The organism is Streptomyces sp. NPDC001292, from assembly GCF_042896465.1.
GTDB lineage: Bacteria > Actinomycetota > Actinomycetes > Streptomycetales > Streptomycetaceae > Streptomyces.
In genome coordinates this window covers 18,252-73,562 of record NZ_JBIAXG010000040.1, presented here as the reverse complement: position 1 = coordinate 73,562, position 55,311 = coordinate 18,252, and the positions used below count along the sequence as shown (strand labels likewise).

The following is a 55,311-nucleotide window of genomic DNA, read 5'->3' as shown; positions in this document are numbered from 1 at the left end:
CGCCCAGTACCACCTGAACTTGACGTCATCCTCCACGAAGCAGCTCTGCGCATGGAGTTCGGTGGATCCGCGGTGGCTCGGCGGCAACTGGTGCACCTGCTGACCATGTCCGAGCGCGAGGCCGTGACGCTGCGGGTCATTCCCTTCAAAGCGGGCGGCTTCCCCGGAGCCGGCCAGTCGGTCCTGTACGTCGAGTCGTCCGTGCCCCAACTCGACACCGTGGAGCTCGACAGCACTCACGGGCCGGAGTTCATCGACTCGGAGACTCAGCTCACCAAGTATCGGGCCGTGCTCGCCGCAGCAGAGGCAGTCGCACTCGCCCCTAATGCGTCACGCGACTTCATCCGCCGCCTTGTCAGCGACCTTTGAGGAGCCACCACATGCCGGCCATCACCTGGGAAGATCCCTTCTGCGGAGAAGGCGCCAATTGCTTCCGCATAGGAACCGACACCGAAGGCAACGCCTACATCGCCGTCGCCGGACAGGAGGACCACCCCCTGACGGACAGCCGCGAAGCCCTCCGCGCCCTCATCCGGGAGATCAAGGCGGGGAGGGCCGACCACCTGCTGTAGAGACGACCAGACACTTTGCTACTACTTTTGCTACTCTCGTCGCATGGACATTGCGGAGCAGTACGGCAAGGACGAGGGACCGGCCCAGAAGGTCAGCGTGTCCATGCCCGCGGGCCGCATCGCAGCCGTCAAGGCACGCGTAGGGGCACGCGGCTTCTCCGCGTACGTGAGTGCGGCCGTCGAACGGCAGATACAGCGTGATCTTCTGGAGGAACTGCTCCAGGCGAAGGAGGCCGAGATCGGTCCGCCCTCTCCCGAGATCCAGGAATGGGCTGCGGAGATCTTCCGTGAGGCCGAAGCCCTGGCGGCGAACGAACAGCCCGCGGAGGGGCAGGGAGAGGGAAACGGTCCGGAATGGCACGCACACAAGGCCAGCTGAGCCATGGCGTGCTGCTTCTCGACAGCGAGGGGCTGAGCAGGTTCATGAACGGCGACCCGTACGTCACTGGGCTGATCCGTACCGCTCAGGCCAAGGACACGCTCGTGGCCGTGAGCAATCTGACGTTGATCGAGGCCTGGCACTCCAAGATCCGCATGGACCGCCTGCGGTGGCACGTGTCCCGTTTGGAGGTTCTACCGGTCACGGACGCGATCACCTGGCGCGCCATTGACTTGTTGCGGAACGCCGACCTGCACGGACATAAGTACGCGATCGATTCCGTAGTCGCCGCGACAGCTCTGGGTTACTCCGGCCCGCGCATCATCGTGACCTCCGACGCGGACGACATGAACAAGCTGTGCGGTGAGAAGGTCCGCGCCGTGGCCGTGTGACCTTCCGGGGCCCGATCCGGCCTTGCCGGCCATGGTACGGAACGGGCCCCGTGCCTGGTCGCAAGTCAGTTCTGGGTGCGGGGGAACGTGACCTCCACTCGGCGGTTCTTCTTGCGGCCGTCCTCCGTGGAGTTGTCCGCGATGGGGTACTCCTCGGCGTACCCCCGGACGTCGAAGGTGATGTTCGGATCGTTCAGCTCCTGGGAGAGGACGTCCTGGACGGCATTGGCGCGCTGCTTGGACAGGGCCACGCCGTGTGCGTGGGTGCCGAGGTTGTCCGTGAAGCCGAAGACACGGACCTGGCCCGCCTTCTGCTTCTTGATCTCCTGCGCGATCGCGTCGATCCGGGCCTTCGCCCGGTCGCTCAGCTTCGCGCTGTCCTTGGCGAACAGCACCTCGGCCTGGAGGGCGAACGTCACGTCCGTGTTGGTGTCCTCACGGCGTTCCTCACCGCCCTGCTCCTCGACCACCGACTTGATGTCCAGCACCTTGGGCGCGGCGAGGGTGGCTCCCTCGGGCAGTTTGAGGTCGGGGTCGCTCGGGTCGACCTTCACGGGGGCGGAGGCGGAGGGCTCGGTGCCCGGGGGCACGCTGGGTCCACTGTCGGCGCGGGCCGCCACGGCACCGTAGAGGTTCGCGGCGACCATGACGCCGGCGGCTGTGAGGGCCAGGGTGAGGCGAGTGTGGGTCATCGGGGCCTCACCCGGAGATCTTGATGGTGCCGCTGGAGAAGGTGGGGAGTTGCAGAGTGACTTCCGTGGTGTCTGTGGGTGGGGAGGGGAACTGCATGAAGACGGGGATGGTTTGGCCTGACTCGATAGTGGTGAGGTCAGTCGTGGTGAGTGGCCGCCCATCGGTGTCACGCAACACGTAGTAGCGCTTCTTGCCCTGGGAGTCCACGAGCGTGGCGCCACCGAGCGAGGTTCCGTGCTTGAGAATCTCCGCCTCGTCCCCCCTGGCAGAAACCGGAACCACAACGGACTTGCCGCTGTCGTTCTTCAGGTTTCCGTTTACGGTGACGAAACCGCCGGAGTCACGGTTCGCGGAAGTCACCTGAAGGAGCAGTCCGTCCGGGCCCTTCAGCTCGGCCAGGGGAGTCTGTGACTGCCCCTCCTGAGCACTCGGGTTGGATCCGCCGCCCTTGGAAGCGGGCGCCGACGCAACCGGCTTCTTGTCGTCACCACCGCCGCAACCGGCCGCACCGAGGGCCAGCCCCGCCGCCACCGTCAAAGCGACCATCCCCCTGCGCGCCTTCGCAGTGAACCGAATGCTCATCGCTCAGATTCCTTCTTCTCTCGTCATTCGCTTGTCAGTCGGCCAGATGGACGTCGAAGAGGTCTTGGGGCTCCGGGAGATCGGTAAGGTTTTTCGGGTCCAGATCCCAGTACCTGTTCTTGCAGCTGAGGCGGGGCAGTACATCGGCCCCGGCGTCTGCCTCCAACGGTTTGAAGGAACAGAGCGGCTCGATCACAGCCCTGGCACGCGCCTTCGAGTGTTTGCTCGCGGTGATGGGGACGACCGATTGCCCCATGGGCTTGTTGGTCTCGACTTTGACCGTGTACGCCAGCAGACTGCTCGTCCCGCACTCCAGCACATGGGCGTCGTTCTGCTGGGCAAGCTGATAGGCCCGCCAACACGAGGGCTGGAGTCCCTGACCGTAGCCGTCGAAAATGTTCTGCCACTCGTCCGGATCGAGCACGTCCTTCACCCACTCGCCCGCGAGTTGGTCCCTGGTGTCCTGGGCCGCCGCGAGTGCCGCCGCGTCGGCCGCTGTCTGAGCACCGCTCCGGTTCACCGTTGCCTGGCCGACCGCGAAGTAAGCGAGCGCAAGAAAGAGCAGGCCCCCCACCACCGTGATGTAGATGGGGAAGGCCTGCCCTGCATCGCCGTACGAGCGAGGTCGCGTCAATTGCCGACCCTCGAGATCAGCCCGTTGATCTTCCCGAGGATCGTCGAGCCGATGCTGGTCCCCGTGATCGCCAGCACGATCGCCACCACCACCGCGATGATGCCCAGGTACTCGACCGCGGTCTGCCCCCTGTCGCCGGCGCGGCGCTGCATCGCCTCGACCGTGGTGTTCTTCCAGCCGTTCACGCGGACCTTGGTCGCAACCGCGGTCTTCAGCATCAGGTCGCTCATGGTGTTCCCCTCCGGGTTCGGTCTCGGTGCCGCTTGCGACACCGGAAACGTATGCCGGAACACCCCGTCCGCCGGAGGGTCCCCGGACCCAATCCCGGGCCCAAAGAGAGACCCAGCCTCGCTTCCCCCGTACCGTCGTCATCACGGCTCACCCCAGCCCTCGTGACGAACCCGGCGCCGTGCCGAGCCACTTGGCTGCGGCCTCCGAACGGCTGGTGCTGTGCAGCTTGGCGAAGATGCGGTTGATGTGGTTCTTGACGGTCTTCTCGCTGATGAAGCAGGCGGCGGCGATCTGCTGGTTGGTCATGCCGGACGCGATGAGGTCCATGATCTCCGCCTCCCTCGCGCTGAGCTGGAACCTCGACCTGTCGACGGCGGCCGGACGGCCACCTGCCCATCCAGACGAAGACTGTCCCACATCTGGTTGCAATTGCGAAAGATGTTTGGCAGAAGAGGCTGGTTCGTGCGAAGTTGGCAAGGTGTGATCGTGTGCGATCGCACCCGCCACCGGCTGGTCCTGACGCAGTCGGTCCACCAGGGCGCCTGCCGCCGTAGGAGTGAAGTGGGCCCTGCCCTCCTTGATGTCACGTACGGCGGTGACGAGTTGATCGGCCGTGAACTCGCCGTGGACCAGGTAGCCGCCCGCACCCAGGCGCAGGGCCTCCTGGACGATTTGCGATTCGCTGCTGTAGGTCAGCATCATCACCGGGGCGATCCGGACCAGGTGCGGCAGGGCGGAGAGGCCGTCCACACCGGGCATGCGGACGTCGAGCAGGACGACGTCGGGACGGTGCTGCTGGGCGGCCTCCCAGGCGGCGCGGCCGTCGGCGGCCTCCGCGACCACCGTGATGTCCGCGCGGCCGGAGAGCAGAGCCGTCAGGCCGGCGCGGACCACGGGGTTGTCGTCGGCCACGACGACGCGCAGGGGCGCGGCCGGTGCGGGCTGTGGGAAGCCCTCGAAGGGGTTGGGAGTCGTCTGGTCGGGCACGGCGGCGGCCTCCTCTCTGGGTCATGGAGCAGGGATGGACGGTCGGACGGTCATACGGTCGGTGTCGTCAGGGCTCCCAGGGGGAGTTCGAGGCGGACCTCCGTCCCCTTGGGGTGGCCGCCGCGGCCGATACGGATGCGGGCGCCGACCGAGGCCGCCCGCTCGACCATCCCGACCAGGCCGAAGTGGCCCGCGCGGCGGAGTTGTTCGAGGCTGGTGCCGGGCGGCAGGCCGCGGCCGTCGTCGTACACGCTGATCCGCAGCAGGTCGCCGTGGACGCCCGCGCGTACCTCGACCTGGGTGGGCGCCGCGTGCCGGTGGGCGTTCTCCATCGCCTCCGAGGCGATGGTGAGCAGCTGGCGTGCCACGGCCGGCGGCACCGGCGGCACACCGGGCTCCCCGATCGGGCGGTAGGCGGCGGTCAGGCCGGTTCGGGACGCGAAGTCGCGGGTGCGGGCGGCGAGTTCCACGAGTACGTCGGTGCCGTGGTCCGGATCGTTCTCGCGGCGCAGGTCGGTCAGCAGTTCGCGGGCCTCGGCGGCCGCCCTACGGACCGAGCGGGCCACCAGTTCCGCCTGCTGCTTCACCAGAGCCGGATCCATGCGGTCGGCGCCCGCCGAGCCCGCGAGTCCGTCGGCGGCCATGGCCACGCCGTGCAGGGTCTTCGCCACCGAGTCGTGCATCTCGCGGGCCAGGCGGGCCCGTTCGGCGCCGACCGCCTCGGTGACGGCGAGGCGGGCCTGGACCGTGGTCAGGGCCTGGGTGGCCTCGCCGAAGCGGAGGAGCAGGTTGCGCAGGGTGACCCCGGCCGCTCCCGCAATGACGCACAGGCCGGGGAGGAGGGCGGCCTGGGCCAGGTCCGGGGACAGCTCCTTGGAGCTGGTGGAGACGACGAGCAGGATCAGCGACTGGAGCGAGGCGAACAGGGCCGCGCCGCGCCAGCCGTAGACGAGCCCGGCGAGGAGGGGGGTGCAGACGCTGACGTAGGCCAGCGTGCTGTCCGGGCCCGCCGCGATCAGGAGGAGGGCGCCGAAGAGGGTGTCCAGGGCGAGGAGCGTGGGGTGCCGCAGGAGCAGGGGGCCGAAGCGTTCCCAGTCCCTGAACAGGACGTAGGAGCCCATGAAGGTGACGACGACCGCGGCGCTGACCAGTCGGGTGGCCAGGCCGGGCGCGGCGTTGAGGAGGGCGACGGGGGCGGCGAGGGCGATCATCGCGAGACGGAAGGCGAAGACATGGCGGCACATCGCTTGCAGCGCGCTGATCTGTAGTCTTTCCGGCTCCGGGGCGGGGGCCGAGCCCTGCGGGGGCTGTGCGGGCACTTCGGCCTCGGCTTCGCCTTCGGTCGGGTTTTGGGCCCCGCCCGCAGCACCCGTGCGGGCATCGTCGCCGGGTGCGGGTGGCCCCTGTGGGGCCCGTTCGCCGTCGGCGGCTCTCCGTCCCTGCGGCTGCTGCGGCACCCCCGGCAACGCGGCATCCGCCGGCTCCCACCCCGGCGGCAGCGCCGGCGTCACCGACGTCACCGGGATGTCCGGCGCGCCCGTGCGGACGTGGGCCGGGAGGACCGTGCCCGCCGGAGGGGTGGTGATCTCGGGGATCCTCGGGCGGCGGCGCAGCAGCCCGGTGCGTTCCTCCGTCGTCGCCATGTCCGTCGTCGCCCCCTACTCGCCCGTACCCGTGAGGGAGCCGAAGTCCACGCCCGAGCCGAGGATCAGGCCAGCGCCGAGGAGGATCATCGTGGCCGGGACCATGAACGTGGTGATCATCATCGTGGCCTTGGGGACCGCGCGGGCGGCCTTGCGGCGGGCGTTCTGCGCGTCGGTGCGGCGCATGTCCTTGGCCAGGGCCACCAGCGTGTCGACGATGGGCGCGCCCAGTTCCTCGCCCTGCTGGAGGGCGGTGACGAACATGGCGACCTGTTCGGAGTCGTTCCGGCGCCGCAGTTCGGCGAAGGCCTGGCGGCGGCTCATGCCGAGGTCCATCTGGCGCAGGGTGATGCGCAGTTCGTCCGCCCAGGGGCCCTCGTACTTGTCGGCGACGCGGTCCAGGGCCTGGCGGAAGCCGAGGCCCGCGCTCACCACGACCGCGAGCACGTCGAGGAAGTCCGGCAGCGTCCGCTCGATCACGTCCTTGCGGATGCGGATCGCCGACCAGATGCCGACCTCGGTCCAGACGGCGCCGAAGGCGAACAGGAGCAGGGCCACGAAGAGCTGGCCGCGCATGAGGAACACCAGGCCGCCCAGGCCGCCCAGGAAGCCGTAGACCGCGCGCCGGGCCGCGTAGCGGTCGATCGTCAGGCCGCCGGGGTTGCCCGCCAGGTCGATCTTGCGGCGGTACTTCGCCACCCTCTTGGGGCCCATCAGGCGCAGCACGGCGGGGGCGTAGCGCATGCCGAGGCGGTCGACGACGGAGTCCACCGCGCCGGTGCGGGTGGAGCCCACCTCGAGGGCCAGCGCCAGGTCGCCGGGCAGCCGGGCGTCGGCGCGGTACATGCGGATGCCGGCGAAGACGCCCCAGACGCCGAGGCCCATCACGAGTGCGAGCAGCAGTGCCATCCCTCTTCCCTCCTTCCGGGAACCCGGCTAGACGTCGATGCGGGACATACGGCGGATGAGGATGAAGCCGACGGCGTAGAGCGCGAAGGCGGTGATCACCGCGCCCTGGCCGATCGGGGACGCGGTCATGCGGTCCAGGGCGCCGGCCTTGACGCCGTTCATGAGGAACAGCGCGCCGACGCCCAGTACCGGGACCGCGTAGGAGGTCATGTTGACCTGGGAGAGCTGGGTGCGGACCTCGCGGCGGGTCTCCTTGCGCTCCTCCAGGGTCTCGGTGAGGTTGCGCAGGGCGCTCACCACCTGGCCGCCGGCCCGGTTGGACAGGACCAGGGTGGTGACGAGGACGACCAGCTCCCGTGAGGGCAGCCGGTCCGTGAGCTCCGCCAGCGCGTCGTCCATCGACGCGCCCAACGCCAACTGGTGAGCCACCTTGGCCAGCTCCTCGCCCGCCGGGGCCTCCAGCTCCTCCGCCGCCATGCCGATCGCGGTGCGCAGGGCGAGGCCGGCCTGGGTGGCGTTGGCCAGGATGCGGGCCAGTTCGGGGAGTTGGTTGATGAACTTCTCGATGCGTTTCTGGCGCTGCCAGTTGAGGAACTGCATCGCCGCCCAGATGCCGAGCAGGCCGGCCAGCGGGCCGAAGAAGGGGGCCAGGGAGGCCTGGCCGATCAGCCAGAGGGCGGCCACGGCGGCGAGCATGTAGACGAAGAACTCGCCCGGGGTGACGTCCAGGCCGGTCGCGGCGAGCTTCAGCTCCAGTCTGCGGCCGAGTTTCGTACGGCGCAGGCGGCGGTCGAGGGTGGGGAAGCGGCGCCGGCGGCCGACCGGGATCTGACCGGTCTGGGAGAGCCGGTCGACGAGGGCCGCCCGCTGGGCCTTGCCGGAACTGTAGGCGTGCAGGCCCGCGACGGCCAGAACGCATGTCAGCAGGGTGACGCCGGTGGTGAGGGTGACGAGGGTGCTCAGATCCATGGGGACGGTTCCTACCTGGCTTCTCGGGTGGCCAGCTGGTCTGCGGACTGGGCGACGCCGAAGGCCTGGGGGATGGGCTGGCTCGCCATGTAGAGGCGGTCGGCGGTGCGGCGCGGCAGCGGGTGGTACTCGAAGACGCCGTAGATCCGGCCGTCGGCCGCCATGGGCTGCGCGGCGAAGCGGGCCACGGTGGCCAGCCGGTACGGCTCGCTGCCGTGGCTGTCGAGCAGGGCGATCTCGGTGACGCGGCGGGCGCCGTCGGCGAAGCGGGTGAGCTGGACGATCACGTCGACGGCGCTGTTGATCTGGTCGTGCAGGGCGACGAAGGGGATCTCCACGTCGGACATGGAGGCGAGGGTCTGCAGGCGCATCAGCGCGTCCTCGGCGCTGTTGGCGTGCACGGTGGCGAGCGAGCCGTCGTGGCCGGTCGACATCGCCTGGAGCATGTCGAGCGACTCACCGCCGCGGACCTCACCGACGACGATGCGGTCGGGGCGCATACGCAGCGAGTTGCGCACCAGGTCGCGGATGGTGACCTGACCGCGGCCCTCCACGTTCGGCGGCCTGGACTCCAGCCGGATCACGTGCGCCTGCTGGAGCTGGAGTTCGGCGGAGTCCTCGATGGTGATGATGCGCTCGCCGTCGGGGATCAGACCGGACAGGGCGTTGAGGAGGGTCGTCTTCCCGGTGCCGGTGGCTCCGGAGACGATGACGTTGAACTTCGCCTGCACCAGGCCGGCCAGCAGGTACAGCATGTGCTCGTCGAGCGAGCCGAAGCCGATCAGCTCCTGGAGGGTGAAGGAGCGCGGGAAGCGGCGGATGGTCAGGGTGGGGCCGGTGAGCGAGAGCGGCGGGATGATGACGTTGACGCGCTCGCCGGAGGGCAGTCGGGCGTCCACCATAGGATTCGACTCGTCCACGCGGCGGTTGACCGTCGAGACGATCCGCTCGATGGTCTGCATCAGCTGGTCGTCGGAGGCGAAGCGGATGGGCAGTTGCTCGACCCGGCCGCCGCGCTCGACGAAGATCGCGTCGGGTCCGTTCACCATGATCTCGGTGATGGAGGCGTCCTCGAGCAGGGGTTCGAGGATGCCCAGGCCCAGGGCCTCGTCGACGACCCGGCGGATCAGCTGCGAGCGCTCCACGGTCGACAGGACCGGGCCCTCCCGGCTGATGATGTGCCCGAGCACCCGCTCCAGCCGCACCCGGCGCTCGGCGGCGGCCAGCGAACTCATCTCCGCGAGGTCGATCTCCTCCAGCAGCTTGGCCCGGTAGGAGGCGACGAGATGGCCGTCCTCGCCCCGGCTGCCTTTCTCCTCCGGGGAGTTGATGCGTGCGCGGAGGCTCATGGGTCCGGTGCTCCTCGCTCCTGGTCGGTGGTCGAGTCGTCGGTGGTCCAGCCGGTCTCAGTGGTCGAGCGGCATCGTGGCGGTCTTGTGAGCCCGGCCGAAGTTCCAGCCGGGGACGATCGAGGGGATGTCGACACCGGCGGTCACGGTGACCTCCTTGCCGCCGTACGAGGCCGGGCAGCTGGTGCCGTCCGCCAGCCAGTTGCTGACCGCGTTCGCGCAGGCCTGCTCGGTTCCCTGCCGGAGCGAGGCCGCGCGCGCCCCCGCGCGGGCCGCCGTACCGGCCTGCTGGGCCGTGTAGGCGAGCAGGCCGATCTGGACGACGGCCATGGCGAGCAGCATCAGGATCGGGATGAACCCCAGGTATTCGATGGCGACCTGGCCCCGGTCGAGGCGGCGGCGGTCGCGGCGTACGCGCTCGTACGGCATGTCAGTTCGTCGCCTCCTCGACGGCGCCGGCGTGACCCGTGACCGTGATGGGGAAGTCGATCGTGCCGGGGAAGAGGACGGGCACCTTGAGGCCGACGTGCGACCGTACGTAGCCGTCGCTCGTCTCACAGCCCACCTCAGCCCCCCTTCGCCACGCTGCCGACAGCTTGTCCAGCCCGGCCTGGCGGCAGGCGGCGTCCCTGGTGCCCCGATCGGCCGCCGTCCCCGCCCGTACCGCCTCGTCCGCAGCATTCCCCGCAAGCGTGTACGTGTACCCCAGGAGCACGCACTGCCACAGCAGCACCAGCGTGATGAGGATCGTGGGCGTCATGCCGAGCAACTCGACGGCGACCTGCCCGCTGTCGGAGCGCAGCCGCCCGGCCGACAACCTCTCCCCTGTGCCTGCCCGCACGTTCATCCCCCTGCCTCCCTGCGGCGCCGGAAACTCACCGACCCCCGGTCGCCCCGCAGCCGCCCGCCCTTGCGGTCGGCCTCGGGCGCCTTGACGATCCCGAGCTCGCCGGCGAGCCCCCACAGCGCCTGCTTGACCGTGCTCTTGCTGTCCAGTTCGTGGATGCGGCCGGCGTCCACCGCGCCCTGGAGTTCCTTGAAGCCCGCGGGGATCGCCGTGCCCGCCACCGGGGTGCCGGTGATCTTCTGGATGAGCGGCGGCTGGATCTCGGTCCCGCGGGTGTGGCGGTTGACGACGACGGTCGTCTCCTCGGCCTTGCGGATCTGCAACCGGTCCCACATCCGTACGGTCCGCTTGGTGGCGCGCACCGCGACCACGTCCGGAGTGGTCAGGAGCAGCGCGGTGTCGGCCATCTCGACGGCCGCCGCGCTCGCCCCGCTCATCTGGGCGCCGCAGTCCAGGACGACGATCTCGTAGCGGGAGCGCAGCGCGCTGACGATCTGGCGGGCGGCCCGGTCGGTGACCTCCTCGCCGCGCTCGCCCTCGCCGGGGGCGAGCAGCAGCGCCAGCCCGCTGTCGTGGCGGAAGACCGCGTCGGCCAGGACGCGCGGGGAGATGTCGGTGATGGAGGCGAGGTCGACGACCGAGCGGCGGAACTGGACGTCCAGGTAGGAGGCGATGTCACCGGACTGGAGGTCCATGTCGACCAGGGCCGTGCCGTGACCGGAGGTCTGGGCGGCGAGGGCGAGTTGTATCGCGGCGAGGGTGGCGCCCACCCCGCCCTTGGCGCCGCTCACCGTCACCACCCGGCCGCCGGCCCCGGTGAACACGTCGCCGCCGTGGCCCAGGTGCCGCCGTACACCCACCGACCACTGGGCCACCGCCTGTACGCGGCTGACCAGTTCCTCGTAGCTCAGCGGAAGGGCCACCAGTCCCCGCGCGCCCGAGTCCATCGCGGCCGAGAACAGGCCGGGGCCGGCGTCGGAGGTGATGAGGATGACGCCGACCGCCGGGAAGCGCAGGGCCACTTCGCGGATCAGTTCCAGGGCCGGGACCGGGCCGATCCGCTCGTGCACCACCACGATCTCTGGCAGTTCGTCGACGGACTCGGCGGCCAGGCGCGCCAGGGTGTCGATGAGCTGGGTGGAGTCGACGACCGGGGCCACCGGCTCGGCGTCGGGGAGCTGGCTGAGCAGGGTGGTGATGGACCGGGCCGCGTCGGCGTCGCCGACGGCCGGGAGGATCCTGGTGGTCATGCCTGCCGGCCTCTCACTTGTCGTTCGCGAGTTCGTAGGTCCGGTCCTTGGCCGGGACGCTGGTGTCGCTGCCGGGAGCGACCAGCGCGAGCCGGACCCGCTGGGCGAACGACTCGGCGTAGGTGATGCGCTGGGCGTCGATGGTGGACAGCGCGAAGGTGATGGGGACGGCGTCGGTGGGCTGCTGGGCCCTGTTGTCGGCGTTCGGCTGGAGCGCGGTGATCCTGCCGACGTCGAGGACCTTGGCGTTGGTCACGATGATCTTCGACTGGGCGGGATCGCCTTGCCGCTGTCCGCCGAAGGTGGCGTAGACGTTGACCGTGGAGCCCGGTGTGATCTTGCCGGCCACGCCGGTCGCCGCGTCGATCATGATGGCGACCTCCTGCTGGCCCGGTTGCAGGGCGGGCTGGTTCACGATCATGTCGCTCTGGAGCAGGGAGCCCTTGCGCAGTGTGGTGACCGCGATCTTGCCCTGGATCTGCGCGAGATCGGTGACGGCGTTCGGCGACAGCCACCGTTCGGGCATCTTGACCTTCTCGAACTGGCCCGTGCTCAGCGTCGTGTACGGCGCCACGTCGGTGCGCAGCTGGTAGGCGACCACCTCGGGGCCGACCTTGGACTTGACGTCGCTGATGACGGAGAGCACGCCCGCGAACGCGCCGAGGGCGCAGATGACGGACAGGATCAGGAGTATCACGCCGCGGCGCTGACGGGAGTTCATGAACCGTGCAACCTCATTGGGATATCGGTCGGCGAAGTCGAGCGGAATCGAATGACGGTGGTGCCGGTGGTTCAGGGACTCACCCAGTGGGTGCCCGGTTCTCGGGGACGGGTGGGGCGGCCGAGCAGAAGACGCAGCGGTCTCCGATGACGTCGATGCCGCACCAGTGGCACACGCCCTGGCGCACCGAGGTGACCAGCTGGTAGAGCACCGACAGGTCGGGCAGGTAGGTGCAGAACTCGATCAGCTTGCCGGTGCCCCACCAGGTGGCGGACTCGGCCGGCAGGTCGGCCTCCCGCAGCCCCAGCGCGTTCCACGCGGGGGCGAGGGTGGCGCCGACCCAGTCGGACTGGAGCTGGCCCTTGGCGAGCAGCATCCAGCTGCCGAAGTCCGGCCCGTTCAGGGTGGCTTCGGGGCCGATCCGGACGAGCTGCGGTTCGGGGTGGGCGATCACGCCGAACTGGCTGCCCGGGACCCAGGACTTGGCGTGCGCCTTGAGACCGACGGGGACGCGGTCGAGGCGGGCGACCGAGGCCAGGACGGCGCCCGAGTGGATGTAGTGGGTGAGGAGCCGGCCGGCCGAGGCGAGCACGCCGGGGCTCAGGTCGCAGGAGGCGAGCTGGCGCAACTGGCGGGCGAGGACGGCGAGTCCGAGCGGCGGCAGATTCGGCCGGAACAGGGCGATGCGGTCGCTCTCCAGCAGCGAGCGGACGGTGTGCAGCCGCCGTTCCACACCGCTGGGGACGGCGTCCGAGCACACCACGACGACGTGCCCGTGGTGGTCGATGAGGGCCTTCATCGCGTCGAGCGTCCGCTCCAGCGGCTGCCGGTCCAGGTCCTTCAGGACGACGGCGGGCGCGGTCCGCTCGTCCTGCGCGGGCAGCGCCATGTCGGTACTCGTCACAGCGATGGCAGTTGACACGCGCAGCTCCCCGTTAGACGCCTGTCGGCCCGCCGGCGGTCCTCCGGCACACCGAGTTGACTTCACTGCGTGACCACCTCAGCACTGTATCCACGCCTCTGTGACCGGAGAACAGCGATTCTGTACCTGACCGGCAACTCTCGTTGCACAAGTCATTTCAAACCGGGGCAGGCTGAGCATCCTGACCCGGCCCCCAAAGCATGGGCCGACCACAACTCGTCGACCGTGGGCCCGGGTTTGGGCCCGCGGGCCCACGCCGCCCGGCGCCGCCCGCACCTACGCTCGCCGACCGGAATGGCGCTTGCCACTGTGCGAGGAGGGGGTGCCGCATGGCTCGCGGGGGCGGCAGACGGACGTGCCGGAGGACATACGGGTACGGCGACTCGGGCGCGACCGCCACCGAGTACCTCGGCATGGTCGTGGTGGCCGTGGCCGTCGTGCTCGGCATCGGCGCCACCGGCGTCGGCCGGACCGTCTACGACAGGATCGCCACCGAGATCTGCAAGGTCACCGGCGGTTCGGGCTGCGGCGGAAGCTCGCAAGGGGACGACCGGGCCCTGACCGACGCCGACTTCGAGCCGGCGTTGTGCCAGGTCTCGACGGTCAGCGACAAGGCGGGCTCCAAGGCGAAGATCCTGTTCTGGGAGATCGGCAAGGAGTACGGCTTCCAGGAGCAGCGCCTCAAGGCGCACACGGACGTCAACCACGACGGCAAGGTCGACGACCAGGACGAGCTGGTCTACCTCACCTTCACCGACGCGGCCTCCGTCGCCGCCAGGAAGGACTTCACCCCCGGCCTGAAGATGGGGAAGGCCGGCACCGACAAGGTGGAGCTGGGCGCCGGGATCAAGGTGACCAACGGCGACACCTGGGTGTTCGAGAGCCCCGAGGAGGCGCGCAGGTTCCGCGACGACGTCGAGAAGCTCCAGATGTACCGGATGCGGCGCCAGTCGCCGGGCGGCGCGGACGCGAGCCTCGGCGACAGCGTCCTCTACCTCTTCGGCACCGGTCCCCTCAAGGACGAGGAGGACACGGAGAACCGGGTGAGGAAGGCGCTGGGCGACAACCGGAAGATCACCTACGGCAAGGTGGTCCTGGAGGCCTCCGCGGCGGCCGGCCTGAAGATCTCGGCGGGCGACGACAAGAAGCTCAGCGCCGCGCTCGGCGGCAACTTCAAGTACTCCCCCGAGATCACCTGGACCGACAACGCCTACAAGAACACCAAGTCGTACACGTACTCCTCGTCGATCGAATACGGCACCAAGGCCGGCTACGAGGCGGGCCCGATCAAGGGCGACGCCTCGGCCTCCACCACCCGGACCGGCACCATCACCGTCACCTACGACAAGTCCACCGGCGAACTGGTCGGCGTCAACATGACCCGCACCGTCGAGAAGGGCGGCCAGAAGGACGGCGCCAAGATCAGCGGGGGCAACGGCAAGTCGGGCAAGGACGAGCGCAGCGGCGGGGTGAGCGGGAAGGGCACCGACAGCTCCACCGGCATCGAGGTCGTCACCACCGCCCTGAGCTTCGACCCCGGTCCCGCCGGGGACCAGGACCGGGCCGTCGCCGAGCGGTGGCTGAACAGCACCGGCGAACAGCTGGTGACGCCCTTCCAGTACATGTTCGACGATCACGCGCCGACCCGGCGGCCCGGCGCCGACGACCCCTTCGGCCAACTGGTCTTCGACAAGGGCACGTCCAGCAGGATGACGTACACCGGCCAGGTGAACGCCGCCGAGTACGGCTTCGAACTGAACCTCGGGCTCAGCCTGGGCCTGTCCATCAGCACCGAGCAGAAGGCGGAGACGCTGACGGACGCCCGGTTCCTCGGCGCTCCGAACGGAGACCGCCGGTCCTACGTCCCCTACAGCTACTGTGCCAAGTGATCTCGCCGACAGGAGGGCTGGTACGCCGATGAGGACACGACTGCTGATCGCGGGCCTGCTCGCCGCCGCGGCCGCCCTCACGGGCTGCGGCAAGGACGACGCGGGCTCCGCCTCCGTGCCGGACGGCTGGGGCACGCTGAGCACGAAGGGCGTCTCCGTGTCGTATCCCGCGGGCCCCAAGGGATACGTCGAGCAGAGCGCGGCCGAGCGCAGCGAGTACAACGCGGCGGCGGCCGTACGCGAGGAGTCCGGGCGGACGGTCTCGATCATCACCGTGCAGCTGGACTTCACCCGGGCCGACTCCGCCGAGCAGGCCGCCATCGCCGCGGAGGCGGGGATCCGGATGGGCGCGAAGGTGGAGGGCGAGAAGGACGTGAAGCTGGCCGGAACGGACCGGGCCAAGCGGATCGACTTCACCTTCGACTCGACCGGCGAGGACGGCAACCCGCCCAAGGGCACGCCGATCCGGGGCGTGATCCTGACGGGCCTGGACTCGGCCGACCGGACGTTCGCGATCCGTATCGACGCGGCGCGGGGCGTGCTGTCCTCCGCGGACCTGCGCGGGATCATCGACTCGGTGCGGGTGCACTAGTGGTGGGGACGGAGGTACGGCTCCCGTGATGCCGCTGGTGCGGGCCTGGGCGGTGGGCGTGGTGGTGCTCGTCGTCACCGAGTACGTGCAGATGACCCTGCTGTACGGGAATTTGGTCGGCCCGCGGGGCGTGGGCTCGTTCGGCGCTGCGCTGGCACTGGTCCACCTGCCGAACCTGGTGTGCGTGGTGCTGGCGACCTGGGCGGCGGCGCGGGTGCATCCGGTGCCGTGGCGGAAGATGCCCGCGCGGCACGTGGTGGCGGCGTGCGCGGTGCCGGTGACGGCGCAGCTGCTGACGGTGTCGCTGCACTGGGAGCGGGCGGGGCTGTCGTCCCCGGCGATGTGGATGTCGACGGGAGTGCTGCTGGCGGGGTGCGCGCTGGGCCTGCTGCTGGAGCGGTGGCGGGAGGAGGAACGGCCGTAACCGGATCGATCCGGTGGAGCTGGATTCGACTGGTCCACCCCGGACTGTCGCAGAAGATTTCAAACGTGCCGTCGGACTACGACGTAGGAGCCACCCGGCCCTGCGCGGCGCCATGGCCTGGTCCACCAACTGGGACGTGACGGCGCGCAACGCCTGGTCGAACGCCGTGGGCCCGCACGTGCACGCCCTGCCGTAACCCCACGGCATCCGTTCGGCGTTCCCGCCCGCCTGCGCCGAAATCCCGTGAAACATTCCGGGGGGTCCACCGCATCAATGGGGTGGGGGCGCGACCGGGGACCGCGGAGCGCGCGGGGAACACAGGGAGGGCACATGGGGCAGGGCCGGAGCGACTGGACCGACGGGTACCAGGAGTTCGCGGTGGCGCGCGCCGGGCATCTGTACCGGTCGGCCTGTCTGCTCACCGGCGGTGACACCCATCTCGCCGAGGACCTCGTCCAGGAGACCCTCGGCCGGGTGTACCTCCGCTGGGGCCGGATCTCCCGCGCCGACAACCCGGCCGCGTACGCGCAGACCGTCCTCACCCGCGCGTTCCTCGCCCACCGGCGTCGCCACAGCAGCCGCAGGGAACGCGCCACCGATGTCCTCCCCGAGGTCCCCGAGCCGCGGACGGGCGGTGACGCGCCGCTGCGGCTGACCCTCCTGGAAGCGCTCGGACAGCTGTCCGCCAAGGACCGCGCGGTGGTCGTCCTGCGCTACTGGGAGGACCGCAGCGTCGAGGAGACGGCCGCCGCGTTGAACGCCAGCTCGGCCGCCGTCCGGACCCGCTGCGTCCGCGCCCTCGCCCGGCTGCGCGCGCTGCTCGGCGACTCGCTCGCCGAGTACGCGAGTCCCTGACCTGTTCCCGCCCTACGACCGGATCAACGACCACCCTTGCGGAAAAGGCGGTTCGCCATGCCTGTTGCAGACCACGACCCCTTCGAGGAACGGCTCGCCGACGTCCTGCGGGACACCGGCACCGCGTTCGCAAGCGACCAGCAGATGCTGGCCGCCCGCGGCGAAGCACACGGCCGGCGGCTTCGCTCGCGGCGGCGGGCCGCCGCCGTCGTGGGGGGCGCCGCCGCGGTGGCGCTCGTCGGGCTGGGCGGGGCTCTGCTCCTTCCCGGCGGCCAGGGGGACGGCGTACGACAGCGGTCCGCGGCTGGCAGCCCGGCGGCGCGGGCCGCCGCCACCCCCACCGAGACCGCCGCCGCGACCGTCATGTCCGGCGACGAACTCGTCCGCACCCTCGAGAAGCTGCTTCCCGAGGGACGGATCAGCAACGCGGACGGAGGCAGCACGGACCGCGATTCCTACGCCAACGTCGTGTACGACGACGGCGGGGGCGAGGCAGCCGTCGCCGTGTCCCTCCGCCGGGTGCGGCCCGGGAGCCTGGAGGCCCGCCAGACCACCCAGTGCCCGGACAAGCTGTTCATCGTCTACGACTCGTGCACCTCCGCCAAGCTCTCCGACGGCTCCGTCCTCATGCTCCTGAAGGGGTACGAGTATCCGAACAGCCGCAGCGGCACGAAGCGGTGGACCGCCGACCTCATCACGTCGGCGGGCGGGCACATCGGCGTCCAGGAGTGGAACAGCGCCGCCGAGAAGGACTCGCCCGTCACCCGGGAGCAACCACCCCTGGACCTACGTCGGTTGAAGGCGCTCGCCACCGCACACGAGTTGCGTGCGGCCGCCGACGCCCTGCCCCTCGACGACCGCTCGGGGGCCGAGCCGGACCCGGGGCCGGTCACCCCCGGCGGCTCGATCTCGGCGGTGCTCAGCCGTCTGGTGCCGCACGGGATCAGGATCGTCGGCAAGAGCGGTCCGGACGACGACGGCTTCGGGTACGTCGTCCTGGACGACGGCAGGGGCACGAGCCTGGTGCAGGTCAATGTCCAGCTGGACACGCGGGGCGACCTCGAGGACGAGCTGTTCGGTCCGGACGCCGAGGTCCTGCCCGACGGCACCAAGGTGGTCACGCGCCGGCAGCCCGGCGAGAAGGGCATCCCCGGGATCGTCCGGTGGAGCGTGGACACCATCCGGCCCGACGGCCGGCGCGTGGTGATCAGCGCCTTCAACTCCGGGGCGCAGAACACCCCGGCGACCCGCCAGGCGCCCGCGCTCACCATGAAACAGCTCGAGGCGATCGCCACCGACCCGAAGTGGCATCCGCACGGCTGATCTCCGACGCGGTACCGGGCCCGGCAGCCGTCCGGGCCCGGTACCGCCGGGGTCAGGATCGTCGGGGTCAGGCGTCGGCGGCGGGCGGCTCGTCCGCCGCGGCCTCGTCGTCGGCGGCGTCCTCGTCGGCCGCGCCGTCCTCGAAGTAGGCGTCCAGGACCGCGTCCAGTCGCGTCTCCCACTCGGCGAAGCTCGCCCTGGCCGGGGCCTGGATCTCGATGGGGTACCAGCGCCGGTCGGGGGTGTGGACGGTGATGGTGAACAGCTTGCCGAAACGGGAGGTCGCCGTCTCGACGGCGCCGATCTCGTCCCAGCGGAACTCGCACTCCTGGTCGTCGAGGCCGAGGCGTACGCCCTCGTGGTCGGCGACGATGCGGGCCCGGCGGTCGGCGGCCTCGAAGACGGGACCGTCGACGACCTCTTCCTGCCGCTCCTCCTCCTGCCGCTCCTCTTCCTGCCGCTCCTCCTCCCCGGCGGTCCCGGCGTCGTCCGCGACCGCCTCCGCGACCGCCGGCGGCTGCTCGGCCTGCCGCGGCCGGGCTTCCTCCGGTTCCGTCGTCGCGGGTGCGGTGAGCCCGGGGATGTGGGCCGGGTCGAACCCGGCACCCTTCACGGGCTCGGCCTTCAGGGGCTGGCTGCTCGAACCTATGCGCTGCTCCACAGCGGGCAGTATGGTCGACGATCCTGTGCCGGGCACAGCCAGCCCCGACTTCGTTATACGAAGATGGCCAAGACACGTCAGCCGAGCACGGCGAGCGCGTCGATCTCGATGAGCAGACCCGCGGGCAGCCCCACGTAGACGGTGGTGCGGGCGGCGGGCGGCTGGGTGAGGCCCTGTTCCTCGAAGTACGTGTTGTAGAGGTCGTTCATCTCGGCGAAGTGGTCCACGTCCGTGAGGTAGACGCGGATCATCATCACGTCGTCCCAGGTAGCGCCGCCCTCCTCCAGGATCGCCTTGACGTTGGCGAGGGTCTGGAGGGTCTGCTCGCGCAGGGTCGGGCCGGCCGGCGTGGGGGGCACGCCCTCCTCGGCGGGCAGGAAGCCGACCTGGCCGGCCACCTGGAGGACGTTGCCCTTCCGCACCCCGTGGGAGAACTTCGCGGGCGGGGTGGTGTGGGTCGCGGGGGTGAGGGCGATCTTGGCCGTCGTGTCGCTCATACGGGGTCCTTCACTGGGTTTCTGCCGGAGAACTCGTCGCTGATGGCGTTCGCGGTACGGCGCACCAGCGGGAGCAGGGCGAGGAGTTCGTCGGCGGTGACGACGACGTTCGGCGCGGAGACCGACATCGCGGCGGCCACCCGGCCGTCGGCGCCGCGGATGGGCGCGGCGACGCAGTTGATGGACTCCTCGTGGCCGCCGAGGTCGGCGGCCCAGCCCTGTTCGCGCACCGTCGCCAGCTCCTTCAGGAAGGCGGCTGCGTTCGGTGTCGAATGGGACGTGTACATGGGGTAGTCGAGCCTCTGGGCGACCGCGCGCCGCTCGGCCTCGGGCAGGTCGGCGAGCAGCAGCTTGGCCACGGCCACCACGGTGATGGCGACGGGCTTGCCGATCCGGGAGTACATGCGCACCGGGTAGCGGCTGTCCACCTTGTCGATGTACAGCACCTCGTCGTCCTCGTGGACGGCCAGGTGCACGGTGTGCCCGCACTGCTCGTTCAGGCGCAGGAGGTGGGGATGGGCGATCTCGCGCACGTCGAGGCTCTCCATCGCCTCCTGGGCGAGGGCGAAGAGACGGGCGCCGAGGCGGTAGCGCTGGTCGGACTGGCGGTGGACGAGCCCGTGCCGGTGCAGGGTGCGCAGCAGCCGCAGCGCGGTGGACTTGTGGACGCCGAGGCGGTCGGCGACCCGCCCGAGGTCGGCGGGACCCTCGGCGAGCAGCGGCAGGATGCTCAGCGCCCGGTCGACGGTCTGGCTCACGGCATGCGTACCTCCTCCTCGGCCTTCTCGGCCCCTTGCTCGGTGCCCGGCGGCCGAAGCCGAGTCGCAGTCTTCGCCATCGGGTTCCGGGCCGCTGACGTTGACCCGGATTCGGCGAGATGCTAGACACCGATAAGCACTATGCACAACGACCTTTGCACATTTTGCAACGGTCCCGAAGGAGGCTCGATGAGCACGGAAGCGCTCGCCCGGCTGGCCGAGGAACGCGTCGACCACCGTTTCAAGGGCCTCCCGCCGGACGCGGACGGCCTGACCGTGGGCGAGCTGGCCGCCCAGCGCCGCAACCTCTTCGCCGACGGCTTCACCACGCCCGTGCTCGCCCTCTCCGCCGAGCGCCTGGAGCACAACCTGAAGCTGATGGAGACCTACGCGGCCCGCCACGGCCTCGCCTTCGCCCCGCACGGCAAGACCTCGATGGCCCCGCTGCTCTTCCACCGCCAGCTGGAGCACGGCGCCTGGGGCATCACGCTGGCGGTGCCGCACCAGGTGCGCGTGGCCCGGGCGTTCGGCATCCAGCGGGTCTTCCTGGCCAACGAGCTGGTGGACCCGGCGGCCCTGCGCTGGGTCGCCGCCGAGCTGGCCGCCGATCCCTCCTTCCGCTTCGTCTGTTACGTCGACTCCGTGCGCGGGGTGGAGCTGATGGACGCGGCGCTGGAGGGGGCCACCCGCCCGGTGGACGTGGTCGTCGAGCTCGGGGCCGGGGAGGGCGCGCGGACCGGTGTGCGCACGGAGGCCGAGTGCCTTGCGGTCGCCGACGCGGTGGCGGCCACGGACACCCTGCGTCTCGTCGGGGTCGCCGGTTACGAGGGCGAGGTGCCGCAGGCCGACCCCGAGCGGGTGCGGGCATGGCTGACCCGGCTCGTCGCCCTCGCCGTGGATCTCGACAAGGCCGGGCGGTTCGCGCATGGGGGTACCCCCTGCTCGAGCGAAGCCGAGAGCTTGGGGGACGAGGAGATCATGGTGAGCGCGGGCGGCAGCGCCTGGTTCGACACGGTGGCCGAGGTGTTCGCCGGGATCCCCGAACTCTCCCTGCCCGTACTGAAGTTGCTGCGGTCGGGCGCGTATGTCTCGCACGACGACGGGCACTACCGCAGGATCACGCCCTTCAACCGCGCCCCCGAGGAGGGCGCCCTGGAGCCCGCCTTCCGCCTCTGGGCGCAGGTGGTCTCCCGCCCCAGCCCCGGACAGGCCTTCGCCAACGCGGGCAAGCGGGACGCGGCCTACGACCTCGACCTGCCCTTCGCCCAGGTGGTGCGCCGGGACGGCGTCGAACGCCCGGCGACCGGGATCGAGGTCACCGGCCTGTCCGACCAGCACGCGTGGCTGAGCACCGCCCCCGGGGCGGAGCTGGAGATCGGCGACTGGGTCGGCCTGGGGCTCTCCCACCCGTGCACGTCCTTCGACAAGTGGCCGCTCATCCCGGTGGCCGAGGCGGACGGTACGGTCGTCGACTACGTCCGTACGTTCTTCTAGTGTCCTGCGCCGGAAGTTCCTAGGTAGTTCGCACTGAGCCTCAGGCGGTCAACACGCCTGGTTGCTGGACCGGACCCAAACGCCGGTGCGAGACAGGATCTACCAACGGATTACTGGCGCAGGACACTAGACGCTTCGGGAGGCGCGGCCATGGACCCGGTGGAGCTCGCCGATTTCGCCGATCTGGTCATCCGGGACGCGGACGTCGCCGACGGCACCGGCACCCCTTCCTACCGCGCCGACGTGGCCGTCCAGGACGGCAGGATCGTCTCGGTCGTCAAGGAGGCCGCGGCGGCCGGCTGCCAGCGCCCGCGGGCGAGGCGGGAGCTGGACGCGGAGGGCCTGGTGCTGGCCCCGGGCTTCATCGACATGCACGCCCACAGCGATCTCGCCCTGCTGCGCGACCCCGACCACAGCGCGAAGGCCGCGCAAGGCGTCACGCTGGAGGTCGTCGGGCAGGACGGGCTGTCGTACGCGCCGGTCGACGACCGTACCCTCGCCGAGGTGCGCCGGGCGATCAGCGGCTGGAACGGCGACGGCGACGACATCGACTTCACCTGGTGTTCGGTGGGCGAGTACCTGGACCGGCTCGACCACGGCTTCGACGGCGAGGGCATCGCCGTCAACGCCGCCTACCTGGTCCCCCAGGGCACGGTCCGGGCGCTCGCCGTCGGCTGGGAGGACCGTGCGGCCACGCCCGAAGAGCTGGACCGCATGCGTCGGTTGGTCGCCGAGGGCATGCTGCAGGGCGCGGTCGGCATGTCCTCCGGGCTGACCTACACCCCCGGGATGTACGCGGGGGACGCCGAACTGACCGAGCTGTGCCGGGTGGTGGCGGCGCACGGCGGCTACTACTGTCCGCACCACCGCAGTTACGGCGCCGGAGCGCTGGAGGCGTACGCGGAGATGGTGCGGCTCGCGCGCGAGGCGGACTGCCCGCTGCACCTGGCGCACGCCACCTTGAACTTCGGCCCGAACAAGGGCCGCGCCGGCGAACTCCTGGCCCTCCTCGACGACGCGCTCGCCGCCGGCGCCGACATCACCCTGGACACCTACCCCTACACCCCCGGCTGCACCACCCTGGCGGCCCTGCTGCCGAGTTGGGCGGGCGAGGGCGGCCCGGAGGCGGTCCTCGGGCGGCTGGCCGACGAGGACACCGCGGAGCGGATCCGCCACCGCCTGGAGGTGACCGGCTCGGACGGCTGCCACGGGGTCCCGGTGGAGTGGGAGACGATCGAGATCTCCGGGGTCACCGTCCCCGCGCTCGCCGAGTACGTCGGCCTGACGGTCCGGGAGGCGGCGGCCCGGCGCGGCGAGGAACCCTGGACCACCGCCCGGCGGCTGCTGCTGGAGGACCGGCTGGGCACGACGGTGCTCCAGCACGTCGGCCACGAGGAGAACGTCCGGGCGATCATGCGCCACCGCGTCCACACCGGCGGCTCCGACGGCATCCTGCGGGGCACCAAGCCGCATCCGCGGGCCTACGGCACCTTCCCGCGGTATCTCGGCCGGTACGTACGGGAGTTGGGGGTGCTGTCGTTGGAGGAGTGCGTCGCGCACCTCACCGGGCGCCCGGCGGCCCGGCTGCGGCTGCCGGACCGAGGTGTGGTCCGCGAGGGGTACCGGGCCGACCTGGTCCTGTTCGACCCGGCCACGGTCGCGCCGGGCTCCACCTTCGAGCGGCCGCGCGCGCTGCCGACGGGGATTCCGTACGTCCTGATCGACGGCCGGTTCGTGATCGAGGACGGACGGCGCACCGACGTACTGGCGGGGCGGGCGGTCCGCCGGACCTGAGCGCGACCGCCCGCCCCGCCCCGCGCTCGGTCAGGGCTGGGGCCTCTCGTTTGGATCAGGCCGGGCTCGCGGGGTCCGGCACCGCTCCCCCAAGCTCTTCGAACAGGGGCACCCCCAGCCGCGTTGTCGTCGGTCGGCAGGGCTCCGCCCTGCCGCCCTCCTCCGCCCTGCGATGCTCCCCCACTGCCCGAAGGGCGTGGGAGGTGCCCCAGCACCGGACCCCGCTCCCTGATCCGGCCCGATCCGAACGGAAGACCTCAGGGCTTGGGCAGGGCGCAGCCGCTCCTGCTCAGGTCGAGCTTGTTGCCGGCGCCGAAGCAGCCGGGGATCTGGTAGGTCTGCTGGGCGTAGTTGATGCCCTGCCGGACGGTGATGGTGCCGTTCGCGTCGACCTCGCACGGGTTGTTCACGGTGCAGCGGCCGCCGCTCTCGTTGCCGGTGTTGTTGACGGCGACGACCTTGCCGGTGGCGGTGTCGATGACGGGCGAGCCCGACGTGCCGCCGATCGTGTTGCAGGCGGAGGTGTAGCGGACGGAGTCCTTCCAGGTCCAGCCGCCCTCCTTCAACTGGTAGACGAACCCGTCGATGTCGCAGCTGTAGATCCGCTTCCAGTAGCCGGAGACCACCTTGATGGCGATGCCGGCGACCGGGTGGGTGTCGCCCAGGGGCAGCGCGTTGATGCCGTAGGAGCTCTTGATCTGCGCGTAGGTGCTGGTGAGCTGGTAGATCGTGACGTCCGTGTCGGTCATGGTCGAGTAGACGACCTTGTTCGCCCGGAGTGTCGCGACCTGGGTGCCGGCCGAGTTGAGCAGACCGAAGGTGCGGCTGGACGCCTGGCCCACGATGACCTGGCCGGGCGACGGGAAGCCGGTCTCCAGGCAGTGGCCGTTGCTGAGCACGAGCGCCGGGTCGCCGTCCGCGGAGCCGGGGAGACGGATGACCGAGCCGGAGCAGTTGCTCAGCGCGACGGTGCCGGCGAAGTCGACGGCCGCCAGGGCGGGGGCGGCGGTCGCACGGTCTGCGCCGGTCACCCGCGCGGCGTTCTGCTCGGGTGCGGGCGCGGCGACCGCGGGTGCCGCGCCCGCCCCGGCGATCACCAGGGCGAACAGCGCGGCGACGAGAGGCTTTCTCATGTGGGGTCCCCTCTTGCGACGGAGGCGACCGGAGATCTTCCGGCCGCCCTTCTTTGTCATGCGCATTGTGAATGCAGAGGGGTGCGGCAACAAGGGAGCGGTTCGGGGCCGTAGGGCTTTCCCTGCCCTGCCGCGGCGGCGCGGGCCGACACGCAGACGTCTCACGTGGTGGAAAACACGCGCCATCGGGCGATACCCGGCCGTAAGCTCCTCGACATGCAGGTGATCCAGTCGACCAAGCTCGCCAACGTCTGTTACGAGATCCGGGGCCCGGTGCTCGAGGAAGCGATGCGCCTGGAGGCGGCCGGTCACCGCATCCTGAAGCTGAACACGGGCAACCCGGCGGCGTTCGGCTTCGAGTGCCCGCCGGAGATCCTGGAGGACATCCTCCGCAACGTCTCGACGGCCCACGGCTACGGCGACGCCAAGGGCCTGCTGGCCGCCCGGCGCGCGGTCGTCATGCACAACCAGACCCTCGGGATCGAGACGGACGTCGAGCACGTCTTCATCGGCAACGGCGTCTCCGAGCTGATCGTGATGGCCATGCAGGGGCTGCTGGACGACGGCGACGAGGTCCTCGTGCCGGCGCCGGACTACCCCCTGTGGACGGCCGCGGTCTCCCTGTCCGGCGGCACCGCCGTCCACTACCGCTGCGACGAGCAGTCCGACTGGATGCCCGACCTCGCCGACGTGGAACGCAAGGTCACCGACCGCACCAAGGCGATCGTCATCATCAACCCCAACAACCCCACCGGCGCGGTCTACGACCGGGCGGTGCTCAAGGGGCTGACCGACATCGCCCGCCGGCACAACCTGCTGGTCTGCTCCGACGAGATCTACGACAAGATCCTCTACGACGACGCCACGCACACCCCGACCGCGTCGGTCGCGCCGGACCTGCTGACCCTGACGTTCAACGGCATGTCCAAGGCGTACCGGGTGGCCGGCTACCGGGTGGGCTGGATGTCCGTCTCCGGCCCCCGCGCGCACGCCGACTCCTACCTCGAGGGCCTGACGATCCTGGCGAACATGCGTCTGTGCGCGAACATGCCGGGCCAGCACGGCGTGGTGGCCGCGCTCAGCGGACGGCAGAGCATCAACGACCTGGTCCTGCCGGGCGGGCGGCTGAAGGAGCAGATGGACGTCGCCTACGAACTGCTCACGCAGATCCCGGGCGTGACGTGCGTACGACCGAAGGGCGCCCTGTACCTCTTCCCGCGCCTGGACCCCGCGGTCTTCAAGATCAAGGACGACCGGCGGATGGTCCTGGACCTGCTGCGCCGCGAGAAGATCATGGTCGTCCAGGGCACGGGCTTCAACTGGCCCGAGGCGGATCACTTCCGGGTCGTCACGCTGCCCTCGGTCGGCGACCTGCGGGACGCGGTGGGCCGGATCGGCACCTTCCTGGACGGCTACAGCCAGGCCTGACGCTCACGTTCGGTGCCCCTGCGGACCGGCTCCACGAACGGCCTCAACTTTAGACGTGTTCTAAGCTAGGATGTCTTCTGTCAGAGCACAGGAGGCCGTCCCATGTACGAACCGATCCGCACCGGGCCTTCCGGCAGGTCCGTCCAGAACCCGATGGCCGGCCCCACCTCCGACTTCCCCCACCGCTCCCGCGAGGAGGAGCTGGACATCCAGCTCGCGGGCCATCTCGCGGCGCTGCTCGCCGTCACGGATGAGCTGCGCGCACTGACCCCCTCCACGGATCTGGACACCGCGGCCGAGCGGCTCGCCGAGCAGGTGGCCCGGCTGGGCGGAGGCCATGCTCCGGCCCGCGCGTCGTTGGCCGCCGCCCGCGAACCGTCGGCGCTGCACCAGCGGGCGCACGCGCTCGCCGGCCGCGCGCTCGTCGTCGCCGCCTCCCGGGCGGACACCGCGGCGGCGATCCTGGCGGCCGAGCGGATGGACGCGCACGCGGCCGCGCAGGGCGAGCCGCGGAAGCTGAGTGCCGCCGGCTAGCTCTCAGCCCCTGCCGGGGGCTCCTGATCGGCCCCGGTCCGCGCGCAACCCGCAGCGACGCGCGGACCGGGCGCCATGAACGCGCGCGCCGTCGCGCCGCCTTTCATGCGTACATTCGAGTGGTCTGTACGCCCCACATGCCTGCCAAACGGCGACGTCGACAAGTCGGCCTCGTAACGTCGGCGCACATGACGGTGGTTCGGACTCCGGCCCGTCGGCACCGGTAGGACCCGCCCTCCGGTTCCGGCCGCACGAGAAGAGCCACCTCTGTCCGTCCCTCACTATTCCACGAAATGTGACAAAGTGAAACGTAGGCGATTGTGGGTGACGCTCATCGGTGTGGGCGCAGTTGCCACCGGGGTGACCTCCTGGGCGATCACGTCCCACCCGATGACCGCGACCACCCCGGAATCCAAGGCCGTTCAGGGCCGCAAGTCGCAAGAGACGGCCACGCTTCTGCAAGCGGGCAATCTCCAGGTGCAGTACCGCGATTACGTCGGGGCGACCCGGACGTTCCGGCGCGTGCTGGAACTCGATCCGCGCAACAAGGTCGCCTGGTACGACCTCGGTGTCATCGCCCAGCAGGAAGGCCGGGCCGGCGACGCCCGCAAGGCCTACGACGAGGCGCTGAAGATCGACCCGAAGTACGCCCCGGCCCTCTACAACAAGGCGGTCCTGGTCAAGTCGCGCGACCCCGGCCAGGCCGTCGGACTCCTGCAACGCGCCATCGCCGCCACGCCCAGGGCCGCCACGGCCCATCTCCAACTCGGCTTGATCCTGGCGCAGAAGGACCGTGACGACGAGGCCGAGGAGGAGTTCGGCCGTGCCGTCGCGGCCGATCCCTCGCTGCACTCCGCGGTCCCGGAGCCGTTCCGGGACAAGGTAAGCCCCACACCGACATCGAGTCAGGCAGGTGCCACCAGATGACGTCGACTGCGACACCGAGGTTCTCCGTCTTCACACCCAGCCACCAGCCCCGCTTCCTCGATGAGTGCCTCAAAACCCTCCAGGCGCAGACCTGTTCGGACTGGGAGTGGATCGTCCTGCTCAACAACGGTGCCCGGTGGCGGCCCGAGCAGCGCGACGACCGGGTCCACGTGGAGATCGCGGACGACGTCAGCGGTGTCGGGGCGGCCAAGCGCAGGGCCTGCGAGCTGGCCCGCGGGGAGATCCTCGTCGAACTCGACCACGACGACCTCCTGGCGAAGGCCTGCCTGGCCGAGCTGGGCAAGGCGTTCGACGCGCATCCCGATGCCGTCCTCGTCTACAGCAACACCGCGCAGATCACCGAGGACGGCAAGCGGGACAACTCCCGCTTCAACGAGGCGCACGGCTGGAAGTTCGAGGACGTGCGGGTCGACGGCCGCAAGCTGCTCCAGGCCGTCTCCATGGAGCCCACGCCGCACAACGTCTCCTACATCTGGTACGCGCCCAACCACGTGCGGGCGTTCCGCAAGGAGAGTTACGAGAAGGCCGGCGGGTACGACGCCTCACGCACCGTGCTGGACGACCAGGACCTGATGTGCCGGCTGTTCCACGTCGGCGACTTCCACCACATCGACCGCTGCCTGTACCTCCAGCGGATGCACCCGGCGAACACCCAGCGCGACCCGGAGATCAACGCGCACATCCAGCGCGAGACGGTCGCCTTGTACGACAAGTACATCGAGGCCAACGCCCTGGCCTGGACCCAGCGTCGCGGTCTGCTCGCCCTGGACCTCGGCGCGGCCCACCGCAAGCCGCCGGGCTACCTGGGCGTGGACCAGTATCCGGGAGACGGCGTCGACATCGTCGCGACGCTGCCCGGAAAGCTGGACCTGCCCGACAACTCCGTCGGCCTGATGCGGGCGGTGGACTTCCTCGAGCACGTGCCCGCGAAGGTGCCGCTGATCAACGAGCTGTACCGGCTGCTGGCGCCCGGCGGCATGCTCCTCACCATGACGCCCAGCTCCGACGGCCGCGGCGCGTACCAGGACCCGACCCACGTCGCCTACTACAACGAGAACTCGTTCTGGTACTACACGGACAACCAGTACCGAACCTTCGTGCCCGAGATCCAGGCCAGGTTCCAGTCCTCGCGCCTGGTCACCTACTTCCCCAGCGAGTGGCACTCCCGCAACAACATCTCCTACGTCGTCGCCAACCTCATCGCGATGAAGGAGGGCGCCGAGCGGTGCGGAGGACCGCTCCTGGTCTAGAACCCGCACGGCGCGAAGGCGCCCCGGCGGAACATCAGGTTCCGCCAGGGCGCCTCTCCTTGTCCCGGGTCCGGCGCGGCCGGTCAGGCCTGTAGGCGTGCGCCGTTCGCGCGCGCCGCGGCGGCCAGAGCGGCGAAGGGCGGCTCGGCGAGGGCCGCGGTCAGCTGGTCGTCCCACCGCTCAAGGGGCGGCAGACCGCATCGGGCCCAGTTGCCGTGACCGAGGACACCGAAGGCGGGACGAGCCGCCGGGCGCGGGAACTTCTCCGAGCCGACCGGGCGGATCCGTTCCGGATCGAGGCCGGCGAGGCGGAAGGTCTCCCGGGCCAGGCCGTACCACGTGGTGTGGCCGGCCGCCGTGCCGTGGTAGGTGCCCGCAGGTGCCCGACCGGCCAGGGCCGCACGGCCGAGGGCCGCCAGCCGCCGGGCGAGCGCGCGGGACCAGGTGGGCTGTCCGTGCTGGTCGGCCACCACGTCCAAGCTCTCGCGCCGGGCGGCGAGTTCGAGCATGGTGGCCACGAAGTTGCGGCCGTGCGCCCCGTAGAGCCAGGCGGTGCGCACCACGTAGCCGGTGTGCGGCAGCAGTTCGACGACGGCTCGCTCGCCCGCCAGTTTGCTGCGCCCGTACGCGTTGACGGGTCCCGTGGGTGCGTCCTCGGGGTAGGGGCCGCGGCGGTCGCCCGGGAACACGTAGTCGGTGGAGACGTGCAGCAGGAGCGCGCCGGCGTCCGCGCAGGCCTGTGCCAGGTGACGTACGCCCGTACCGTTGACGGCCGTTGCCGCCGCTTCGGACCGCTCGGCGCCGTCGACGTCCGTCCAGGCGGCGCAGTTGACGACCACGCGGTGGCCCCGGACGGCCTCGCGCACGGCGGCCGGATCGGTGATGTCCAGCTGGTCACGGCGCGGTCCGGTCACCTCGGCGTCCGGATCGGCGGCGAGTTCGGCCAGCACGTCCTGTCCGAGGAGCCCGCGCGCACCGGTCACCAGCCATCCGGTGCTCATCGCAGTCCGGCCCTCTCCTTGAGCGGCTCCCACCAGCTGCGGTGTGCGCGGTACCAGGAGACCGTGGCGGCCAGGCCTTCGGCGAAGTCCACCTGCGGGGCGTAGCCGAGCTGTTCGCGGATCTTGCCGTCGTCCAGCGAGTAGCGCAGGTCGTGGCCCTTGCGGTCGGCGACGTGCTCGACCCGGTCCCAGTCCGCGCCGACCGCGTCCAGCAGCAGGCCGGTGAGCTTGTGGTTGGACAACTCCGTGCCGCCGCCGATGTGGTAGACCTCCCCGGCCCTGCCGCCGTGCAGGACCAGGTCGATGCCCCGGCAGTGGTCGGAGACGTGCAGCCAGTCTCGGATGTTGCGGCCGTCGCCGTACAGGGGGACCGTCTTCCCGTCGATCAGGCGGGTGATGAAGAGCGGGATGACCTTCTCGGGGAACTGGTGGGGCCCGTAGTTGTTGGTGCACCGGGTGACGACCACGTCCAGGCCGTGGGTGCGATGGTGGGCGAGGGCCAGCAGGTCGGAGCCGGCCTTGGAGGCGGAGTACGGGGAGTTCGGAGTGAGCGGGCACTCCTCGGTCCACGACCCTTCGCCGATCGAGCCGTACACCTCGTCGGTGGACACGTGCAGGAAACGGCCGACGCGGTGGCGGTGGGCCGCGTCCAGGAGCACCTGTGTGCCCGTCACGTTGGTGCGGACGAAGGGGCCCGCCCCGTCGATCGACCGGTCCACGTGCGACTCGGCGGCGAAATGGACCACCGCGTCCTGGCCCGCCATCACCTGGCCGACCACGTCCGGGTCGCAGACGTCACCCCGGACGAAGGTGTACCCGGGATGGTCCGCCACCGACGCCAGATTGGCCTCGACCCCGGAATACGTGAGTTTGTCGAGGACGGTGATCCGCGCCGTCGGATCGGAGTTCAACCGTTGGCGGACATATTCCGAACCGATGAATCCGGCGCCGCCGGTCACAAGGATACGCATGACTCTCCGATTTTCCTGGCGCCCGCGTTCGGAACCGGGCCAGGTGCCCGGTCGCCGGAGCGCGCCTTCCACGCCGCTCAGGGGCGCGGCGCGTTCCGGGCAGGCTGGACCGATACGGGCTGATGTCGTCGCTGCTGGCGTCGGAGTCTGCCGCGACGCCAGGAGCGCGGGCAGAACACGGGCGGTGCCCCGAGGCCGAAACCCCGGGGCACCCTCGCTCATTTCCGGATCGGGCGGCCGATCACGGGCCCGCGGTGGTGCAGATCGCGTAGGCGGTGAGAATAGTGGCGCCGCTGGAGGTGGCCTGCCACCCGGTGGCGGGGCCGGTTCCGGTGAAGATCGGGGCGCTCTCGCTCGCGGCGGAGCCGGGGGCGCCTGTGTAACCGCCACCGATGGCCTCGCCGGCGGCACACACGGCGGTCGACGTCACTCCCGGAGCTCCGGTCACGACGGTGGTGGGACCGACGGTGCCCTGGGAACCCTGCGCACCCTGAGCACCCTGGGCACCCAACCCACCCTGCGCACCAACGCTACCCTGGGCACCCTGCGGGCCGATGGCACCCTGGGCACCGATGGCACCCTGCGGACCGGGCAGACCCGGGAGACCCTGTGGACCGGGCAGACCCGGGAGGCCCTGCAGACCGGTCTCACCCTGCGGGCCCTGCGGACCGGTGGCACCGGTCGTGCCGGTGGCACCCGTGGCGCCCTGCGGACCCACCGGGCCGGTGGCGCCCGTGGCACCCGTCGCACCGGTGTCGCCCTGCGGACCCACCGGACCCGTCGCACCGGGCACACCCGGGTCGCCCTGCGGACCGGTGGCACCCGTCAGGCCGGTCGCACCGATGGCGCCCTGCGGACCCACCGGACCGGTCGCGCCCGTGGCACCCGTCGCACCGGCGTTGCCCTGCGGACCCGTCGCACCGGTGGCACCAGTGGCACCAGTGGCACCCTGGTCGCCCTGCGGACCGGTGGCACCGGTCAGGCCGGTGGCACCGGTAGCGCCTTGGGGACCCATTGGACCGGTGGCACCCGTGGCACCCGTGGCACCGGTGTCGCCCTGGGAGCCCTGCGGACCCTGAACGCCTGGAACGCCCGGAACGCCGGGAACGCCCTGCTCGCCGGGCACACCCTGCGGACCCGTGGCACCGGTGGCACCCGTGTTGCCCTGGGTTCCCTGCGGACCCCCGGGACCGGTCGCGCCGGTGGCACCCGTGACGCCCTGGAAGCCCTGGAAGCCCTGGGGGCCTTGGGGACCCTGGCCGTTGCCCTGGGGACCCTGGGGGCCCAGGTCGCCCTTGTCGCCCTTGTCGCCCTTGTCGCCCTTCGGGCCTCGCTTGCCTTCCTTGCCCTGCGGGCCCTGCGGACCCCGCTTGCCCTGCGGGCCTTGCGGACCGCGGTTGTGGTGGCCCCTGTCGGCCCACGGGTCGTTCGAACCGGGGGTCACCACCGCACTGCGATCGCTGGACCTCTCGATCGCGTTGGCGATGGCAGCCGTGCTCGGGGCAACGTTGAGCGCCACGGCCAGCGCGCTCGCCGACACGAGCGTGGCCGACCTCAAGCGTGAACTTCGGATCGTTCTACGGTTCAAGAGAACCTTCCTCAGGAACTGGGAGGGATCAAACTGCAAGCGCGCGCACTCGGTGCGCTTCGTTCGCATGCGTGTCACGTGCCCTTGGCCACGGACGAGGACATTCTTTACTCACGGCGCCGGAAAATTTGCGGAGCAAACACTGTGCGTGGTCGGTAAATCACCCGAGCAGCCTCAATGCGTCCGGATTCCCAGGCACCGTTTCCCCGGCATCGATTCCCCGGCATCGATTCCCCGCGCCGCTTTCGCGCGGATCTGAATTCCGTCGGGCACACCCGTCTCAGGCATTGCTCAGAAGGCCTCTGCGATAGACGGCGCAGTCCTCGAAGGAAGGCAGCAGGCCCTGCCGCTCGGCCTCCTCCAGGGTGGGCGCCGCGGCGTCCTTCTCGGACAGGATCGGTGCGAGGCCGTCGGGCCAGGAAACGGCCAGCCGCGGGTCGAGCGGATTGATCCCGTGTTCGCGTTGTGGCGCGTACCCCTCCGAACACAGATAGACGACCGTGGAGTTGTCCTCCAGCGCCATGAAGGCGTGGCCGAGGCCTTCCGAGAGGTAGACGCAGCGGTGCGTGGCGTCATCCAGCCGGACCGCCTCCCATTCCCCGAACGTCGGAGAACCGGTACGGATGTCGACCACCACGTCGAGGATCGCGCCGCTGACACAGGTGACGTACTTGGCCTGTCCCGGCGGGACCGACGCGAAATGGATGCCGCGGAGCGTTCCGCGAACGGAACGCGAGCAGTTGGCCTGGGCGAGCCTGAGTCCCTGGCCGGTGGAATCCTGGAACCTCTCGTCCTTGAACCACTCGTGGAATCGCCCTCTGCCGTCCGTGAACACCTGGGGCGCGTCCACCCAGGCCCCTTCGATGCGAAGCGGTCTCACGCACAATTCCTTTCCGACGGGGCCGTCACGCGGGCACGCCCGGCCCGGTGCGCAGCAGTTCTTCCCGGCGCGATCCGCTGCCCGGCTGGGGCATGACGACGGACCGGGGGTCCTCCAGCAGACCCAGCAGATAGTGGCCGTATCCGCTCTTGAGGAGCGGCTGGGCCAGTTCGCTGAGCCGGGCGTCGTCGATCAGGCCGGCCCGCCAGGCCGCCTCCTCGACACAGCCGATCTTGAAGCCCTGGCGTTCCTCGACCACGCGGACGTACTCCGAGGCCTGGACCATGGAGGCGAAGGTCCCCGTGTCCAGCCACGCGGTGCCCCGGTCGAGCCGGACGACGTGCAGGCTCCCGGACTCCAGATAGGCGCGGTTGAGGTCGGTGATCTCCAACTCGCCCCGGGCGCTGGGCCGCAGGCGCCTGGCGATCTCAACGACCTGATCGTCGTAGAAGTACAGCCCGGGAACGGCGTACCGGGACCGGGGCAGGGCCGGTTTCTCCTCGATGGACAGCGCCCGGCCCAGTTCGTCGAACTCCACGACGCCGTAGGCCGAGGGGTTGGCCACCGGGTAGGCGAAGACCCTGCCGCCCTTCAGGTCCGCGTTGCGGGCCAGCCGAGTGCCGAGGCCGCTGCCGTGGAAGATGTTGTCGCCCAGGATCAGGGAAACCGGCTCGCCGCCGATGAAGTCGGCCCCCAGCAGGAAGGCCTGGGCGATTCCTTCCGGGCGTTCCTGCGCCATGTACTGGAATCGCAGGCCGAGTTGACTGCCGTCGCCGAGCAACCGGCGGAACTGCTGCTGGTCTTCCGGGGTGGTGATGATCAGAATCTCCCGGATTCCGGCCATCACCAGTGTGGAAAGCGGGTAATAGACCATGGGCTTGTCGAAGACCGGCAGGAGCTGCTTCGACACCGTGCGGGTCAACGGCCACAGTCGCGAGCCGGTGCCTCCGGCCAACAGGATTCCGCGCATGGCATCACCATAGGCGAATTGCCCTTGAATGCCGCCTTTTGGACGCGGTTTGCCGCGTCTGCGCCGGACCTTCCCGCACACCGCCGCGGAACAGGCCGACCGCCGCCCGAACAGGCCCGATCGCCGCGAGTACACGCGCGCACGCCGGAGAGGCCGGGTGCGCACGCCGTTGTGCGCACCCGGCCTCTCGGGATCGTCGCCGCGGCCGGCCGGGGCGACGTTGCAGGTCAGGGCAGGTCGGTCAGCCGGCCGCGGAGCTCAGGGGCTTGGGGCTTGGGGTCGAGGACCGCGTCAGCCCAGGCGCTCGACGAGCGCGCGGTACTGGTCCCACAGCTCCTTGGGCGTGTGGTCGCCGAAGGTGTTCAGGTGCTCGGGGACCAGGGCGGCCTCCTCGCGCCATACGTCCTTGTCGACCGTGAGCAGGAACTCCAGGTCGGACTCGGACAGTTCGAGGCCGTCCGTGTCCAGGGCCGCCTTGGTCGGCAGGACGCCGATCGGGGTCTCGGTACCCTCGGCCGTGCCGTCCAGGCGCTCCACGATCCACTTCAGCACGCGGCTGTTCTCGCCGAAGCCGGGCCAGACGAACTTGCCCTCGTCGTTCTTGCGGAACCAGTTGACGTAGTAGATCTTCGGCAGCTTGGACTGGTCGCCGTCACGCTGCTCGGCGGCCTTGCCGACCTCGATCCAGTGGCCCATGTAGTCGCCCATGTTGTAGCCACAGAACGGCAGCATGGCGAACGGGTCGCGGCGCAGCTCGCCGACCTTGCCCTCGGCGGCGGCCGTCTTCTCGGATGCGACGTTGGCACCGAGGAAGACGCCGTGGTTCCAGTCGAAGGACTCCGTCACCAGCGGCACCGCGGAGGCGCGGCGGCCGCCGAACAGGATCGCCGAGATCGGCACGCCCTTGGGGTCCTCCCACTCCGGCGCGATGATCGGGCACTGCGCGGCGGGCGTGGTGAAGCGGGCGTTGGGGTGGGCGGCGGGCGTCTCGGACTCGGGGGTCCAGGAGTTGCCCTTCCAGTCGGTGAGGTGCGCCGGGGTCTCCTCCGTCATGCCCTCCCACCACACGTCGCCGTCGTCGGTGAGGGCGACGTTGGTGAAGACCGAGTTGCCCCACAGCGTCTTCATGGCGTTGGCGTTGGTGTGCTCGCCGGTGCCGGGCGCGACGCCGAAGAAGCCGGCCTCGGGGTTGATCGCGTACAGCCGGCCGTCCTCGCCGAACCGCATCCACGCGATGTCGTCGCCGATGGTCTCGACGGTCCAGCCGGAGATCGTCGGCTCCAGCATGGCGAGGTTGGTCTTGCCGCAGGCGCTCGGGAAGGCGGCGGCGACGTACTTGGCCTCACCGGTGGGCGGGGTGAGCTTGAGGATCAGCATGTGCTCGGCCAGCCAGCCCTCGTCGCGCGCCATGACGGAGGCGATGCGCAGGGCGTAGCACTTCTTGCCGAGCAGCGCGTTGCCGCCGTAGCCGGAGCCGTAGGACCAGATCTCGCGGGTCTCGGGGAAGTGCGAGATGTACTTGGTGGAGTTGCACGGCCAGGGGACGTCCTCCTGACCCGGCTCCAGCGGGGCGCCCAGGGTGTGGACGGCCTTGACGAAGAAGCCGTCGTCACCGAGCTCGTCCAGCACCGGCTGCCCCATGCGGGTCATGGTGCGCATGGACGCCGCGACGTAGGCGGAGTCGGTGATCTCGACGCCGATCGCGGACAGCGGCGAACCCAGCGGGCCCATGCAGAACGGGACGACGTACATCGTCCGGCCCTTCATCGAGCCGCGGAATATGCCTCCCTTGCCGTCCGACCCCTGGAAGATCTCCCGCATCTCGGCGGGCGCCTTCCAGTGGTTGGTCGGGCCGGCGTCCTCCTCCTTCTCGGAACAGATGAACGTCCGGTCCTCCACGCGGGCCACGTCGGACGGGTCCGACGCCGCGTAGTAGGAGTTGGGGCGCTTGATCGGGTCGAGTTTCCGGAAGGTGCCCTTCCGGACGAGCTCCTCGCACAGTCGCTCGTACTCGGCCTCGGATCCGTCACACCAGACCACGCTGTCCGGCTGCGTGAGTTCGGCGATCTCATTGACCCACGAGATCAGTTCCTTGTGGTGGGTGGGGATGACGGGGGGAGCCGCGATGTCGCGCGCCACGATCGCTCCTAAATGAGGGGTTTTTGTCTTGTCGCCCCGTGGGGGCTGCGACCCGGACGCTTCGTAGCCGCTCATCCGGTGCCGACCGCACTCATTTGATCATCCGACGAGAGTGCCCATCTGTCCAGGGGGCGTCACAGGTGAGCGACGTGAGTAATGCCACGATTCCCGCGATTCTTTGCGTCCACATGGGATTCGACTGAAGGCCTTTTTGCGTTCGGCCCGATGGCCGCGCTCACCGTCCGGCACTGCTACACGACTCACGGTGCCGTAGGTACGATGCGCGCATGACTGCGTCCGCCTCCGACGCGCCCCTGGACACGCCGGTCGCCGGCCGCGGTCCGGTCGCGCCCACCCTGCCGCACCCGGTCAAGCCGAAGCTGCGCGGCTGGCTGCATCTCGGCATGTTCCCGGCCGTGCTCGTCGCGGGGCTCGCACTCACCGCGCTGGCCGGCTCCACCCGCGGACGGATCGCCTGCGGGATCTACGTCCTCACCGCCTGCCTGCTCTTCGGCGTCAGCGCGCTGTACCACCGGGGCAACTGGGGGCCGCGCATGGGCGGCGTGCTCCGCAGGCTCGACCACGCGAACATCTTCCTGATCATCGCGGGCACGTACACGCCGCTCACCCTGCTGCTCCTGCCCGGCGCCAAGGGGCAGTGGCTGCTGTGGGGCATATGGGTCGCGGCCGCCGCCGGCATCGTGTTCCGCGTCTTCTGGGTCGGCGCCCCGCGCTGGCTCTACACCCCCTGCTACATCGCGATGGGCTGGGCGGCCGTGTTCTTCCTGCCGGACTTCCTGCGCACCGGCGGCATCGCCGTCCTGGTCCTGGTCGTCGTCGGCGGGCTTCTCTACAGCGCGGGCGGCGTCGTCTACGGCATCAAGCGACCGAACCCGTCACCGAGCTGGTTCGGCTTCCACGAGGTCTTCCACTCCTTCACGCTGGCCGCCTTCGTGGTGCACTACGTGGGCATCTCGCTGGTGGCGTACCAGCACGCGTAACAGGGCCCCTCACATCCCCCCACCCTCCAGGCCATGGCTCACACGAGCCATGGCCTTTTCCGTATGCCCGAAAACCCGGGAGAGCACGCGGAAGGCGCCCGGGAGAACGCCCGGCAGTCGGCACCGATTGATAGACCCTAGATTTTGACGGCTACTGTCATTTATTGACTACTCTCACCTGGCTACTCTCACCCGCACCGAAGACGTGCGGCGCGATCCCCGCAGCGCGGCTGGGGCACCCGCTGGTGCTCGCCATGTTCACGGCGGCCGCCGCCCTCCTGGCCGGGCTCGTGCTGCGCGAGCGCCGGGAGGCCCGCCCCTTGCTCGACATGACGCTGCTCGCCCGGCGCGGCTTCCTGTGCACGATCGCCGCGACCCCGGTGATGTTCGTGCTGAGCGGCCTGACGTTCGTGCTGCCGCCCCACCTCCAGGCCGTGCTCGGCCACGACGCGCTCGGCACCGGCGTGCGGCTGCTGCCCATGATGGGCGGGCTACTGGTCGCCGCGAAGGGAGCGCAGCCGGTCGCCGCCCGGTTCGGACCGCGGGCGGTGTCACCGCGGGCCTGGTGGTGCTCGCCTTCGCCGCGCTGCTGGGCAGCCGTACGACGGTGGAGTCCGGCTACCGCTTCACCGCGCTGTGGCTGTCGATCGACGGTGTCGGCTTCGGGTTCTCCGTCGTCCCGGCCATGGACGGGGCGCTGGCCGCCCTGCCGTCCGACCGGGCCGGCTGGGGGTCCCCCACGCCGTTGAGGCAGTGGGGGAGGCTCCGGTCTGCTGATGACGCTGCGCCGGGTCGGCGGCGCGGTCGGCATCGCCCTGCTCGGCAGTCTCCTGGCGAGCGCCTTCCGGCACCGGCTCGACGTCACCGGGCTGCCCTCCGAGGCCGCGCACACCGCCGGGCAGTCCGTGGTCGCAGCCCACCTCGTCGCCGAGAGGACGGGCTCGGCGCACCTGGCGGCCTCCGCGAGCGGGGCGTACGCGCACGGCATGGGCCTGGTGCTGCTGGTGGGCGGGATCGCCTCGGTGGTGGCGGCGCTGCTGGCGGCCGCGTTCCTGCCGGGCGGCGCCCAGGCCGCTGCCGTACGGGCCGAGCCGGAGGAGGACCCGGCCATGGCCCGTCCCTGACCGGGTGCCGGACAATGACCTTCATGACGGCCGCACGCTCCCCCAAGCTCTCGACTCCGCTCGAGCAGGGAGGGACCCCCATGCCCCCCGCCGACCGCCCTCCGATGGGACTGAGGGAACGCAAGAAGCTCAAGACCCGGCAGGCGATCCGATCGGCGACGTTCGCGCTGATCGAGGAGCAGGGGTACGACGCCACGACGGTCGAGCAGATCGCCGACCGCGCCGAGGTGTCGCCGTCGACCGTCTTCCGCTACTTCCCGACCAAGGAGGACATCGTCCTCACGGACGAGTACGACGCGATCATGCTGGAGGAACTGCGCTCCCGGCCCGCGGACGAGCCGTGGATGGACTCGCTCCGGCACGTGATGCGCAAGGCCCTCGCGCTCGGGCTGAGCGAGGAGCCCGAGGTGACCCGGCTGCGGACCCGGCTGGGCGCCGAGGTGCCCGCGGTCCGCTCCCGGATGATGGAGAGCATGTCGGCCACCGGCGTGCTCATCCGCCAGGCCATCGCGGCCCGCACCGGCCTGGACCAGGACGGCCTGGAGGTGCGGGTCTACGCGATGTCCCTGGTCGGCGGTCTGATGGAGGTCTCCATGTACTGGGCCGAGAACGGGCACAGGGAGGACCTGACCGACCTCATGGTCCGCGCCATGGACGTCCTGGAACACGGCCTGCCCACCGGAAATCCATGAGCTCAGCGCCCCGCACCCGTGCCATCCTGTCCGGGTGAACGGTCCCGAGATCCACGTCGGGTTCGCCCCCGGCCTGCACCTGTTCGTCCCGCACGCCCGGCGCCGCGGCGCCACCGCGGTCGTCACGGACGGCGTCTCGACGCTCGGCCACGTCGTGGAGTCCCTGGGGGTGCCGCTCACCGAGGTCGGCGCTCTGGTGGTGGACGGCCGTGAGGTGCCGGTGTCGCACGTGCCGCGGGCGGACGAGACGGTTCAGGTGCGGGCCGTCGCACGCCCCCAGCAGGTCCCCGGCGCCCCCCTGCGCTTCCTCCTCGACGTGCACCTGGGCACCCTGGCCCGCCGTCTGCGCCTGCTGGGCGTCGACACGGCCTACGAGTCCACCGACATCGGCGACCCCGCGCTCGCCGCCCGCTCGGCCGCCGAGAAGCGGGTCATGCTCAGCCGCGACCGGGGCCTGCTGCGCCGCCGTGAACTGTGGGCGGGCGCCTACGTCTACAGCACACGCCCCGACGCCCAGCTCCAGGACGTCCTCGACCGCTTCCGCCCCGACCTGCGCCCCTGGACCCGCTGCACCGCCTGCAACGGCCTGCTGCGGGACGCCACGAAGGACGAGGTGGCCGACCAGCTCGAGCACGGCACGCACCGCACGTACGACGTCTTCGCCCGCTGCCGCGACTGCGGCCGCGCCTACTGGAAGGGTGCCCATCACGACCAGTTGGAGGCCATCGTGGAACGCGCCCTGGCCGGGTACGCCGACCGGAGCTGATGTCGGGCTGATGTCCGGGCCCGTCCCGGAGCTGACATCCGGGGCCCGGCTCAGCCGCCCAGTGCGGTGCGCAGGCGGTCCGGGTCGGTCGTGGGGGCGTCGCAGGTGAAGTTGCGGCAGACGTAGGCGGTCGGCTCGCCGTGGGCGAGGGGCCGGTCCGCGAGCAGCGGGAACTCCTCGCTCTCCGGGGTGCCGTACGCGACGACCGCGCCGGGGGCGGTGCCCAGAAGTGCCGTACGGTGCAGGGCCTTCGCCGCCGCGTCGTCGAGGGACGGGCCGACCACCGCGATCTCGCGCGGGCCGTCGAGCAGGGCCTCGGCGACGGCGAGGCCCCAGCCGATGAAGCGCGGAACGCGCGGGCCGAGCGCGCCCACCACGCCCAACGCCCGCTCGGCGGCGGTGCGGTGGACCTCGGAACCCGTATGGGCGGCATAGCCGAGCAGGGCGCCGGCGGCCGCCGACCAGCCGGAGGGGGTGGCGTTGTCGGTGGGGTCCTGCGGCCGGCGGATCAACCGCTCGGCGTCGGCGGCCGTGTCGTACAGGGAGCCCGACTCCGGGTCGGCGAACCGGGTGAGCACGTGCCCGAGGAGCAGCCCGGCGAAATCCAGCCAGACACCCTCGCCGGTGACGGAGGCGAGAGCGAGGAAGCCCTCGGCGACGTCGGCGTAGTCCTCCAGCACCCCGGCGTTGGCTCCGGCTCGGCCGTCCTTGCTGGTACGGCGCAGCCCGGCGTGCTCGTCCATGTGCAGCCGGACCAGGAGATCGGCGGCGCCGACCGCGGCCTCGACCAGGTCCGGGCGGTCGAAGTAGGCGCCGGTCTCGGCGAGGGCGGCGATCGCCAGCCCGTTCCAGGCGGCGACGACCTTGTCGTCCCGGCCGGGCGCCGGACGCTCGGCCCGCTTCGTCAGCAGCCGGCGCCGGACGGACTCGACCCGGTCGGCGTCGAAAACGCCTTCCTGCACGGGAAGTTGCAGAACGGAGGAGCCGTGCTCGAAGGTGCCCTCCTCGGTCACGCCGAAACAGCGGGCGGCGAGTTCGGCGTCCTGTGCGCCGAGGGCCTCACGCAGCTGGGCGGGGGTCCAGACGTAGTAGGCGCCCTCGACGTGCCGGCCCGTCCCGTCGTCGCTGTCGGCGTCCAGGGCCGAGGCGAACCCGCCTTCGGCGGTGCGCAGTTCGCGCACCATGAAGTCGGCGGTCGCCAGGGCGACCCGGCGGGCGAAGTCGGAGCCGGTGGCCCGCCACAGGTGGGCATAGACCCGGCACAGCAGGGCGTTGTCGTACAGCATCTTCTCGAAGTGCGGCACCACCCAGTCGCGGTCGACGGAGTACCGGGCGAAGCCGCCGCCGAGCTGGTCGTGGATGCCGCCGCGGGCCATCCGCTCGCAGGTGTCCCACGCCATCTGGAGGGCGCCCTCGGAGCCGGTGCGGGCGTGGTGCCGCAGCAGGAACTCGATCACCATCGACGGCGGGAACTTCGGCGCCCCGCCGAACCCGCCGCGCTGCGCGTCGTACTCCCGGGTCAGCGCGAGCAGCGCCTGAGCCAGTTCCTCCTCACCGGGGGGCCGCGCGGCGCCGTAGTCGATCTCCCGGTGCGCCAGGTCCCGCACGATCTTCCCGGCGACGTCGGCGACTTCCTCCCGCCGGGTCTGCCAGGCCTGCCGCACCCCTTCGAGGACCTGCCCGAAGGAGGGCATGCCGTGCCGGGGCTCGGGCGGGAAGTACGTGCCGAAGTAGAACGGCTCGGCGTCGGGCGTGAGGAACACGGTCATCGGCCACCCGCCCTGCCCGGTGGCCGCCTGCACGGCCTCCATGTACACGGCGTCGACGTCGGGGCGCTCCTCGCGGTCCACCTTGACGCTGACGAAGTGCTCGTCGAGGAAGGCGGCGGTGGCCCGGTCCTCGAAGGATTCGTGCGCCATGACATGGCACCAGTGGCAGCTGCTGTACCCGACGCTCAGCAGCACGGGGACGTCGCGACGCCGGGCCTCCTCGAAGGCCTCCGCCGACCACGGCCACCAGTCGACCGGGTTGTCGGCGTGCTGGAGCAGGTACGGGGACGTCTCGTGGGCCAGTCGGTTCGGCATACCTCCATCCTGCCTCACCCGGCCCCGCCGGACGCGGATGGTGATCGCCCCGCGACTCCTCGTGTGCCCCGGCCCTCCCCCACGGGCGGTCGGTGCCCGGTCGGGGCCACCGGTGATCGCCGCCCCCTCGCGCTCCCGCCCGAGCCGAAGGACACTCGTAGGAAACGGAGTTGTCGCCGGAGGGGGACGGGACATGCGGGTTGGCCATCGGGCGGACGCCGAGCGGCTGCTGAATCGGGCCGTGGAGGAGGAGGTTCGCCGCTCGGGCGGCCGGGTGGACGGAAGTGTGCTGCTGTCCCGGGCGCGCGGCGCGCTGGACACCATGGCCGAGACCGCGGCGGAGGAGTACGCGGCCTACACACGGGCGCTGGACGAGGGGGCGGCGGGCCAGCTCACGTTCGCCCAGCGCTACGCCCGCGAGGGCGGCGGAACTCCCCTGCTCGTCGCGGGGGTTGCGGGGCTCGCCGCCGTCGTGGCCGACCTGGCGCTGGGCACCGACGGCGGCACCGCCGTCGGTGCGGGCGTCACCGCCGGGGTGGTGGGCGCCGCCGCCACCGTGGTGAAGGTGACCGCCGCCCATCTGCCCGCGGCCCACCGCCGGGCAGGGGCGGCCGGCCAGCCCGGCGGTCCGGAGCAGCTGCGGTTGCAGTGGCTGACCGCGCTGGAAGTGCGCGGCATCCGTCCGTTCCTCGACCAGCAGCGCGTGCTGAGCGCGTCCACCGCGCCGAAGAAGGCGGCGCCCCTCCTGCGCGGCACGGACAAGAGCGCGGCGGCCCGCAGACGCAGTGTCCTCGAGCAGTCCTTCGGCCAACTTCCGGAGCCGGTGGGCGTGTTCGCGGGGCGGCGGCAGGAGATGGCACGGATCCGGCAGTGGGTGCAGGCGGCCCGCGCGTCCACCCAGACCATGCCCACCGTCGTGGTCCTGCACGGAGCGCCGGGCTCCGGCCGCAGCACGCTGGCGGTGCGCGCGGCCCACGACCTGAAGGACCAGTTCCGGGGCGCGGTCGTGGTCGACCTGCGCGGCGGCAGCCAGGAGGAGCCGCCGCTGCCCACCCGCGACGCCCTGCTGCACCTGCTGAACCGGCTCGGCGCGCCCCGCGAGCAACTGCTGTTCCGCGAACGCTCCTCCCCCGAGCAGCAGCTCAAACGGCTCGGCGAGCTGTACCACCAGCATCTGACGGGCCTGCCGGTCACGATCGTGCTGGACGACGCCTCGGACGCCGAGCAGGTCCGCGCGCTGGTCCCCGAGCGGTCCGAGAGCCTGGTCCTGGTCACCGCCCGCGAGCCGCTCCGGCTGCCCGCCGACCTGCCGGCCTGGGTGCACCAGCTGCCCGTCCAGGCCCTGGACGCGGTGGGCGCGGAGGAGCTGCTGGCCGCCGCCGCACAGGACAGCTCGGGACCCTACGACGCGGAATCCACCGACCGGATCGCGCAGTTGTGCGGTGGACTTCCGCTGGCGCTGCGCATTGCGGGCTCCTGTATCGGCCCGCGCTCACCGCGCCGGCTGGCCACGGACCTGGGCGCGTACGGCCCCGTGGAACCGGTGGAGCGGGCGCTGTGGCTGCGCTACACCGACCAGTCGGAGCAGGTCCGCCGGCTGCTGAGGCGGCTCGCCCTGGCCGGACGCGCCTCGATGGGCGGCGCGGCGGCGGCCGCTCTGCTGGCCACGGACGAGACGGAGGCGAACCAGCACCTGGCGGCCCTCGCCCGGGCGGGCCTGATCGACCATGTGCGGGGCAACCGCTACCGGCTGCACGACCTGGTGCGGGCCTTCGCCCACGCGCGTCTGCTGGACGAGGAGGATCCCGGCGAGCGGACGGCCGCGCAGGAGCGGCTGATCGAGAACTACGCCGAGCTGGCCGACTCGGTGCTGCGCCTGGTCGACGGGAACATGTCGACCCGCTCGGACCGCTTCAGCCCGCACGGCTTCACCTCCCTGGACGAGGCGCTGCGCTGGCTGGACGACGAGTCGAGCTTCATCACGGCGGCCCTCAGGCACGCGGAGGGCGTGAACCAGGGGGCCGTGCTGAACCTGCTCGGCGCCCTGTGCGACTACTGCCTGCTACGCGGCGACCTGTACCGGCTGGGGGAGATCAGCGAGCTGACCCAGGCCGTCGACCAGGGGCTGCTGGTCCGGTCGGTGCAGTGGCGTACCGGTATCGCGGCCCGCCAGCTCGGCGAGCTGGACAAGGCGCGTACCACGCTGGCCTCGGTCGTCGACCTCTACCGGGAAGCACACCACGACGCGGGCGCGGCCCGCGCGCTGAACTCGCTCGGCATCACGCTGCACCACCAGGGCAATCTGACGGAGGCGGCGGCCCGGCTGCGGGAGGCCCTCGATCTTCAGGCGGCGCCCGAGCTGGCGACCGACCGCGCCTGGACGATGCACGCGCTGGCGGCGGTGGAGCGGGACCGGGCGCACCTGGCCGAGGCGCTGGAGCTGCTGACCCAGTCGCTGGTGCTGCACCGGGAGGGCGGGTCGGTGCACGGTGAGGCGTGGGCCCACTTCCAGCTGGGACAGCTCGCGCTGCGCAGGGGCGACGTGGAGCGCGCCGAAGCGGACCTGCGCGAGGCGCTGGAACGCTACCGCCGCACCCGGGACGCCCGCGGCGAGGCCTGGGCCCTCACCCAGCTGGCCCGGGCCCGGCTGCTGGCCGGCGAAACGGCCGAGGCGGTGGAGGAGCTGCGGCAGGCGGCGGCACGGCACCGGGACAACGAGGACGCGCGCGGCGAGGCGTGGACGCTGTACTACCTCGGTCAGGCGCTGGAGGAGACCGGCACACTCGACCAGGCGGTGCGCGAGCTGGAGCGCGCCCGCACCATGTTCTCCCGGATGCGGGACGTGTACGGGCTGGCCTGCGCCCGGCATCACTCGGCCCGGGTCACCCGGGACCAGCGGGCGGCGCAGACCGGCTCATTGCGCAACTCCGGTTTCGCCCGCCAGCTCCTGGTCGACGCCCGCGCCGACTTCCAGCGCATCGGTGTCGCGCACGGCGAGGCGTGGACGTGTCTGGAGCTGGCCGTGGTGGACGCCGGGAACGCGCGCACCCCGCAGGCGCTGTCCCTGTGCGACGAGGCGCTGGCCCTGTTCGCCTCCTACGGTGACCGCCGCGGTGAGGACTGGGCGCGGTTCCTGCGCTGCACCCTGCTCCCGTACGCGGCCCCCGGCGGTACGGAGGTCGGCACGGCGGTGGCCCAGGAGGAGCTGGCCCAGCTCGCCCGCGGCGGCCATCCGCTGCGCGACGGGAAGCTGAACGACTACGTCGAGGCCTACCGGCTCCTCCTGGAGCGCGGCGTGAGTCTGGAGGCGGGCTGGCAGGCCTGGCGCCTGGGCATGGTGCCCGAGCGGCACGCGCGGGAGGTGATGGGGGTGGCGGTGCCGGACGGCGGGAACTGAGAGCGGCACCGCCCGCCCGGGTGTCAGCCCCGCTCGGCCTTGGCCTCGCCGGAGGCGGCACCGGTCCGCGCCGCGGGGTCCGGGGCCTCCTTGAAGTCGATCCTGCCCATGTGCCGGTTCATGGACTTCATCAGGCCCCACACCGCGAGGGCCATCACCGCGAAGACGACGAAGCCGAGGACGCCGGGGGTGACCTTGTTCTTGTCGAACTCGGCGAGGGTTACCAGGTGCGTCATTGCCAGGCTCACGCTTGCACTCATGTCAGGCATTGTCCCTCACAGCTGCCGGACGCCCGCAAAGAGGTCGTCCTCCGGGAGCGAGGTGTCGACCAGCGACTTCGCGAGCTCGTACTCCTCCGTCGGCCAGACCTCCTTCTGGACCTCCATCGGCACCCGGAACCAGCCACCGTCGGGGTCGATCTGCGTGGCGTGGGCGATCAGCGCCTTGTCGCGGGTCTCGAAGAAGTCGGCGCAGGGGATGTGCGTGGTGAGGGTGCGCTCCTTGTGGCCCGACTCCTCCCAGCGCTTGAGCCACTCGCCGTAGGGGGACTCCAGGCCGCGGTCGAGCATGGCCTGGTGCAGCGCCTCGGTGCGCAGGCGGTTGAAGCCCTGGTTGTAGTACAGCTTCAGCGGCTGGTAGGCCGGGCCGTACTCCTCCTCCGGGTACTTCTCGGCGTCCGCGGCGCCCTCGAAGGCCACCATCGAGACCTTGTGGGTCATGATGTGGTCGGGGTGCGGGTAGCCGCCGTTCTCGTCGTAGGTGGTGATCACCTGGGGGCGGAAGGAGCGGATCCGGCGGACCAGTTCGCCGGCCGCCTTGTCGATGTCCTCCAGGGCGAAGCAGCCCTCGGGCAGCGGGGGCAGCGGGTCGCCCTCGGGCAGGCCGGAGTCGACGAAGCCGAGCCACTCCTGGCTCACGCCGAGGATCTCGCGGGCCTCCTCCATCTCCTTCCTGCGCACCTCGTGGATGTTCTCCTCGATGTACTTGTCGCCCTGGAGCTTGGGGTTGAGGATGGAGCCGCGCTCTCCGCCCGTGCAGGTCACCACCAGCACGTCCACCCCCTCGGAAACGTACTTGGCCATGGTGGCCGCGCCCTTGCTCGACTCGTCGTCGGGGTGCGCGTGCACGGCCATCAGTCGCAGCTGGTCAGTCAAGGCTCAGTCCTCAGGTCAAGTCGGTGCCCGGTTCGGCGGGCAGTCAACGGTGCCGTCCCGCGGGGAGATCGGTCCGGGGTGGCGATCGGTCGGGCGGGCGGGGGCTTCTATAGTGACCGAATCGGGGGGCGAATAATTCCGGGGTCCGGCTCCGGAAGCCCCCCGCGGGACGCCCGTCCCGCACCGGCCGAGAGGACGATCATGAGCACGGCGAGCACCCGGCTGCCCGAGGGCCGCTACGGCCGCTCCCCGGACGAGCGCGCCGATCACAAGCTCAAAATCGCGGGTGCCGTCCTCGGCGCGGCCCTGCTCGCCCTGATCGGCTACTTCGCCTACCACTACGTCGGCCAGAACAAGATCAGCGCGCAGGTCGTCACCTTCCAGACGTCGGATGACGCGGTGCGGATCCATCTGGAGGTCCACAAGGACGCCAACGCCCGCGGCTACTGCACGCTGCGCTCGCAGGCGGCCGACGGCTCCGAGGTCGGCCGGGCGGACTTCCGCTTCGACGAGCACGCCTCGCAGGTCGACAAGGTGCTCACCCTGCGGACGACGGCCCGGGGCACGACGGCCGAGCTGCTGGGCTGCAGCGCCGGGTGACGCGTCGGCGCCGACCGGAATACGCGGGCGCTGACCTGCGTCGACTCAGGTCTCACGGCTTATGTCCTCCCCCTTTGAGCCCTGAATTGTTAGGCTCGTGGTTTCGCCCACCCATGAGGGAACATTCTTCTGGGTAGGGCGATGCTTTGTATTCCCAGCACCGACGAGGAGCACCTGTGACCCAGACCAGCGAGAACGTCACCTGGCTGACCCAGGAGGCGTACAACAAGCTCAAGGACGAGCTTGCGTACCTTACTGGTCCTGCGCGCACGGAGATCGCCGCCAAGATCGCGGCCGCGCGCGAGGAGGGCGACCTGCGCGAGAACGGCGGGTACCACGCGGCCAAGGAGGAGCAGGGCAAGCAGGAGCTCCGCGTGCGCCAGCTGACCCAGCTCCTCGAGACCGCCAAGGTCGGCGAGCCGCCGGCCGCGAACGGTGCGGTCGCGCCGGGCATGGTCGTCACGATCGCCTTCGACGGCGACGAGGACGACACCCTGACCTTCCTGCTGGCCTCGCGAGAGTACGCGAGCTCCGAGATCGAGACCTACTCGCCGCAGTCCCCGCTGGGCTCCGGTGTGATCGGCCACAAGGTCGGTGAGGACGCGGAGTACGAGCTGCCGAACGGCAAGGTCGCCTCGGTGAAGATCCTCAAGGCCGAGCCGTACAGCGGCTGAGTCCCCGCACCGCCTTCCGGCTAAGCCCCCGGCGCTCCGTGAGCACCGGGGGCTTCGTCATGTCCGGACCGCTGATGGCGGGCCGGCTCCGCCGTCGCTCGCGCTCAGGCCGTGGCCGAGCGATACTTGCGCACCGCCAGGGTGCGGAAGACCAGGATGATCAGCGCCGAGTAGATCAGCGAGGCCCAGACCGGGTGCTGCATCGGCCAGGCGGAGGACGTGGACTGGCCGGGGTTGGCGAAGAGCACGCGGCAGGCCTGGACGGTGGCGCTGAACGGGTTCCACTCCGCGACATGGCGCAGCCACGGAGTCATCTTGCCGGAGTCCACGAACGCGTTGGAGACGAACGTCACCGGGAAGAGCCAGATCAGACCGCCGGAGGTGGCCGCCTCGGGCGTGCGGACCGACAGGCCGATCAGGGCGCCGATCCAGGTGAACGCGTAACCGAGCAGGAGCAGCAGGCCGAAGGCGGCCAGCACCCGGCCGACGTTGGTGTCGCCGTACGATCCGACGCGCCAGCCGACGAGCAGGGCGACGGCGGCGAGGACGAACAGGGTCAGCGCCGTCTGCACCAGGTCGGCGAAGGTGCGCCCGGTGAGCACCGCGCCGCGTGCCATCGGCAGGGAGCGGAACCGGTCGATGAGGCCCTTGTGCATGTCGTCGGCGATGCCGGCGCCGGAGCTGGCGGTGGCGAAGGTGACGGTCTGGGCGAAGATGCCCGCCATCAGGAAGTTCTTGTAGACGCTGGGATCGGTGGTGCCCTGGACCTGCATGGAGCCGCCGAACACGTAGGTGAACAGCACCACGAACATGATCGGCTGGATGAGCCCGAAGATGACCATCTCGGGGATCCGGGTCATGCGGATTAGGTTCCGCTTGGCGACGACCATCGAGTCACGGACGGACTGGGTCAGGGCGTTGCCGGGCGGCGCGATCCGCGCGCTGTCGGTGGCGGCACTCACTTGACGGTCTCCTTCTTGCGCCGGCGGTCCCTGGCGTCGGCGCCCTGGGCGCCGCTCGTACCGTTTTCCTCCTTGACCTCGGCCACATGGCCGGTCAGGGACAGGAACACGTCGTCGAGGGTCGGGCGGCGCAGACCGATGTCGTCGATCTCGATGCCGCGGGTGTCCAGCTCCCGGATGATCTCGGCCAGGAGCTTCGCGCCGCCGGTGACGGGCGTGGTGATCTTGCGGGTGTGCTCCTCGACGGTGGTGTCCCCCTTGCCGAAGCCGCGCAGCACCTCGGCAGCGGTGGGGATGTGCTCACGCTCGTGCACCACGACCTCGACGCGCTCACCGCCGGTGCGGGCCTTGAGCTGGTCGGAGGTGCCCCGGGCGATGACCCGGCCGTGGTCGACCACCGCTATCTCGTGCGCCAGGTGGTCGGCCTCTTCCAGGTACTGCGTGGTGAGCAGAAGCGTGGTGCCGCCGGAGACCAGCTGCTTGATGACCTCCCACAGCTGCTGGCGGTTGCGCGGGTCGAGGCCGGTCGTCGGCTCGTCCATGAACATCACCGGCGGGGAGACGACGAGCGCCGCCGCCAGGTCGAGCCGGCGGCGCATGCCTCCGGAGTAGGTCTTCGCGGGCCGGTCCGCGGCGTCGGCGAGGTTGAACTGCTCCAGCAGCTCCCCCGCCCTGGTCTTCGCCGCCGCGGCCCTCATCTGGTAGAGCCGGCCGACCATCTCGAGGTTCTCGCGGCCGGTCAGATACTCGTCGACCGCGGCGAACTGGCCGGACAGGCCGATCGAACGCCGCACCTCGTTGGGGTGCTTGAGAACGTCGAGGCCCGCGACCACGGCCTTGCCGCTGTCGGGTCGCAGCAGCGTGGTCAGACAGCGGACGGTCGTGGTCTTGCCCGCGCCGTTGGGCCCGAGCAGTCCCAGCACCGTGCCCTCGGGGACATCGAGGTCGACGCCGTCCAGAGCCTTTACGTCGCCGAAGGTCTTCACCAGACCTTCGGCATGGATGGCGCCTGGCATATGAGTCTCCACGTCGTCGGGGATGGTCGGAAAAGCCTAGAGAGGCTGCTGTTGTTCCGCTGGGAATTTTCGCCCGCGCCGCGTCCGCGCAGGCCGCCTCCGAACACCACACACCGTAACGCGATGTATCGCGTCCACTCAACGGATTTACTCGAACGAGTGATGAAGAGCTGATAGCCTCCGCGTTCCGCCCGCCGCCCGACCGCCCGGCGGAGGGCGGGATCAGTCGATGACCGTGTAGCCGGCCTCGCGCAGGGCCTGGCCGACCTCGGCGCAGTGCGCCGGCCCCTTCGTCTCCAGGTGCAGCTCCACCTCCGCCTCCGCGAGCCCGAGCCGCGGGTCGGTCCGGACATGGCTGACGTCGAGCACGTTCGCGTCGACTGCCGACAGCACCCCCAGCAGCGTGGCGAGCGCGCCCGGCCGGTCGGTCAGCCGCAGCCGGACCGCCAGGTAGCGGCCCTGCGCGGCCATGCCGTGCCGCAGCACCCGCTGCATCAGCACCGGATCGACGTTCCCGCCGGACAGCACCGCCACCACCGGACCGGCCAGGGGCCCCGAACAGCCCAGCAGTGCGGCGACCGGGCTCGCCCCGGCCGGCTCGACCACCAGCTTGGCCCGCTCCAGGCACAGCAGCAGCGCGGCGGACAGCTCGTCCTCCGTGACCGTGCGCACCTCGTCCAGCAGTTCGCGGAGGATCCCGAACGGCACATCGCCCGGCCGCCCGACTCTGATGCCGTCGGCCATCGTCGCCGGGGTGCCGACCGTCACCGGGCGGCCTGCCGCCAGCGAGGGCGGGTACGCCGCCGAGCCCGCCGCCTGCACCCCGACGATCCGGACGTCCGGCCGCAGCGACTTCACCGCCACCGCGATGCCGGCCGCGAGCCCGCCGCCGCCGATGCCGACGACGATCGTGCCCACCTGCGGACACTGCTCCAGGATCTCCAGGCCCACCGTGCCCTGGCCCGCGATGATGTCGGGGTGGTCGAACGGGTGGATGAACACCGCGCCCGTCCGGGCCGCGTACTCCTGGGCGGCGGCCAGCGTCTCGTCGACCACCTGGCCGTGCAGGCGCACCTCGGCGCCGTAGTCCTGCGTGGCGCTGATCTTCGGCAGCGGGGCGCCCTTCGGCATGAACACCGTGGAGTGCACCCCGAGCAGCGACGACGCCAGCGCGACACCCTGCGCGTGGTTGCCGGCGCTCGCGGCCACCACCCCGGCGGCGCGCTCCTCGGGCAGCAGTCCCGCGATCCGCACGTAGGCGCCGCGCAGCTTGAACGAACCCGTCCGCTGGAGGTTCTCGCACTTCAGGTGCACCGGCGCGCCCACCAGGTCGGACAGGTACCTGCTGCCCTCCATCGCGGTCACCCGCGCCACCCCGGAGAGCATCTTCTGCGCGCCGCGCACGTCGTCCAGGGTGACGGGCCAGGGGGAGCCGGCCGTGCTGTAGCTCATGCCTCAAGTCTCGCAGTTCACGGGCCGCGGACGCCGTTGTGACCATCCTCCGAGACCGGATCGCGCAGTGCAGGTACGACACGCCCCCCGGCCGCGTAACCTGTCCCCCAACCCAGCAGCTCTCCAGAAGTGAGCCCCCGGCCATGCCCACAACACCCGACATGTCGACGGACATGACGACCGTCGGTGACACCGGTCTCCTGGACACCCTCCAGCACGAGGTGGCGGTCTTCGCCCGCCGGGCCGAGCAGACCCGGCTCGGCGGCGTCGGACCGGTGCGCAACTCCATGGACCGCGCCGCGTACTTGCTGCTCAACCGCCTCGACAAAGAGGGCCCGATGGGCGTCAAGGCGCTCGCCGCGAGCATGGGCATCGACTCCTCCACCGTCACCCGTCAGGTGGCGCCGCTCGTCGACACCGGCCTCGTCAAGCGCACCTCGCACCCCGAGGACGGGCGGGCCGTGGTGCTCCAGCTCTCCCCGCGCGGGCTGTCGCGGCTGGAGGAGGTCCGCTCGTCCAGGCGGCAGTTGATGGCCGAGCTGACCCACGACTGGGAACCGACGGAGCGCGAGACCTTCTGCTCACTGCTGACCCGCTTCAACCACGCCCTCTCCGCCCGCCAGGGCGTACCGCAGACGGACTCGCCCTCGGCCTCGTGAAGCCGCGGCCGGGCGCGGGCGGAGGGGTGTGAGTACGGCTCTTGACCGACGGGCCGTCCCTGCCCTCATATGAGACCGGGCCCTCGTCGTACACGGTTCAGGCGACCGTACGAGAACGGGTCCGCGGTCACGATCGCCCTTGGGGGGAGGCGCGGTGCGAGAACGGCAGGCGGCTCGAGGCGCTCGCCGGGCCCGGGAGTTCGAGGCGTTCGTCGCGGGGGCGGCCGGGCGGCTGCTGCATGCCGCCACGCTGCTCACCGCCGAGGCACCGAGCGACAACCCGCGCGCGCGGCGCCTGCTGACCCTCGCCCTGGCGCACACGTACGCGTGCTGGGACCGGCTGCGCGGCGAGGACCCGTACAACCACGCCCGCCGGCATCTCGCCGCCCGCTTCGCCCGCGAGGCGTGGTACCAGCGCGGTGGTACGGGCCGCGCCCGCCGGAGGCCACCCGGCGCCCTGGCCGCGCTCACTGCCCAGGAGCGCCTGATCATCGTCCTCAGGCTGTACGAGGGGGTGGCCGAGGAACAGGCGGCGGCCCTCCTGGGCCTGCCCACGGACCGCGTCCGCGTCATCTGCGACCGCGCGATCACCACGCTCACCCGCGCTCCCGCGGACCCGGCACCGGCGGTCGGCGACGCCGAGGCGGCACGGTCATGAGCGGAGCGAGCGGTGTGCGCGGCAAGAGCGGCTGGGGTGGCCTGAGAGGCAAGTGTGGCCGGTGGAATTCTGTGGGCACGACCGGGGAAGTGGAGGCTGCCGTGAACAGGGCCGAACGGGAGGAGGCCGTACGGCGGGTCCTGGAACAGCGTCCGCCGCAGGTGCCCGCGGAGCTGTACGAGGACGCCGTGCGCCGCGGGGGACGGATGCTGCGCCGCCGCACGGCCGCCCGCCGGATGATGTGGCTGGTGCTGGCCGCGGCGGCCGTCGCCTTCACGGTGTGGGCGTTCACGACCCGCCCCTGGGTGGAGCCGCCGTCGCAGACGACTCCACCCGTGACCGGCTGGTGACCGCTAGCCGAGGGCCTGCTTCAGGTCCTCGAGCAGGTCGTCGACGTTCTCGATGCCCACGGACAGGCGCACCAGGTCGCCGGGGACCTCCAGGGCGGAGCCCACCACGGACGCGTGCGTCATGCGCCCGGGGTGCTCGATCAGCGACTCGACACCGCCCAGGGACTCGCCGAGCGTGAACACCTTGGCGCGGTTGCAGACCTCGACGGCCGCCTCCTCGCCGCCCTCGACCCGGAAGGAGACCATGCCGCCGAAGGCCTTCATCTGCTTGGCGGCCACCTCGTGACCGGGGTGCTCCGACAGGCCCGGGTAGAGGACCTGCGTCACGCGCGCGTGCCGGGACAGCATGTCGGCGACCTTCGTCGCGTTCTCGCTGTGCCGGTCCATGCGCACCGCGAGCGTCTTGGTGCCGCGCAGCACCAGCCAGGAGTCGAAGGGGCCGGCGACGGCGCCCATCGCGTTCTGGTGGAACGCCAGTTCCTCGCCCAGCCCGGCGTCGCCGACGATCAGCGCGCCGCCGACGACGTCCGAGTGACCGCCCATGTACTTGGTCAGCGAGTGCACGACCACGTCCGCGCCGAGCGCGAGCGGCTGCTGGAGGTACGGCGTGGCGAAGGTGTTGTCGACGACGAGCCTCGCGCCCGCGTCCCGGGCGACCTGGGCGACGGCGGCGATGTCGGTGATGCCGAGCAGCGGGTTGGAGGGGGTCTCCACCCACACGGCCTTGGTCTTCGGGGTGATGGCGGCCCGTACCGCGGCCGGGTCGGCGGTGTCCGCGACCGACCACTCCACGCCCCACCGGGAGACGACCTTGGCGAACAGGCGGAAGGTGCCGCCGTAGGCGTCGTTGGGGATGACCACGTGGTCGCCGGGGCTGAGCAGGGTACGCAACAGGCAGTCCTCGGCCGCCAGTCCGGACGCGAACGCGAGTCCGCGGCGGCCGCCCTCCAGGGCGGCGAGGTTCTCCTCCAGGGCGGTCCTGGTCGGGTTGGCGCTGCGGCTGTACTCGTAGCCGCCGCGCAGTCCGCCCACGCCGTCCTGCTTGTAGGTCGAGACCTGGTAGATCGGCGGGACGACCGCCCCGGTCCGGGGGTCGGCGGTGTTGCCCGCGTGAATCGCGAGCGTCTCGAAGTGCTCACTGATGTGCCTGTCGCTCATGGGCCCGAGGGTAGTGCGCTTGTGGGGGCGGTGCGGGACGGCGGGCCCCGGGCCGCACGGGAGGCCGGGTTTTCCACAGGCGCGCGGCACAGGTTGGCCAAGTGTCGGCGCCGTCTGGTTCGCTTGTCGCATGGAGATTTTCTGGGTCCTGATGGCGCTGGCCATGCTGGGCTTCGTGCTGGTCCCGTTCCTCAGGCGCAGGCGTGCCGGCATCGAGCAGGTGCCACCGGGACACCCCGACGCCGCGGACCCGGCGAACTACGGATTCGTCCGGCAGGAGGAGCTCGACGTCCGTATGCCCGGACCGGACCAGGACCTGCTGGACGTCCTGGAGCTGGTGCAGCGCACCCAGGACTACCGCGCCGCCTCCCAGCTCCTCGCGGGCACGGAGAAGGAGGGCGAGCTGCGCTGGCAGCGTGTGCAGGCCTTCGCCGGGGCGGCCTCGCTGGAGCTCCAGCAGCGGCCGGGCGGGGTCAGCGAGACGCCCGGCGGGCAGTGGCTGCGGGTGTGGCGGGCAGAGGCGCCCAAGGACCCGGGCGGCGCGGCGGTGCACGCCGAGTTCCTGGTGCAGCAGGCGTGGCGTACGGCGACGCCGGGCACGGACGAGTTCCGGATCATCATGGAGGAGGCCCGGGAGGCTTGCGGGCAGGCGGCGCTGCTGGCCCCGGGCGACCCGGTCCCGTACGTCGTCGAGCTGTCCGTGGCACGCGGCCTGGCGTACTCGCAGCCTGAGTTCGAGAAGCTGTGGCTGAAGATCCTCGACCGCGCGCCGGCCCACACGGGGGCGCATCTGGCGGCCCTGCACTACTGGGGCGAGAAGTGGCACGGCTCGCGTGAGCTGGCGTACTCCTTCGCGGAGGCCGCCGCGGCCCGTGCGCCCCGCGGCTCGCTGCTGGCGGCCATGCCGCTGTTCGCGGTCTTCGAGCACCTGCCCGAGGTCAACCTGGTCAGGGGCTTCTACCAGAGCGAGGTCGTGACCAAGGCGGTCCACGGCGCGCTCTTCGCGGTGCACGCGGCCCGCCCCGACGACCCGATGCTCGCCCACGTCCGCCATCTGCTGCTCTTCTTCCTGGTCCGCTCCGAGCGCTGGGCGGAGGCCATGAGCCAGCTGATACACGTCGACGGCCATGTGGGCGCCGTGCCGTGGACCCTGTCCGAGGACCCGGCGGCGGAGTTCGCCGTCTACCGGGCCCTGGCCGTGGCAGGCTACGAGGCCAACGGCGGCAGCCCGGCGACGCTGCACCACTGAGCGGCCCCGGCCGAGCGCTGGGCGGAGGCCATGAGCCAGCTGATACACGTCGACGGCCATGTGGGCGCCGTGCCGTGGACCCTGTCCGAGGACCCGGCGGCGGAGT

56 protein-coding genes and 1 pseudogene (1 of these 57 cut by a window edge) are annotated in these 55,311 nt (G+C 71.1%); 26 read left to right on the top strand and 31 right to left on the bottom strand.

Going from position 1 to position 55,311, the window contains the following annotated elements; translation table 11 throughout:
- The 4 genes in view from ACFY4A_RS32455 to ACFY4A_RS32440 are tightly spaced (at most 43 nt apart) and all read left to right on the top strand, a layout consistent with a single transcriptional unit that may run on beyond the window.
- A protein-coding gene (locus tag ACFY4A_RS32455) for a helix-turn-helix domain-containing protein (protein WP_390832894.1) crosses the window boundary here: on the top strand, positions 1-369 show its 3' portion. It extends 501 nt beyond the left edge of the window; the window shows 369 of its 870 coding nt (coding positions 502-870); the start codon falls outside the window, past its left edge; it ends in the stop codon at positions 367-369.
- An 11-nt stretch (positions 370-380) separates the two neighbouring features.
- Positions 381-572, top strand: coding sequence for a hypothetical protein (locus tag ACFY4A_RS32450; protein ID WP_390832893.1), 192 nt, complete (start codon positions 381-383; stop codon positions 570-572).
- Positions 573-615: 43 nt separating this feature from the next.
- Positions 616-951 (top strand): hypothetical protein, encoded by a 336-nt coding sequence (locus ACFY4A_RS32445; RefSeq protein ID WP_390832892.1) that lies wholly within the window; start codon positions 616-618, stop codon positions 949-951.
- Positions 927-1,343: a PIN domain-containing protein gene (locus ACFY4A_RS32440; RefSeq protein ID WP_390832891.1), complete on the top strand. Its 417-nt coding sequence runs from the start codon at positions 927-929 to the stop codon at positions 1,341-1,343. The genes ACFY4A_RS32445 and ACFY4A_RS32440 overlap by 25 nt, the downstream gene beginning before the upstream one ends.
- A 65-nt stretch (positions 1,344-1,408) precedes the next feature.
- Here ACFY4A_RS32440 and ACFY4A_RS32435 read toward each other — a convergent pair whose 3' ends face one another.
- The 14 genes from ACFY4A_RS32435 to ACFY4A_RS32370 form a co-directional block, all read right to left on the bottom strand.
- Complete coding sequence (locus ACFY4A_RS32435) at positions 1,409-2,035, bottom strand: OmpA family protein (protein ID WP_390832890.1); 627 nt, start codon at positions 2,033-2,035, stop codon at positions 1,409-1,411.
- A 7-nt stretch (positions 2,036-2,042) separates the two neighbouring features.
- Complete coding sequence (locus ACFY4A_RS32430) at positions 2,043-2,618, bottom strand: hypothetical protein (RefSeq protein ID WP_390832889.1); 576 nt, start codon at positions 2,616-2,618, stop codon at positions 2,043-2,045.
- A gap of 34 nt (positions 2,619-2,652) precedes the next feature.
- On the bottom strand, positions 2,653-3,252 hold the full coding sequence (locus ACFY4A_RS32425) for a pilus assembly protein TadG-related protein (RefSeq protein ID WP_390832888.1): 600 nt from the start codon (positions 3,250-3,252) through the stop codon (positions 2,653-2,655).
- Positions 3,249-3,482 (bottom strand): Flp family type IVb pilin, encoded by a 234-nt coding sequence (locus ACFY4A_RS32420; protein ID WP_390832887.1) that lies wholly within the window; start codon positions 3,480-3,482, stop codon positions 3,249-3,251. The genes ACFY4A_RS32425 and ACFY4A_RS32420 overlap by 4 nt, the downstream gene beginning before the upstream one ends.
- Before the next feature lie 148 nt (positions 3,483-3,630).
- On the bottom strand, positions 3,631-4,470 hold the full coding sequence (locus ACFY4A_RS32415) for a response regulator (protein ID WP_390832886.1): 840 nt from the start codon (positions 4,468-4,470) through the stop codon (positions 3,631-3,633).
- Positions 4,471-4,520: 50 nt separating this feature from the next.
- A complete protein-coding gene (locus ACFY4A_RS32410; protein WP_390832885.1) occupies positions 4,521-6,113 on the bottom strand; it encodes a histidine kinase in 1,593 nt (530 codons plus the stop codon).
- 15 nt (positions 6,114-6,128) lie between these two features.
- Positions 6,129-7,022 (bottom strand): DUF5936 domain-containing protein, encoded by an 894-nt coding sequence (locus ACFY4A_RS32405; protein ID WP_390832884.1) that lies wholly within the window; start codon positions 7,020-7,022, stop codon positions 6,129-6,131.
- Between the two features lie 27 nt (positions 7,023-7,049).
- Positions 7,050-7,991, bottom strand: a complete 942-nt coding sequence (locus ACFY4A_RS32400) for a type II secretion system F family protein (RefSeq protein ID WP_390832883.1) — start codon at positions 7,989-7,991, stop codon at positions 7,050-7,052.
- Between the two features lie 11 nt (positions 7,992-8,002).
- Positions 8,003-9,340 carry a CpaF family protein gene (locus ACFY4A_RS32395; protein WP_390832882.1) on the bottom strand — a complete coding sequence of 446 codons (1,338 nt, stop codon included), beginning with the start codon at positions 9,338-9,340 and terminating at the stop codon, positions 8,003-8,005.
- Between the two features lie 57 nt (positions 9,341-9,397).
- Positions 9,398-9,769, bottom strand: coding sequence for a TadE family protein (locus tag ACFY4A_RS32390; RefSeq protein ID WP_390832881.1), 372 nt, complete (start codon positions 9,767-9,769; stop codon positions 9,398-9,400).
- A gap of 1 nt (position 9,770) precedes the next feature.
- Positions 9,771-10,187, bottom strand: a complete 417-nt coding sequence (locus ACFY4A_RS32385) for a pilus assembly protein (RefSeq protein ID WP_390832880.1) — start codon at positions 10,185-10,187, stop codon at positions 9,771-9,773.
- Positions 10,184-11,437 carry a CpaE family protein gene (locus ACFY4A_RS32380; protein ID WP_390832879.1) on the bottom strand — a complete coding sequence of 418 codons (1,254 nt, stop codon included), beginning with the start codon at positions 11,435-11,437 and terminating at the stop codon, positions 10,184-10,186. The genes ACFY4A_RS32385 and ACFY4A_RS32380 overlap by 4 nt, the downstream gene beginning before the upstream one ends.
- A 13-nt stretch (positions 11,438-11,450) precedes the next feature.
- Positions 11,451-12,158, bottom strand: a complete 708-nt coding sequence (cpaB, locus tag ACFY4A_RS32375; protein ID WP_390832878.1) for a Flp pilus assembly protein CpaB — start codon at positions 12,156-12,158, stop codon at positions 11,451-11,453.
- 79 nt (positions 12,159-12,237) lie between these two features.
- Positions 12,238-13,047 (bottom strand): hypothetical protein, encoded by an 810-nt coding sequence (locus ACFY4A_RS32370; protein ID WP_390832899.1) that lies wholly within the window; start codon positions 13,045-13,047, stop codon positions 12,238-12,240.
- Between the two features lie 362 nt (positions 13,048-13,409).
- Between ACFY4A_RS32370 and ACFY4A_RS32365 the strand changes: the two genes are divergently transcribed.
- The 5 genes from ACFY4A_RS32365 to ACFY4A_RS32345 all read left to right on the top strand — a co-directional run bounded on the left by ACFY4A_RS32365 (position 13,410) and on the right by ACFY4A_RS32345 (position 18,163).
- Positions 13,410-14,969: a hypothetical protein gene (locus ACFY4A_RS32365; RefSeq protein WP_390832877.1), complete on the top strand. Its 1,560-nt coding sequence runs from the start codon at positions 13,410-13,412 to the stop codon at positions 14,967-14,969.
- A gap of 28 nt (positions 14,970-14,997) precedes the next feature.
- Positions 14,998-15,561, top strand: coding sequence for a hypothetical protein (locus ACFY4A_RS32360; protein ID WP_390832876.1), 564 nt, complete (start codon positions 14,998-15,000; stop codon positions 15,559-15,561).
- Positions 15,562-15,589: 28 nt separating this feature from the next.
- Positions 15,590-15,985 (top strand): hypothetical protein, encoded by a 396-nt coding sequence (locus ACFY4A_RS32355; RefSeq protein ID WP_390832898.1) that lies wholly within the window; start codon positions 15,590-15,592, stop codon positions 15,983-15,985.
- 330 nt (positions 15,986-16,315) lie between these two features.
- Positions 16,316-16,840 carry a SigE family RNA polymerase sigma factor gene (locus ACFY4A_RS32350; RefSeq protein WP_390832875.1) on the top strand — a complete coding sequence of 175 codons (525 nt, stop codon included), beginning with the start codon at positions 16,316-16,318 and terminating at the stop codon, positions 16,838-16,840.
- A gap of 57 nt (positions 16,841-16,897) precedes the next feature.
- Entirely contained in the window at positions 16,898-18,163 is a 1,266-nt protein-coding gene (locus tag ACFY4A_RS32345; protein ID WP_390832874.1) for a hypothetical protein, read from the top strand.
- Between the two features lie 67 nt (positions 18,164-18,230).
- Here the strand turns inward: ACFY4A_RS32345 and ACFY4A_RS32340 are convergent, their stop codons facing one another.
- From ACFY4A_RS32340 to ACFY4A_RS32330, 3 genes are all read right to left on the bottom strand, one after another.
- A complete protein-coding gene (locus ACFY4A_RS32340; RefSeq protein ID WP_390832873.1) occupies positions 18,231-18,824 on the bottom strand; it encodes a hypothetical protein in 594 nt (197 codons plus the stop codon).
- 77 nt (positions 18,825-18,901) lie between these two features.
- Positions 18,902-19,321: a RidA family protein gene (locus ACFY4A_RS32335; protein WP_390832872.1), complete on the bottom strand. Its 420-nt coding sequence runs from the start codon at positions 19,319-19,321 to the stop codon at positions 18,902-18,904.
- Positions 19,318-20,079, bottom strand: a complete 762-nt coding sequence (locus ACFY4A_RS32330) for an IclR family transcriptional regulator (RefSeq protein WP_390832871.1) — start codon at positions 20,077-20,079, stop codon at positions 19,318-19,320. The genes ACFY4A_RS32335 and ACFY4A_RS32330 overlap by 4 nt, the downstream gene beginning before the upstream one ends.
- Before the next feature lie 189 nt (positions 20,080-20,268).
- Here ACFY4A_RS32330 and ACFY4A_RS32325 point away from each other — a divergent pair, with 189 nt between their 5' ends.
- A complete protein-coding gene (locus ACFY4A_RS32325; protein WP_390832870.1) occupies positions 20,269-21,573 on the top strand; it encodes an amino acid deaminase in 1,305 nt (434 codons plus the stop codon).
- Positions 21,574-21,723: 150 nt separating this feature from the next.
- A complete protein-coding gene (locus ACFY4A_RS32320; protein ID WP_390832869.1) occupies positions 21,724-23,367 on the top strand; it encodes an amidohydrolase family protein in 1,644 nt (547 codons plus the stop codon).
- A gap of 257 nt (positions 23,368-23,624) precedes the next feature.
- Here ACFY4A_RS32320 and ACFY4A_RS32315 read toward each other — a convergent pair whose 3' ends face one another.
- On the bottom strand, positions 23,625-24,500 hold the full coding sequence (locus tag ACFY4A_RS32315) for a serine protease (RefSeq protein ID WP_390832868.1): 876 nt from the start codon (positions 24,498-24,500) through the stop codon (positions 23,625-23,627).
- A gap of 216 nt (positions 24,501-24,716) precedes the next feature.
- Here ACFY4A_RS32315 and ACFY4A_RS32310 point away from each other — a divergent pair, with 216 nt between their 5' ends.
- The 4 genes from ACFY4A_RS32310 to ACFY4A_RS32295 all read left to right on the top strand — a co-directional run bounded on the left by ACFY4A_RS32310 (position 24,717) and on the right by ACFY4A_RS32295 (position 28,660).
- Entirely contained in the window at positions 24,717-25,928 is a 1,212-nt protein-coding gene (locus ACFY4A_RS32310) for a pyridoxal phosphate-dependent aminotransferase (RefSeq protein WP_390832866.1), read from the top strand.
- 102 nt (positions 25,929-26,030) lie between these two features.
- Complete coding sequence (locus tag ACFY4A_RS32305; RefSeq protein ID WP_390832865.1) at positions 26,031-26,462, top strand: hypothetical protein; 432 nt, start codon at positions 26,031-26,033, stop codon at positions 26,460-26,462.
- Positions 26,463-26,801: 339 nt separating this feature from the next.
- Positions 26,802-27,389 (top strand): tetratricopeptide repeat protein, encoded by a 588-nt coding sequence (locus tag ACFY4A_RS32300; RefSeq protein ID WP_390832864.1) that lies wholly within the window; start codon positions 26,802-26,804, stop codon positions 27,387-27,389.
- Positions 27,386-28,660 (top strand): glycosyltransferase, encoded by a 1,275-nt coding sequence (locus ACFY4A_RS32295; protein WP_390832863.1) that lies wholly within the window; start codon positions 27,386-27,388, stop codon positions 28,658-28,660. Before ACFY4A_RS32300 ends, ACFY4A_RS32295 begins: the two co-directional genes overlap by 4 nt.
- An 83-nt stretch (positions 28,661-28,743) precedes the next feature.
- Here ACFY4A_RS32295 and rfbD read toward each other — a convergent pair whose 3' ends face one another.
- The 6 genes from rfbD to ACFY4A_RS32265 form a co-directional block, all read right to left on the bottom strand.
- Positions 28,744-29,661 carry a dTDP-4-dehydrorhamnose reductase gene (rfbD, locus tag ACFY4A_RS32290; protein WP_390832862.1) on the bottom strand — a complete coding sequence of 306 codons (918 nt, stop codon included), beginning with the start codon at positions 29,659-29,661 and terminating at the stop codon, positions 28,744-28,746.
- Positions 29,658-30,632 (bottom strand): dTDP-glucose 4,6-dehydratase, encoded by a 975-nt coding sequence (rfbB, locus tag ACFY4A_RS32285; RefSeq protein WP_390832861.1) that lies wholly within the window; start codon positions 30,630-30,632, stop codon positions 29,658-29,660. Before rfbB ends, rfbD begins: the two co-directional genes overlap by 4 nt.
- Before the next feature lie 241 nt (positions 30,633-30,873).
- Entirely contained in the window at positions 30,874-32,190 is a 1,317-nt protein-coding gene (locus ACFY4A_RS32280; RefSeq protein WP_390832860.1) for a collagen-like protein, read from the bottom strand.
- Between the two features lie 310 nt (positions 32,191-32,500).
- Positions 32,501-33,100: a dTDP-4-dehydrorhamnose 3,5-epimerase gene (rfbC, locus tag ACFY4A_RS32275; RefSeq protein WP_390832859.1), complete on the bottom strand. Its 600-nt coding sequence runs from the start codon at positions 33,098-33,100 to the stop codon at positions 32,501-32,503.
- A gap of 25 nt (positions 33,101-33,125) precedes the next feature.
- On the bottom strand, positions 33,126-34,070 hold the full coding sequence (rfbA, locus tag ACFY4A_RS32270; RefSeq protein ID WP_390832858.1) for a glucose-1-phosphate thymidylyltransferase RfbA: 945 nt from the start codon (positions 34,068-34,070) through the stop codon (positions 33,126-33,128).
- Positions 34,071-34,361: 291 nt separating this feature from the next.
- The gene (locus ACFY4A_RS32265; protein WP_390832857.1) at positions 34,362-36,209 is read right to left on the bottom strand and encodes a phosphoenolpyruvate carboxykinase (GTP); all 1,848 of its coding nucleotides are present in this window, start codon (positions 36,207-36,209) and stop codon (positions 34,362-34,364) included.
- Positions 36,210-36,496: 287 nt separating this feature from the next.
- Here ACFY4A_RS32265 and ACFY4A_RS32260 point away from each other — a divergent pair, with 287 nt between their 5' ends.
- From ACFY4A_RS32260 to ACFY4A_RS32245, 4 genes and pseudogenes are all read left to right on the top strand, one after another.
- Positions 36,497-37,210, top strand: coding sequence for a hemolysin III family protein (locus ACFY4A_RS32260; protein ID WP_390832856.1), 714 nt, complete (start codon positions 36,497-36,499; stop codon positions 37,208-37,210).
- 216 nt (positions 37,211-37,426) lie between these two features.
- Positions 37,427-38,334 (top strand): annotated as a pseudogene (locus tag ACFY4A_RS32255) (MFS transporter); the annotation flags it as partial.
- Between the two features lie 23 nt (positions 38,335-38,357).
- Entirely contained in the window at positions 38,358-39,026 is a 669-nt protein-coding gene (locus ACFY4A_RS32250; RefSeq protein ID WP_390832855.1) for a TetR/AcrR family transcriptional regulator, read from the top strand.
- Between the two features lie 34 nt (positions 39,027-39,060).
- The gene (locus ACFY4A_RS32245) at positions 39,061-39,792 is read left to right on the top strand and encodes a Mut7-C RNAse domain-containing protein (RefSeq protein ID WP_390832854.1); all 732 of its coding nucleotides are present in this window, start codon (positions 39,061-39,063) and stop codon (positions 39,790-39,792) included.
- Positions 39,793-39,842: 50 nt separating this feature from the next.
- Here the strand turns inward: ACFY4A_RS32245 and ACFY4A_RS32240 are convergent, their stop codons facing one another.
- Positions 39,843-41,876 carry a thioredoxin domain-containing protein gene (locus ACFY4A_RS32240; protein ID WP_390832853.1) on the bottom strand — a complete coding sequence of 678 codons (2,034 nt, stop codon included), beginning with the start codon at positions 41,874-41,876 and terminating at the stop codon, positions 39,843-39,845.
- Positions 41,877-42,069: 193 nt separating this feature from the next.
- Here ACFY4A_RS32240 and ACFY4A_RS32235 point away from each other — a divergent pair, with 193 nt between their 5' ends.
- A complete protein-coding gene (locus tag ACFY4A_RS32235; protein WP_390832852.1) occupies positions 42,070-45,273 on the top strand; it encodes a tetratricopeptide repeat protein in 3,204 nt (1,067 codons plus the stop codon).
- A 23-nt stretch (positions 45,274-45,296) separates the two neighbouring features.
- Here the strand turns inward: ACFY4A_RS32235 and ACFY4A_RS32230 are convergent, their stop codons facing one another.
- Together ACFY4A_RS32230 and mca are read right to left on the bottom strand one after the other, a co-directional pair.
- Positions 45,297-45,542, bottom strand: coding sequence for a hypothetical protein (locus tag ACFY4A_RS32230; RefSeq protein WP_390832851.1), 246 nt, complete (start codon positions 45,540-45,542; stop codon positions 45,297-45,299).
- 6 nt (positions 45,543-45,548) lie between these two features.
- The gene (gene mca, locus ACFY4A_RS32225; RefSeq protein ID WP_390832850.1) at positions 45,549-46,427 is read right to left on the bottom strand and encodes a mycothiol conjugate amidase Mca; all 879 of its coding nucleotides are present in this window, start codon (positions 46,425-46,427) and stop codon (positions 45,549-45,551) included.
- Positions 46,428-46,628: 201 nt separating this feature from the next.
- On the opposite strand from mca, the gene ACFY4A_RS32220 reads away from it, so the two are divergent.
- Positions 46,629-47,027 carry a DUF4307 domain-containing protein gene (locus ACFY4A_RS32220; protein ID WP_390832849.1) on the top strand — a complete coding sequence of 133 codons (399 nt, stop codon included), beginning with the start codon at positions 46,629-46,631 and terminating at the stop codon, positions 47,025-47,027.
- 176 nt (positions 47,028-47,203) lie between these two features.
- Entirely contained in the window at positions 47,204-47,701 is a 498-nt protein-coding gene (gene greA, locus ACFY4A_RS32215) for a transcription elongation factor GreA (protein ID WP_390832848.1), read from the top strand.
- A 104-nt stretch (positions 47,702-47,805) separates the two neighbouring features.
- Here the strand turns inward: greA and ACFY4A_RS32210 are convergent, their stop codons facing one another.
- The 3 genes from ACFY4A_RS32210 to ilvA all read right to left on the bottom strand — a co-directional run bounded on the left by ACFY4A_RS32210 (position 47,806) and on the right by ilvA (position 51,131).
- On the bottom strand, positions 47,806-48,663 hold the full coding sequence (locus ACFY4A_RS32210; protein WP_390832847.1) for an ABC transporter permease: 858 nt from the start codon (positions 48,661-48,663) through the stop codon (positions 47,806-47,808).
- Positions 48,660-49,679 (bottom strand): ATP-binding cassette domain-containing protein, encoded by a 1,020-nt coding sequence (locus ACFY4A_RS32205; RefSeq protein ID WP_390832846.1) that lies wholly within the window; start codon positions 49,677-49,679, stop codon positions 48,660-48,662. Before ACFY4A_RS32205 ends, ACFY4A_RS32210 begins: the two co-directional genes overlap by 4 nt.
- A gap of 222 nt (positions 49,680-49,901) precedes the next feature.
- Complete coding sequence (gene ilvA / locus ACFY4A_RS32200; protein WP_390832845.1) at positions 49,902-51,131, bottom strand: threonine ammonia-lyase; 1,230 nt, start codon at positions 51,129-51,131, stop codon at positions 49,902-49,904.
- 161 nt (positions 51,132-51,292) lie between these two features.
- Between ilvA and ACFY4A_RS32195 the strand changes: the two genes are divergently transcribed.
- The 3 genes from ACFY4A_RS32195 (at position 51,293) to ACFY4A_RS32185 (ending at position 52,798) form a co-directional block, all read left to right on the top strand.
- Positions 51,293-51,790 carry a MarR family winged helix-turn-helix transcriptional regulator gene (locus ACFY4A_RS32195; RefSeq protein WP_390832897.1) on the top strand — a complete coding sequence of 166 codons (498 nt, stop codon included), beginning with the start codon at positions 51,293-51,295 and terminating at the stop codon, positions 51,788-51,790.
- Positions 51,791-51,944: 154 nt separating this feature from the next.
- Positions 51,945-52,448 (top strand): sigma factor-like helix-turn-helix DNA-binding protein, encoded by a 504-nt coding sequence (locus ACFY4A_RS32190; protein WP_390832844.1) that lies wholly within the window; start codon positions 51,945-51,947, stop codon positions 52,446-52,448.
- Positions 52,449-52,549: 101 nt separating this feature from the next.
- A complete protein-coding gene (locus tag ACFY4A_RS32185) occupies positions 52,550-52,798 on the top strand; it encodes a hypothetical protein (RefSeq protein WP_390832843.1) in 249 nt (82 codons plus the stop codon).
- Positions 52,799-52,801: 3 nt separating this feature from the next.
- On the opposite strand, the gene ACFY4A_RS32180 is transcribed toward ACFY4A_RS32185, so the two are convergent.
- Positions 52,802-53,956 (bottom strand): cystathionine gamma-synthase, encoded by a 1,155-nt coding sequence (locus ACFY4A_RS32180; protein ID WP_390832842.1) that lies wholly within the window; start codon positions 53,954-53,956, stop codon positions 52,802-52,804.
- A 130-nt stretch (positions 53,957-54,086) separates the two neighbouring features.
- Between ACFY4A_RS32180 and ACFY4A_RS32175 the strand changes: the two genes are divergently transcribed.
- Entirely contained in the window at positions 54,087-55,205 is a 1,119-nt protein-coding gene (locus tag ACFY4A_RS32175) for a hypothetical protein (protein ID WP_390832841.1), read from the top strand.
- The last annotated feature ends 106 nt before the right edge of the window (positions 55,206-55,311 follow it).

Excerpts from the sequence above, each read along its gene's own strand:
- ACFY4A_RS32450 (WP_390832893.1), top strand. The coding sequence starts at position 381 with ATGCCGGCCATCACCTGGGAAGATCCCTTCTGCGGAGAAGGCGCCAAT.
- ACFY4A_RS32445 (WP_390832892.1), top strand. The coding sequence starts at position 616 with ATGGACATTGCGGAGCAGTACGGCAAGGACGAGGGACCGGCCCAGAAG.
- ACFY4A_RS32440 (WP_390832891.1), top strand. The coding sequence starts at position 927 with ATGGCACGCACACAAGGCCAGCTGAGCCATGGCGTGCTGCTTCTCGAC.
- ACFY4A_RS32435 (WP_390832890.1), bottom strand. The coding sequence starts at position 2,035 with ATGACCCACACTCGCCTCACCCTGGCCCTCACAGCCGCCGGCGTCATG.
- ACFY4A_RS32430 (WP_390832889.1), bottom strand. The coding sequence starts at position 2,618 with ATGAGCATTCGGTTCACTGCGAAGGCGCGCAGGGGGATGGTCGCTTTG.
- ACFY4A_RS32420 (WP_390832887.1), bottom strand. The coding sequence starts at position 3,482 with ATGAGCGACCTGATGCTGAAGACCGCGGTTGCGACCAAGGTCCGCGTG.
- ACFY4A_RS32410 (WP_390832885.1), bottom strand. The coding sequence starts at position 6,113 with ATGGCGACGACGGAGGAACGCACCGGGCTGCTGCGCCGCCGCCCGAGG.
- ACFY4A_RS32405 (WP_390832884.1), bottom strand. The coding sequence starts at position 7,022 with ATGGCACTGCTGCTCGCACTCGTGATGGGCCTCGGCGTCTGGGGCGTC.
- ACFY4A_RS32400 (WP_390832883.1), bottom strand. The coding sequence starts at position 7,991 with ATGGATCTGAGCACCCTCGTCACCCTCACCACCGGCGTCACCCTGCTG.
- ACFY4A_RS32395 (WP_390832882.1), bottom strand. The coding sequence starts at position 9,340 with ATGAGCCTCCGCGCACGCATCAACTCCCCGGAGGAGAAAGGCAGCCGG.
- ACFY4A_RS32390 (WP_390832881.1), bottom strand. The coding sequence starts at position 9,769 with ATGCCGTACGAGCGCGTACGCCGCGACCGCCGCCGCCTCGACCGGGGC.
- ACFY4A_RS32385 (WP_390832880.1), bottom strand. The coding sequence starts at position 10,187 with ATGAACGTGCGGGCAGGCACAGGGGAGAGGTTGTCGGCCGGGCGGCTG.
- ACFY4A_RS32380 (WP_390832879.1), bottom strand. The coding sequence starts at position 11,437 with ATGACCACCAGGATCCTCCCGGCCGTCGGCGACGCCGACGCGGCCCGG.
- cpaB (WP_390832878.1), bottom strand. The coding sequence starts at position 12,158 with ATGAACTCCCGTCAGCGCCGCGGCGTGATACTCCTGATCCTGTCCGTC.
- ACFY4A_RS32370 (WP_390832899.1), bottom strand. The coding sequence starts at position 13,047 with ATGGCGCTGCCCGCGCAGGACGAGCGGACCGCGCCCGCCGTCGTCCTG.
- ACFY4A_RS32365 (WP_390832877.1), top strand. The coding sequence starts at position 13,410 with ATGGCTCGCGGGGGCGGCAGACGGACGTGCCGGAGGACATACGGGTAC.
- ACFY4A_RS32360 (WP_390832876.1), top strand. The coding sequence starts at position 14,998 with ATGAGGACACGACTGCTGATCGCGGGCCTGCTCGCCGCCGCGGCCGCC.
- ACFY4A_RS32355 (WP_390832898.1), top strand. The coding sequence starts at position 15,590 with ATGCCGCTGGTGCGGGCCTGGGCGGTGGGCGTGGTGGTGCTCGTCGTC.
- ACFY4A_RS32350 (WP_390832875.1), top strand. The coding sequence starts at position 16,316 with ATGGGGCAGGGCCGGAGCGACTGGACCGACGGGTACCAGGAGTTCGCG.
- ACFY4A_RS32345 (WP_390832874.1), top strand. The coding sequence starts at position 16,898 with ATGCCTGTTGCAGACCACGACCCCTTCGAGGAACGGCTCGCCGACGTC.
- ACFY4A_RS32335 (WP_390832872.1), bottom strand. The coding sequence starts at position 19,321 with ATGAGCGACACGACGGCCAAGATCGCCCTCACCCCCGCGACCCACACC.
- ACFY4A_RS32325 (WP_390832870.1), top strand. The coding sequence starts at position 20,269 with ATGAGCACGGAAGCGCTCGCCCGGCTGGCCGAGGAACGCGTCGACCAC.
- ACFY4A_RS32320 (WP_390832869.1), top strand. The coding sequence starts at position 21,724 with ATGGACCCGGTGGAGCTCGCCGATTTCGCCGATCTGGTCATCCGGGAC.
- ACFY4A_RS32315 (WP_390832868.1), bottom strand. The coding sequence starts at position 24,500 with ATGAGAAAGCCTCTCGTCGCCGCGCTGTTCGCCCTGGTGATCGCCGGG.
- ACFY4A_RS32310 (WP_390832866.1), top strand. The coding sequence starts at position 24,717 with ATGCAGGTGATCCAGTCGACCAAGCTCGCCAACGTCTGTTACGAGATC.
- ACFY4A_RS32305 (WP_390832865.1), top strand. The coding sequence starts at position 26,031 with ATGTACGAACCGATCCGCACCGGGCCTTCCGGCAGGTCCGTCCAGAAC.
- ACFY4A_RS32295 (WP_390832863.1), top strand. The coding sequence starts at position 27,386 with ATGACGTCGACTGCGACACCGAGGTTCTCCGTCTTCACACCCAGCCAC.
- rfbD (WP_390832862.1), bottom strand. The coding sequence starts at position 29,661 with ATGAGCACCGGATGGCTGGTGACCGGTGCGCGCGGGCTCCTCGGACAG.
- rfbB (WP_390832861.1), bottom strand. The coding sequence starts at position 30,632 with ATGCGTATCCTTGTGACCGGCGGCGCCGGATTCATCGGTTCGGAATAT.
- rfbA (WP_390832858.1), bottom strand. The coding sequence starts at position 34,070 with ATGCGCGGAATCCTGTTGGCCGGAGGCACCGGCTCGCGACTGTGGCCG.
- ACFY4A_RS32260 (WP_390832856.1), top strand. The coding sequence starts at position 36,497 with ATGACTGCGTCCGCCTCCGACGCGCCCCTGGACACGCCGGTCGCCGGC.
- ACFY4A_RS32250 (WP_390832855.1), top strand. The coding sequence starts at position 38,358 with ATGACGGCCGCACGCTCCCCCAAGCTCTCGACTCCGCTCGAGCAGGGA.
- ACFY4A_RS32240 (WP_390832853.1), bottom strand. The coding sequence starts at position 41,876 with ATGCCGAACCGACTGGCCCACGAGACGTCCCCGTACCTGCTCCAGCAC.
- ACFY4A_RS32235 (WP_390832852.1), top strand. The coding sequence starts at position 42,070 with ATGCGGGTTGGCCATCGGGCGGACGCCGAGCGGCTGCTGAATCGGGCC.
- ACFY4A_RS32230 (WP_390832851.1), bottom strand. The coding sequence starts at position 45,542 with ATGCCTGACATGAGTGCAAGCGTGAGCCTGGCAATGACGCACCTGGTA.
- ACFY4A_RS32220 (WP_390832849.1), top strand. The coding sequence starts at position 46,629 with ATGAGCACGGCGAGCACCCGGCTGCCCGAGGGCCGCTACGGCCGCTCC.
- ACFY4A_RS32205 (WP_390832846.1), bottom strand. The coding sequence starts at position 49,679 with ATGCCAGGCGCCATCCATGCCGAAGGTCTGGTGAAGACCTTCGGCGAC.
- ilvA (WP_390832845.1), bottom strand. The coding sequence starts at position 51,131 with ATGAGCTACAGCACGGCCGGCTCCCCCTGGCCCGTCACCCTGGACGAC.
- ACFY4A_RS32195 (WP_390832897.1), top strand. The coding sequence starts at position 51,293 with ATGTCGACGGACATGACGACCGTCGGTGACACCGGTCTCCTGGACACC.
- ACFY4A_RS32180 (WP_390832842.1), bottom strand. The coding sequence starts at position 53,956 with ATGAGCGACAGGCACATCAGTGAGCACTTCGAGACGCTCGCGATTCAC.
- ACFY4A_RS32175 (WP_390832841.1), top strand. The coding sequence starts at position 54,087 with ATGGAGATTTTCTGGGTCCTGATGGCGCTGGCCATGCTGGGCTTCGTG.